The sequence below is a fragment of the Sphingobacterium sp. 40-24 genome, assembly GCF_001899705.1.
GTDB classification, from domain to species: domain Bacteria; phylum Bacteroidota; class Bacteroidia; order Sphingobacteriales; family Sphingobacteriaceae; genus Sphingobacterium; species Sphingobacterium multivorum.
In genome coordinates this window covers 173,015-230,685 of record NZ_MKWH01000009.1, presented here as the reverse complement: position 1 = coordinate 230,685, position 57,671 = coordinate 173,015, and the positions used below count along the sequence as shown (strand labels likewise).

The window sequence follows — 57,671 nt, the reverse complement described above, 5'->3', positions numbered from 1 at the left end:
TTATACAAATGTAATAAATATTGTGATTTATTGGGCCCAATTTGCTTTCTATACTTTTGGCGCTGTGCTTATTAATTGAAATACAATTGCTTATTTGAACGATTGAAATCGCCTGATGTGGAAAGAAAGGCGCCCATAAAACTGAAAAATATTGATTAATTTGTGTATTATTGCACATAATAATTAGTATTCAGGAAATGAGATTCATTGTATCAACATCAATTTTATTAAAGCAGTTACAAGCTATCAATGGTGCATCCAGTACAAGTACTGTTTTGCCAATCTTGGAAAACTTTCTTTTTGAAATAAAAGACAATAACTTGACTATTTCTGCTACGGATCTGCAAACAAGTATGGTTACTTCTTTACAGATCGAAGCAAAGGAAGAGGGAAGAGTAGCCATGCCGTCGAAGATTTTGATCGAGACATTAAAAACTTTGCCAGATCAACCAGTAGCATTTTCAGTAGACATGAATACCTTGGCTATTGAGATCAGTGCCGGTGATGGGAAATATAAATTGAGTGGAGAGAATGCTGACGATTTTCCTAAAATTCCTTCAATAGATAATGGTTCAGTCATTCAGATGCCAGCGCCTATTCTGTCTGAAGCAATCAGTAAGACGATCTTTGCCGTCAGTAATGATGAGTTGAGGCCTGCTATGTCTGGTGTTTTGGTCCAATTAGCTGAAAAGAATGTGACTTTTGTCTCTACTGATGCGCACAAGTTAGTGCGTTATTCAAGAACGGATATCGGAGCGGAGAAACCCGCATCCCTTATTTTACCGAAAAAAGCACTTTCTTTACTTAAATCTTCATTGCCATCCGATGATATTACAGTATCTATTGAATATAATCAAACCAATGCATTCTTTAGCTTTGGTAATATCAATTTGATCTGTCGGTTGATTGATGAGCGTTACCCAGATTATGCTGCTGTAATTCCTCAAGTCAATCCAAATAAGTTGACTGTCGATAGACTATTGTTTTTAAATACATTGAGACGGGTGGTGATTTTCGCTAATAAAACCACACATCAGGTTCGCCTAAAGATCTCGGGTAGTGAATTGCATATCTCTGCAGAAGATCTTGATTTCTCGAATGAAGCGCATGAACGTTTATCCTGTCAATTTGAAGGCGATGATATGGAAATTGGTTTCAACGCTAAATTCTTGGTCGAGATGTTAAATAACTTGGAAAGTGAAGAAGTTGTTTTGGAGATGAGTACACCAAATCGTGCTGGTTTATTGATTCCGGCTGTATCTGAAGATCATGAAGATATTTTGATGTTGGTGATGCCGGTTATGTTAAACAACGCTTAATCGTCTTTTCGCTTTGGAAATAGTTACGCATCTTATTGACTTTATTCTCCATATCGATAAACATTTGGTTGAAATAGTCAATGATTATCAGACTTGGACATACCTTATTCTGTTTCTCATCATTTTTGTAGAAACTGGAGTGGTTGTAATGCCTTTTTTACCAGGAGATTCGTTGTTGTTTGCTGCAGGTATGCTTGCCGCACAACCGAATGATCTTAACGTATGGTTGATGATTCTCATTTTATTGATCGCCGCAGTTTCTGGAGATTCCTTAAATTATGCTATCGGTAAACATTTTGGTATGCGCCTTACAAGATTTAAGCTCTTTGGTAAACAGGTTGTCAAAGACGAGCAAATTGCCAAAACACATTCTTTTTATGAGAAATATGGCAGTAAAACAATTGTTATCGCTCGCTTTGTACCAATCGTACGGACCTTGGCGCCTTTTGTTGGTGGTATTGGAAGGATGAATTATGGTACTTTCATTACTTATAATGTCGTAGGTGCCGTCTTGTGGGTGGGAGGTATAACCCTAGCAGGATACTTTTTAGGAAATATCCCTATTATAAGAGATAACTTCTCGAAGGTCGTATTGATTATTATTTTTATATCCATATTGCCAATAATCTTCGAGCTTGTAAAAGAAAAGATAAAAACTAAAAAGGGAATCCAATAAGATTCCCTTTTTTTATAGATCAAAAAAATGGAATTCATTTCACAGCTTATTGATTTTATCCTGCATATCGATCAGCATCTATTGCAACTGATCAATAGTTATGAAAATTGGACTTATCTGATTTTGTTTTTAATCATTTTTGCGGAGACAGGATTTGTTGTTACCCCATTCCTCCCTGGTGACTCCGTTTTATTTGCCTTGGGAGCAATCATTGCCCGTCCGGATTGTCAGCTTTCCTTACCATTATTTATAGTCATTCTTATTTTTGCCGCTATCTTCGGTGATTTTGTGAATTATGAAATTGGCAAATATTTTGGAGTTCGGGTTTTTAAGCCTGGATCAAGGTTATTTAAACCGGCTTATCTGCAAAAAACGCAAGATTTCTATGCTAAGCATGGAACAAGGACTATTGTATATGCCCGATTCGTACCGATTATAAGGACTTTTGCACCATTTGTGGCAGGCATTGGCCGTATGCCCTATACAACCTTCGGGAAATATAATATACTTGGGGGCATATTATGGGTTTCGTTATTTATTTTGGCTGGCTATTATTTTGGACAAATACCATTTTTTAAGCATAATTTTTCCCTTGTTATTTTGGCGGTTATCTTTATTAGCTTAATACCCATGCTTATACAGTTTTTTTCGCAGACAAAAACAAAAAAAGATTAAACGTTACATACTAAATGCAGTCTTTTAAGGTTAAAGGATTGGTACGAAATATCCCTATCAAAAAGTACAAACATTGCCTATAAACAAGAGGTTAGACTCTATAAAAGCGAAGGGGAGACGATAGTTTGGATATCTCGTCAGCTCACTCAAGAAGATATTATTTACGTATGAACTATTTGGTTTTAGCATTTACCCTGCTTTTTACACAGTCTATTTTTGCCCAACGTATCGTTGTCGATCATCATCAGGCGACCGAGGCCTATGAATTACTGAACAAAATCCGTACGAATCCAGAACGGTATAAGAAAGAGCTAAAGCTCTTCAACTTGCAGAAGATTAAACGGACCAAACTCAATTGGAATAAGGAGTTGGCGGAGGTTGCAGTTTATCGGGCAAAAGATATGGCCAAGCGCTCCTATTTTGACCATGTTTCACCTGAGGGGTATGGACCAAATTATTTCATTGACGAAGCCGGATATCAACTTAACCCAACATGGCTGTCCAAACGAAATGCAAACAATTTTGAGTCTATTGCGGCCAACCGATCTAGTGCTACCGCTGGCATTAAGGCTCTAATTATTGGAAAGGAAGCTCCGGGTTATCATCATCGCACACATTTACTGGGCATGGATCAGTGGAATGCTTCGCTATACGATGTCGGAATTGGTTACGTCGAGTGTAAAGGTGCCAAACCTTATGAAAGTTATTTAGTTGTTATCATAGCCAAGCACGACTGGTAGATAAATGAAAGGTAATTTGGGGAGTATCAGCAATTAATCGACGCAGGGTATTCAATTTTTACTGAAAAGTCATACCTTTGCATATGATAAAATCCATGACAGGATATGGCACGGCTTCCGCTGATAACGGTAAAGTTAAATATAGTGTCGAAATAAAGTCCTTAAATTCAAAATTCCTTGAATTAAATCTTCGCTTGCCCAAAGTTGTTTCGGACAAAGAATTGACCCTGCGCACTGAGAGCAGTAAACTTATTGAGCGTGGTAAAGTGAACATGAATGTAACTGTTGAATACACGGATCAAACGGCGAAGGCATCTTCTATTAATGCTGATTTACTCAAAAAATATTACAGTCAATTGCAGCAGATCGCTTTGGAACTTAACGATACCAATGTCAATCTGTTTGAACTGGCGTTAAATATGCCTGAGGTAATTACCAATAATGATGATTCCGTTGATGACGAAGAATCCAAAGTATTGATGGATGCTTTCTATGATGCGGTCAAACGTTTTACTACATTTCGTGAAGACGAGGGTAATGTGCTTGCTGGAGATTTAAAGAAGCGCGCGGAGCTTATTTTAACTTACCTTGGAGAAGTAGAGGCCTTAGAAGTAGAACGTATTCCTTTGATCAGACAGCGTATTGAACAATTTTTAAATGATACGGTGGGTAAAGATAATGTGGATCAGAACCGATTTGAACAGGAGTTGGTTTACTACATTGACAAATTGGATGTGACCGAAGAAAAAGTCCGGTTGCGCGCCCATTGCAATTACTTTTTAAAGGCATTTGATTCTGCGGATTCAAACGGGAAAAAATTGGGATTTATTTCACAAGAAATGGGGCGGGAGATCAATACCTTAGGTTCCAAAGCTAACCATGCCGGCATTCAACAGATCGTGGTCAGAATGAAAGAAGAATTGGAAAAAATAAAAGAGCAATTGCTCAACGTATTATAAGAATGAGCGGTAAATTAATTATATTCTCGGCACCATCGGGAGCTGGAAAAACGACAATAGTAAGAGATCTTTTAAGTAAACACGGTGATAAGATTGAATTTTCCATTTCAGCAAGTACACGTGATCCAAGAGGGCAGGAGGTAAATGGAAAGGACTACTATTTTATGTCGAAAGAAGAATTTTTGCATAAGGTAGCAAAACAGGAGTTTATCGAATTTGAGGAAGTATATTCAGGGACTTTCTATGGTACTTTGCGTTCAGAAATTGAGCGTATTTGGAAAGAAGGTAAACATGTTATTTTTGATATCGACGTTGTCGGTGGATTACGTTTGAAATCAAAATTCCCAGAACAGGCAATTTCTATTTTCGTACAACCGCCATCATTGGAGGTGCTTAAGGAGCGTTTGACAGGACGTGGAACGGATTCGGAAGAAAAGCTGAAAGAGCGTTTTGCGAAAGCAGAATTGGAACTTACCTATGCCAATAAATTTGATGTCATATTGAACAATTTTGATTTAGCTACAGCATGTGCCGATGCGGAAGAAATTGTCATGGGATTTATCAATAAATAAGTTCATGCGAAAGATTGGTTTGTTTTTTGGTTCTTTTAATCCGGTGCATATAGGGCATTTGATTATAGCTAACTATATGGCCAATTTTACTGGACTTGACGAAGTTTGGTTTGTGGTCTCTCCACAGAATCCATTTAAAAAGAAGTCCACCTTAGCAGACCCTTATGACCGTTTGGAAATGCTAAATCTGGCTTTGGAAGACTGTGATCATTTGAAAGTAAGTGACATTGAATTCCATTTGCCAATACCATCGTATACCATCGATACCTTAACGCATCTTAGCGAGAAATATCCAAACCGGGAATTTGTGCTACTTATGGGACAAGACAATTTGGAATCGCTGGAAAAGTGGAAGAATGCGGATATTATCTTGCGTGATTACCAGATTTATGTTTATCCTAGACCAGGGTTCGATAATGAAAAATTTAAAGATCATCCCGCTATCACGATGACCGACACCCCACTAATGGAATTATCCTCTACCTTTTTGCGAAATGCAATCAAGGAAAACAAGAATATTCAATTCTTTACACCTAAAAAGGTGATTGAATTTATTGATAAGAAAGGTTTATATTCTTGATATAAATGGAAGTAAATGAAGCATGATATCCCCGGGTTTTATTAAATCCGGGGATTTTTGTTTGTAGGTATCTCAAGAAAATATTAAGGAATAATTTTTGCAGGAATAATATTTCACTTTTAAGCTCAGATAAGACGATCTTTAATGAATAATTAAAATAGCCTGGAAATAAAAGCAATCATTCGTGAGAACCTGTTTTTTTACCTATCAGGCTTGTTTAGTTAGCGGTATGAGTATCAAGTTTAATTCTGGGCTTTTTGGGGAGGTTTATGATAGAGAAAAATATATTAATTCGTATGCTATGAGAAAAATCGTTTTATTGTTTATGTGTTTCGTGTATTGGGGGACCGGTTTGGCACAGACGGATAGTGCGGATGACAATAGTCTTTTTATGGATCCTGCTGCTATTGAGCTGCGGAGCAAAATGACCATACCGCCTTACGGTTTGGACAAAGTAAAAGCATTAATTTCAACAATAATCCCCGAAGAAGATAAGGAAACAACAGATGCGGGAATAAATGCGATTTCAGCCGTTGATTTTAAAAAGCTAACGCTGCGTGAAAAGTTCACCTATACCATGATTCATGCCGAGCTATATGCGCAAAATTGTGCTATACCCGAGTACCAGACACAGATCGACAAAAAAATATTTGCTACATTATTGGACGGCTTTAATGAATCCTCTTGGTCGCAAAGACAGACTGATTTTTTGCAGGAAAATAGGGATTCGGTGATGAAGCTTATTCAGGAATCTGTTGTCCGGAGCAAACGGATGGGGGTAAATTATAAGCATGCCATAGTGGAGATTAATGGCTGGCAGATGATCCCTTTTATTGTTGATTATGCCAAGAAAACACCAAAGGATAAAGATGCATTGACGTTGCTGTTATTACTGATGAAACGTGGTGAATACAGTGAATTTATAAAATCCAGTTCATTTAAAAAGTTGTATGGAGAGGACAGTAATTATTATTCGTATCTAAATTACAACAAAGAAAATGAGGCGCTGATCTTTAGTCGGGCGCTTAAATATTACGATGAGAAAAAAAGCAAGTAGTGCAGTTGGATTTTTAGTATTCGAAACGTCAAATTTGTATTATAACAAACGGCAAGGAGAATGAGGAAATTATTCTATTTGATAGGATTGATTGTTTTACATCTCCAATGTGAAGCCCAAGCTGGAAACTATATCCAAATTCCAGCTGGAGACTATCATTTGGGCGATACAGCAAGCTTAGATAATCCCAAAAGAACAGTGCATATCGAATCGTTCTGGATCTCGAAATTTGAGCTGACGAATGCCGAATTTGAAAAATTCGTTCAGGCAACGGGTTACAAGACATTAGCAGAACGCTACCATAATGCCATGGTCTTTGAGCCTGGCCTGGCGGAGTTTCGCTGGTTGCAGGATAGTACGGCCTATTGGCGCTTTCCGAATGGTGTAATTCGTGGCGGAATTGCGGCCAAGATGGATCACCCAGTTACCTGTATCTCTTATAAAGATGTGCTGGCCTATTGTACATGGGCAAATTGTAGATTGCCATCTTTTGATGAGTGGGAGGTGGCAGCTAGAGCCGGAAGCGAAGACTATTATTTTGAAGGTTTCAGTAAAGAGAATATGGGCGATTATGCAAATGTATGGCATGGTAGAGATCATTTGAAAGCTGATTATTCCGATGGTTATCTCTATACTTCTCCGGTCGGAAAATTCAAACCCAATCCATGGGGACTTTATGATATCTTTGGTAATGTATTTGAATTTTGCACCGGAAAGCTCGAAAGAGATGGCGACCGCTCTATTGCACATGCCCGTGGAGGGTCCTGGTGGTGTAGTAAAAATAGCTGTGCCGCTTTTAATACCGTATATATAGGTTCAGTTAGTCCCAATGCATCTTTTAGTAATCTGGGATTTAGAATTGTAAAAAAAGCCTTTACTCCTGAGAATAAAGACTTTTAAAACAAACTCATCGTAAAGATTGACTTTTATCTTCCCATCCAGCCACCATCGACTGTTAGGATGGTTCCATGAACATAATCGGAAGCTTTTGAAGCGAGGAATACAGCTGGCCCCTTAAAATCTTCTGGAGTTCCCCAACGTCCTGCAGGTATACGGTCCAAAATTGACTTTGAGCGTTCGGGATCGTCTCTCAGAGCCTCGGTATTATCCGTGGCGATATACCCCGGAGCAAACCCGTTTACGTTGACACCTTTGGAAGCCCACTCATTTGCAAAAGCCTTTACCATGGATCCTACGGCACCTTTTGAAGCGGCATATCCTGGAACATTGATGCCACCTTGGAAAGTTAATAAAGAGGCTGTAAATACGATTTTTCCAGTTCCACGTGAAATCATGTCCTTTCCAATCTCGCGCGTCAATATAAACTGTGCATTTTGATTGATTTCGATGATTTCATCCCAGTATTCATCAGGATGCTCAGCGGCAGGTTTTCGAAGTATATTTCCGGCATTATTAAAAAGGATATCAATCGCAGGATGCGCTGATTTTACCTTTTCAATAAACGCGTAAAGCGCTGTCCGTTTGGCGAAATCACACTGGTAGGCATAGAAATTTCTGCCTAATGCTTTTACGGATTTTTCTACTGCGGAGCCTTCAATTTCCAATGACGCCGAAACGCCTATAATATCTGCTCCAGCTTCAGCCAATGCTTCGGCAATTGCCTTGCCAATTCCCCTTTTGCAGCCTGTTACCAAGGCTACTTTCCCACTTAAGTCAAAAGATTGCAGTATGGACATTATTTTGAATATTTTATTGTTAATGGTTGATCTAAATTGTTTTTGAATGTTTTTACATAAGACTGCCATTGCTCAAAATTCCCTATTTTGCCAGCTTTATTGAACGCAGCACCCGCAAAATAAACTAAGGGTTTATCATTTTTGACGGTGGTTGCCAGTAAAAATTGTTTTGGGCTATCTTTGAACACATACTTTACTTTTGGTAAAATAACGGCTGTTCCTGTAATTTTATCTCCTTCTGCAGGCTCCCAATAGGCTAAAATGCCATTCTTTACATCATTTAGAATTTGAGGTTTTTCCTCTTTTCTTTTAGCGATCCCCACAACAATTGGCGTAGCGGCAGCGGTTGTGTTTTTGATGGAATAGCTTATCTTGTTCAATTGACTCCCAGCGTCTAAAGAAACTGTTTTTTCGACTTGTAGCTGTTGACCCTTTACATTTTCCGGTTCATAAATAAGTTTGAATGTGGATCGTAGCGGACCATTGTCCAAGACCTCGTATTGACGATAATGCTTATGGTAAACGACCTGTTCGTCAATGAATGGCGTTGCATCGCCGACACCTAAGGTTTGTCCGACGGAATAATAATCTAATCCTTTGCCATGATCGGCATGATAGTCCCCAGTTTTATACCATTCGTCAACAATAAGATCATTGCTACGTTTTGCCCAGAAATCAAAACCTTGTGCATCCTCAGAGCTGCCTTCTAAAGCTTTTCCATAGGCTCTAAACGCTGCAATATCGTTTTCCCATGCAAAGTCATCTTTTCGTTCAGGGACGTATCTCGCATAAGTCTTTGGGGTGACAGTTGCGGGTTTATTTCCATTAACCCCAAAGGTTGTTGAGCTTCTAGGAGCAACGGTTATTTGAATCAAAATATTTTGTGCCGTCGGTTTTCCTAGTTTTTCAAGCTGATAGGCCAGTTCCTTTTTATCCTTGTCCACAATAGTAAATACACTGTTTTTTAATGCGAAGTGTTTTTCAAATGTGGTATAAGGGATACTGATCAACTCTGTTCTTGCGCTAGCGGAAGAGTTGTTTACAGTAATGGTTTTGTTGTTCTGCGCAAAAGCAACCGTTGAAAGCCCTAGCGCTAAACTCAATACGAGTGTTTTTTTCATATTACTTCAATTCTGTGATGGCACATTTGTCCATATCATCATAATCTAAATTTTCACCTGCCATTCCCCATATAAATGTATAATTGGACGTTCCAGCTCCTGAGTGAATTGACCATGGCGGTGAAATTACAGCCTGATCGTTGTGTATCCAAATATGGCGGGTTTCATCGATAGGTCCCATAAAATGTGATACAGCCTGACCTTCAGGTAATTCAAAGTAGAAATAGACTTCCATACGACGATCGTGGGTGTGGGATGGCATTGTATTCCATACAGATCCGGGTTTTAACTCAGTCATGCCCATCTGTAATTGGCAGGTTTGTACCACTTTGTTCAATAACATCTGGTTGATCGTACGGTGGTTGGCAGTTTCCAATGAACCCAATTCTAGTTTATTCGCATCTTCTTTCGTTACCTTTTTAGTTGGATAGCTGCAATGTGCAGGTGTAGAGTTTAAATAGAATTTTGCTGGTTTTGCAGCATCCTGGCTTGAAAAATAAACTTCCTGAGCACCTTGACCGATATAAAGGGCTTCTTTGGTATTGAGATCATAAATAATGCCGTCAACTTCGACTTGACCGTTCCCACCGACATTGATAATACCCAACTCTCTTCTAGAAAGGAAGTAAGGTTCTTTTAATAATGCGGGAATGGTGTCTAATTTGATTTTTGAGCTTACAGGCATTGCTCCACCGGCCATATAGCGATCGTAGTGGGTATAGACAAAATTAATTTTGTCTGCTTCAAAAACTGTTTCAATTAGAAAATTCTCCCTTAATCCTTGTGTATCTAAAGTTTTGTATTCCTTTGGCCCTATTGCATAGCGGGATTCAAAATTAATGCTCATAACTGAATTATTATTTTTGTTTGAATGCTAAATTTAGGGCTAATATTTGTCAATTGCGATACAATCTTACGCAAACGATGTCGTAGTGATCGGTTGGTTTTCCGAAAGCGGTAGCAACTTTAAGATAATCGACATGGCTATTATGACTGCAATATACTTCGACCAAATTCTACCTAATAACAGTTTTTAACCAATTTTTAAACAGTAATCAGTCAGTATTCCTTCAGTGTTCACTGAATGATCACTGAACAAGCACTGAACGAGCACTGAACAAACACTGTCAAAATATCGAATTTGGTCACCATCTGATCCTCATTTGATGCGCCCAAATCTCATCGCTCTTTTCCAACTTCCATGTGTTCGTTTGAACCGCTGTTTTCCACAGTTGCTTTTACTGTTTGGCGTCCTAATGTGCGGCCTTTGCAGATAATAATTACCTGTTGTGTCAATATTATTTACATCTCGGTTTCAGATTTACTAACTTCGTGTATGGTAAAGAAGAAATTCCCATATTCTAAACGCATAAACACGGACCGAGAGGACTGGGGGGGGCCTTATGACCATCTAAAAAGCAAATTATTTACATATGAAACCCAATATTTTAGTTGTTAACGATGACGGTATTACAGCGCCAGGTATTAAGGTGCTGTTGGAAGAGATGCAGAAAATCGGAAATGTAGTTGTCGTTGCTCCTGATTCGGCACAATCTGGAATGGGGCATGCCATTACACTTGGTAGGCCACTACGTTTGGATAAAATCAATTTATATGAAGGGGTTGAAATGTACCAGTGTTCAGGAACGCCAGTAGATTGTGTAAAACTTGCTGTAAATAAAGTTTTTAAAGGGCAAAAGCCCGATATATGTGTATCGGGGATCAATCATGGGCTCAACAATTCAATCAATGTTTTATATTCCGGTACGATGTCTGCTGCGGTAGAGGGGGCCATTGAAGGGATTCCTTCTGTGGGGTTTTCGCTTGATAATTTTTCTCACGATGCGGATTTTAGCTATTGCAGACCCTACGTGATTTCTATTGCCGAGCAGGTGCTGGCTAACGGTCTCCCTAAAAATACATTGCTGAATGTTAATTTTCCCCAAACAGCAGGTTTTAAAGGTATTAAAATTTGCCGACAGGCAGGAGGACATTGGGTAGAAGAATTTGATGAACGTATTGATCCACACAATCGTGATTATTATTGGACAACGGGTAAATTTGTCTTGCAGGACAGAGGAGAAGATACCGATAGTTTTGCATTGGCCAATGGTTATGTATCTGTCGTTCCGACACAGTTCGATATGACGGCACATCACGCCATTCCAGAATTGAATTCATGGAGCTTTGATCATTTGGGAAATACAAGGGGAGGCGATAAACGTGAAAAATAATAGCTGGATCGGATTGGGTATCGGTACTGTATCTCCAGTATTGGCTTATATTTTAGTACGTTTTACGGATCTTGAACTTCATTTTTTACCCGAGAAGCCTATGGCCATCTACACTATAGCTGTATTGGTTAATTTAGTGCTTTTACGTTTTGCGTATCGATCGGGGAAAGATCACCTGGGAAAAGGAATTATTGCAAGTACTTTTTTGGCTATGATACTATACCTGATCACGCATAGAATTACAGTTTGATTAAAATTCATAAACCCCATCTGACCGACGGGAAAAATTTTGTACAACATGAAATTAACATTAGGATTTTCTCCATGTCCAAACGATACATTTATTTTTGATGCATTGATTCATCATAAGATAGATACCAAAGGACTGGATTTTGAGGTGGAATATCAAGATGTGGAGACCTTGAACCTGAAAGCTTTTCAAGGCGATCTTGACATTACCAAGCTGAGCTATCATGCCTTTGCCTACGCTGTTGAAGATTATGAGTTGCTCGATGCAGGGAGTGCTTTAGGATTTGGTGTCGGGCCTATGCTGATTACGAAGGATCCGAAATTAGCAAAATTGCTGCAGCAAAAATTAGATCGGGCCGAAAGTTTAGATGGGTTTGATCAATTGAAAGTAGGGTATCCAGGGAAATATACCACGGCTAATTTTTTGTTAAGCCTGGCATTCCCCGAATTAAAAAATAAAGTAGAACTTGTTTTTTCGGATATTGAAGGAGCTTTACTGGATGGATCCATCGACTTAGGGTTGATTATTCATGAAAATAGGTTCACCTATGCCGAAAAAGGACTGCATAAGGTGGTGGATCTGGGTGAGTATTGGGAGAAGACGACAAAATTTCCGATTCCTCTTGGAGGAATTGTCGTAAAACGTAGTCTGCCACAAGAAGTGAAGGAGACGTTGAATACGATTTTGAAAGAAAGTGTAGAATTTGCATTTGCCAATCCGAAATCTGGGCTTGAATTCATTCGTGCACATGCACAGGAAATGAGTGAAGAGGTGATGTACAAGCATATTGAACTTTATGTCAATAAATATTCAGTAGCATTGGGGCTTGAAGGACGTGATGCAATTACGAAGATGTTTGAAAAGGCACAGGAACTGGGATTCATTCCGCATTCAGACCGTAAGTTGTTTTTATCATAAATTGACTGTCGGTTTAAAGCTCATATTGCTCAGAAAAACTTCACGTCAAGATGGCGTAAAAGGGGATAAATAGGTAGAGGATTCTTGCAGGCTGTAAGGAACTGACATTTTCAATAAAAATAACGTAAAAAAAATGGATGTAAGCTGTTAGATATCATATCTAATAACTAAATTTGCCCGATTAGTGTCAAATTGTCTGCAATTTTACTTTGGAGTCATTATTGTACAAAATCTTAAGTTGAGATAGAAAAAAAATTATGTTAAAGTTTTTAAGTAAATTATTTGGAAGTAAATCCGAGAGAGATATCAAGGGAATTCAGCCTGTGGTAGACCAAATCAAAGCTGAATATGAGAAGCTTTCAAATCTAACCAATGACGAGTTACGTGCCAAGACCGTTGATTTCAAAGAAAGAATTAAAAATTACCTAGCCGATATTGACCAAGAAATTGACACGCTTAAAAAAGAAGCGGATCAAGACGAGGACGATATGGCAAAGAAAACTTCTATTTACGAGCAAGTGGACAAATTGTCCAAAGACCGTGACAAGAAGTTGGAAGAGGTATTGAAGGATATTTTGCCGGAGGCATTTGCCGTGGTAAAAGAAACTTCAAGACGTTTGACAGAAAACGAAGAATTAGAAGTTACTGCCAACGATTTTGACAGAGAATTGGCTGTTTACAAATCAAACGTTATCATCAATGGTGATAAGGCGATTTGGAAAAACAAATGGATGGCTGCAGGTACTGAGGTCACTTGGAACATGGTACACTATGATGTCCAATTAATCGGTGGTATTGTATTGCACAGTGGTAAAATTGCCGAGATGGCAACCGGTGAGGGTAAAACGTTGGTAGGAACATTACCGACCTATCTAAATGCTCTTTCTGGTCAAGGCGTACACATTGTAACGGTGAATGATTACCTTGCTCGTCGTGACTCGGAGTGGAATGCTCCGTTATTTGAGTTCCATGGGCTATCTGTTGACTGTATTGATAAACATCAGCCGAATTCCCCGCAACGTCGTAAAGCTTATCAATCGGATATCGTATATGGTACGAATAACGAGTTTGGTTTCGATTATCTACGTGATAATATGGTTCAGACTCCGGACGCATTGGTGCAAGGAAAATTACACTTTGCCATGGTCGATGAGGTTGACTCCGTATTGATTGATGATGCCCGTACACCATTGATTATCTCAGGTCCGATTCCTCGTGGCGATCAACACGAATTCTACCAATTAAAACCACGTATCGAGCGTTTGGTGCATGTACAGAAAGCGTACATCAATACCGTCTTGAATGATGCTAAAAAAGCGCTGGCGGCAGGTGATTCTGACGTTGAAGGCGGCGGTTTGGCATTATTAAGAGCGTACAGAGGTTTGCCTAAAAATAAAGCATTAATCAAGTTCTTAAGCGAAGGCGCTAATCGTTCGATCTTACAAAAAGTAGAAAACTACTATATGCAAGAGCAAAATAAAAATATGCCTAAAGTAGATGCAGAACTTTATTTTGTGATTGATGAAAAGAACAACCAAGTAGAATTGACAGAAAAAGGTATCGAGTTGATTACAGCAACAGGCGAAGATCCTTCATTCTTTATTTTACCGGATGTTGGTACTGAGATTGCCGAAATTGAAAAGTCTTCGTTGACTTTGGAAGAAAAGGCAGCTCAGAAAGAAGATATGTTGCGCGATTATTCGATTAAAGCAGAGCGTATCCACTCGATCAACCAGTTGTTAAAAGCATATACCTTGTTTGAAAATGATGTTGAATATATCGTTGATGAAGGTAAAGTGAAAATTGTCGATGAGCAAACAGGTCGTATCATGGATGGCCGTCGTTACTCAGATGGTTTGCACCAGGCGATCGAAGCAAAGGAGAATGTGAAAGTAGAAGATGCGACACAAACTTACGCAACGATTACATTGCAAAATTACTTCCGCATGTACCACAAACTTTCGGGTATGACGGGTACAGCGTCGACAGAGGCCGGTGAGCTTTGGGAAATTTATAAATTGGATGTCGTAGAAATTCCGACAAATCGTGGAATCCAACGTGATGATCGTCAAGATTTGATCTATCGTACGGCCCGTGAAAAATACAATGCTGTAGCTGAAGAAATCCAACGATTGACAGAGCAGGGACGGCCAGTATTGGTCGGTACCACATCGGTTGAAATTTCGGAGTTATTGAGCCGTATGCTTCAATTACGTAAGATCAAGCATAACGTATTAAATGCGAAGTTACACCAAAAAGAAGCTGATATCGTCGCTGAAGCTGGACGCCCAGGACAAGTAACCATCGCGACGAATATGGCTGGTCGTGGTACGGATATTAAATTGACCGAAGAAGTTAAAAAAGCTGGTGGTCTTGCCATTATCGGTACCGAAAGACACGAATCTCGTCGTGTTGACCGTCAGTTACGTGGTCGTGCCGGTCGTCAGGGAGACCCAGGTTCTTCGCAATTCTTCGTTTCTTTGGAAGATAACTTAATGCGCTTATTCGCTTCAGAGAGAATCTCTAACATCATGGTGAAAATGGGTGTTGAAGAGGGCGAGGTGATGCAACATAGTATGTTGACTAAATCCATCGAACGCGCACAGCGTAAAGTGGAGGAGAATAACTTCGGTATCCGTAAACGTCTATTGGAATACGATGATGTAATGAACTCCCAACGTACCGTAATTTATTCGAAACGTAAAAATGCTTTGTTTGGAGAACGTTTAGACGTGGATTTGAACAACATGATTTTTGATGTTGCAGAAGAAATTGTCGTTGAAGCAAAAGAGCAAGGTAATTACGAAGATTTCCAAATCGAAGTAATCCGTATTTTTGCGATCACACCAGAAATTACAGCAGAAGAATTTGCACAGGGTAAAATTGAAGGCTTGACTGATCGTCTTTTTGAGCATGCAATTAACGCTTACCACCATAAAATTGAGGCCGTTGGTGCTTTGACAGTTCCTGTATTGAATAATGTGTATGCGGAAAGAGGTCAGATCGTCGAAAATGTCGTTATTCCATTTACGGATGGTATCCGTGGCATTCAAGTTTCGGCGAATTTGAAAAAAGCCATCGAAAGCAACGGTAAAGAAGTTTTCAAATCTTTTGAAAAAGGAATCGTATTGGCATTAATCGATGAGGCTTGGAAAGAGCACCTGCGTGAAATGGATGATTTGAAACAATCGGTTCAAAATGCTGTTTATGAACAAAAGGATCCGATTATCATTTATAAAATGGAGGCATTTGATTTGTTTAAATCGATGTTGGCTTCAATGAATAAGGATGTCGTTAGCTTTATTTTCAAAGGAGAGATCCCTGGTCAAGAACCGACTTCTATGCAAGCGAGACAAGTACAGCAGGCTCCAGTAAAAACGATTGAAACGAAAGCTGAATTGGCTTCGCCTACAGGTGTGAGTGAGGAGGATGTGAATGAAGGTCCAAAAGAACCTGTTCGCAACGAGAATACTGTTGGACGCAATGACGAATGTCCTTGTGGTTCAGGAAAAAAATATAAAAATTGCCACGGCGCAAATAACTAATCGATAAGAAAGGTTAAACTATGCTGAAGAGAGGATTGATTTTCATACATGCACTTGTGTTGTTTGCGCTAGTTCAGGTAAACGCACAAGAAAAAGGTGGAGTAATTGTAACCAAAGATTCATTGATTACACAGCTTCAAAATTTCAGGGCAGCTATGGGGATCAATCCTGTCGAAAGCAAAGCGACAGTAGTTCCTGCTAAACCCGTTGTCCGCTCAGCGGCGACGCGGGTCAAAGTAAGGGGATTCCGTGTACAGATCTTTGCTGGATCGAATCGGAATCAGGCATTTTCGGAGCAGACACGTTTCCGAAGTATGTATAAAGATATTGATACTTATATCACCTATGATGAACCCAATTATCGCGTCAAGGTAGGTGATTTTAGAAGTCGCTCTGAAGCAAATGCCTTCATGCGCGAGTTACGTCAATATTTTAGCAACGTCTTTGTTTTTTCGGAGAACGTTTTTGTATATCAATAAATCAATCAACCTTATGGCAAGTACGAAAGAAAAAGTCCTGGCCTTAGCTCATCAATATTTTGAAGATACGGTTTCCAACCGTAGACATCTTCATCAGAATCCTGAACTTTCCTTCGAAGAATACAATACCTCGGCATTTGTAAAAAAGCAATTGGATGAATTGGGAATTCCTTATGAGGCTAAAGCTGATACGGGGATTGTCGCTTTAATCAAAGGTGACCTACCCTCAGATGAAGTTATCGCGTTGCGCGCAGATATGGATGCTTTACCAATTCAAGAAGTGGAGGGGCGTTCATATGGTTCCAACACCCCAGGAGTGATGCATGCCTGTGGCCATGATGTACATACCTCCTCACTTTTGGGGACAGCTAAAATATTGAATAGCCTAAAAGCCGAATTTGGAGGAACGATCAAATTGATCTTCCAGCCTGGCGAAGAGCGCTTGCCAGGAGGAGCTTCCTTAATGATCAAAGAGGGCGCTTTGCAGAATCCTGCCCCCTCAGCCATAATAGGTCAGCATGTGATGCCCTTTATTGAGGTAGGCAAGGTTGGTTTCCGTGAGGGAAAATATATGGCTTCCTGCGATGAACTGTTCATGACAGTCAAAGGCAGGGGCGGGCATGGTGCGCACCCGCATCAAAATATTGATCCAATTGTTATTACAGCACAGATCATTACCGCTTTGCAGCAGATTGCTAGTCGTTTTGCAGATCCACGTACACCGACTGTGCTATCTTTTGGAAAGATTATGGCCAACGGAGCTACAAATATTATTCCTGACCAGGTTTATCTGGAAGGTACATTTCGCACATTTGATGAGGATTGGCGTGCTGAAGCACATGCGCGCATGGTAAAGATTGCTGTGAGCATTGCTGAAAGTATGGGAGCGACTTGTGAATTTGAAGTCCGTAAGGGCTATCCTTTTCTAATCAATGAGCCCCAATTGACTAAAAGTGCACGGACATTTGCAGAAGAGTATCTCGGCAAGGAAAATGTGGTAGACTTAGATCTATGGCCTGCCGCGGAGGATTTTTCCTATTATTCACAAGAAATTAATGCTTGTTTCTATCGTTTGGGTACAGGTAATGCAGCACGTGGTATCTCTTCAGCTGTCCATACGCCGACCTTTGACGTGGATGAGACTTCTTTGGAGATTAGTACGGGGTTGATGGCATACATTACCTTGCGTAGGCTCGGTTATTAAATTATATATGTCATCTCATCACATTGTTCGAGAGAATCAGGAACCTGCATTACTGATTGAAGACCTTTTCCTCATCGACGAAGAGGGCTTGGGGCAGCTGCTGGAATGGAGCCCCACAATTGTCATTGAGGCGGAAACCATCGATTTATTGGATGCGCGTGGTTATAAGTTCGATATCGTTTTTACAAAAAAATCCATTAACGATTCACAGGAAAATTTAAAGATCATTTCCTATGATAATGATTTTCTAAAGACGGCTATAGAATACCTGATAGCACATCAATACAAAGCGGTGAATATCCTGACTGATCAGCTTGATTTGGCTTATTACCAGCCCTATCTGGAGCAGATTAATATTGTGCTTATCTCTAAAGGAGTTCGCTATTGTTTTGTGACAACAGGCTTCACCAAATGGAAGCCCGTAGGGGAAAGAATCCGAATTGAGGGGCTTGATGCTGATGAAAAAAACACGCACGAAGGCTTGATTAAGATCAATGACAACGAATACGAAATGGAAAAAGACGGCTTATTTGTCCTTAAATTTTCCCATATAAAATACATTTTAATAGGAGAAAAGATTGCATGATAACAATAGAATTGGCAGAACAAAGCGATATCAGAAGCATTTCAAATATGGCGCATAGTATTTGGCCTGTTACTTATGGAGAGATACTTTCACAGGATCAAATTGACTTTATGCTCGAAAAAAGCTATACCGTTGAGGGACTTGCAGAAAGTATGGTTAATGGCCAATTTTTTTATGTCTTGAAAGAAGATGGTATCGGTCAGGGATTTATTGCCTTGCGAACTCTTGAGGATCGTGTACGTATTGAAAAGCTCTATTTGATGCCCAATGTGCAAGGAAAAGGCTTCGGAAAGGCGCTGATAGACTTCGCTTCAGAAAAAACCATCTTAAAGGGTAAAGGGATTCTTGAATTGAACGTAAATAGAAATAACCCTGCTTACCATTTCTATTTGAAGCAGGGCTTTGAGATCATTGAAACGATTGATATTCCTTATTATGATTATGTTCTAAACGATTATGTCATGCAAAAAGAAGTAAAAGCTTAGGCCTGTCGCCTAATCTTTTAGTTTTTCGACCCGTGAAGGTGTTTGTTTGCCTGTTACAATTCCGGAGGTGCCTATGGCGATCGCTTCTATACTGGAAATGATATTCTGAACATTCAATGTAGACACTTCATCTTTTACGGTATGGTAATATTCATCCTTATCCATTTGGGATGTTGAAAATGAATGCGCAGGCACACCTTTGGCTGCCAATACCGCATTATCGCTTCGATAAAAGAGATTTTGTTTGGTATATGGATCAGGATAGAATCGGAAATTTGTGTTTTTTAAATTTTCCTGCATTAATTCACCAAGATTCGACTGATCGTATCCTGTAATATACACTGTATTGGGACCGAATTTGGAATCTTTTCCGATCATTTCCATATTGATCATAGCGACTACCTGGTCAGCATTGATGTGGTTGGAAAAATATTTTGAGCCATACATGCCCAGTTCTTCTGCCGTAAAAGCGACGAAAATAAGGGTCCTTTCATTATTATTTTGTTTTTTGTAGTAATCTGCCAGGGTTAACATTGCGGTCACACCTGAGGCATCGTCATCGGCGCCATTGGCAATAGAATCTTGGCCTACTGCCTGAAGGATGCCAATATGATCGTAATGTCCCGAAAAGATAACGTATTCGTTCGGTTTACTTTTCCCGGGGATTATTCCTGCCACGTTAAACAAGGGGAAATTTTGAAGCTTCCGTTCAATATGAATTTGAAAAGTTTGGGGTTTCTCCGCTGTTAAAAGGTAGACAATTGATGGTTTTTGTTTGGAGGGGTCCTCTATAAATTTAGGGGAGTTGAGCATTTGACCAAAACGCACAAAATAGCTTTCAAAGGAGGGGGCTACCAATACAAGTGTATTTTCTTTGGCTAGAGAATGTTCTCTAAATACTTTCGCAAAATCATCGCCCGATTTTATTTCGACGATGTTAAGGCTACTTCGATTATCCCACTGTAAATCAACGTGGTTTCCAAGTGAAATAACATGGTCAGCTGGGATCAGCTGCTTATTGATGGTTGCGGATTTGCTTACCGGAGAGATTTTATCCAATTGGAATGTTTGCCTGTAATTTTGTTCTGCGTAGGGGCTAAGGCCTATTCTCTTCATTTCGGCAGCGATAAAATCTGCAGCTGGTTCGATGTCTTTTGTCAAAGCCGATCTCCCACGCATATCGTCAGCGGCTAGGGTATTGAGTATGCGGCTCACATCTTGGCGTTCCTGCTCGGAAATAACTTGCTGTCCATAGCTTACTGCCGAGAGTGCAAGTAAAGATATAGAAAGTATAATTTTAGGTATTGAATTCATATAAAGCTTAGTAAAGTCTGGGTGAAGATAAGGAAAATTCTACAAGCGAATTGTGCAGACAATAAACTTCCTAAAATGATCCATTTCAAATGATCCGATGACAGGCAAAACCCATCTAAGATTTCTAATGCCGTTAATACACTAAAAATTGAGGCTACTCTTAGCAACATCGACTGATTTTGAGCATCCAGGAAAGCGAACACTTTCGGAAAAAATGTAGTATATTTGACTATTAAATTGTTTGAAAATGAAAGAAGTATCTGTACAAGAATTAAAGAATAAAATCGATAACAACGAAGATTTTCAGTTGATAGACGTTCGTGAATCCTTTGAGTATGAAGTATCCAATTTAAATGGATTGAATATTCCACTTTCAGGTATACTGATCGAAGCTGATAAGATTGCGAAAGATAAGCCTGTTATCGTACAATGCCGTTCTGGAAAACGTTCTGCACAGGCGATTATGTTATTGGAACAACAGGGTTTTGACAATCTTGCAAATTTAAAAGGCGGAATTTTAGCTTGGAAAGAGGAAATCGATCCAGAGTTAGACGTTTATTAAGATGAAAAATTTGGAGCATCAGACTAAGCAAGCTTTCTTGTTTAGTCTTGCTTTTTATAGCGTAGCTATTTTAGCGCGATTATTTAACCTTGGTATATTCCCCATATTAGGTAGCCTTTCCATTCTATTGTCTCTCCTATGGGTAATATTGGTTCTACGGGAAATCATGCTTTCGAGGACAATTTCTAACACAGAAAGGATGCTGATGGCTTTGACGATTGTTTTATTAAACATTGTTGGTGGAGCATTCTATTTCTTTGGCGGATGGAGACAGCGGGTATTGGGATTAATAAAAAAGTGATATGTTAAAGTATTTTTTTCTAAATATAGTGTTGAGTTTGGCTATTGTATTTTTAGTTTACAGTGGTTTTGAAGGGTATAAGGCCGGCAACATGCTGGTAACGGGATTATCCATCGCCTTTTTGGTGGTTTTGATCTATCTCCGTGTTGTTTTAAGCAAACGGGTTCGATCACTTATTCAGCAAAAAGAAAGCGGTAAACAACAACCTACTACAAAACAAAAGAAGAAGTAATAAAAAAAGCCTGCTTTAAGCAGGCTTTTTTTATTACTTCACAAATGGTGGTTTTGTTACTTTTGCTTTTATTTTTTGATTACGGATCAGAATGAAGATCTCGGTGCCGTCTTTTGAAAAGGCTGTGTCCACATAACCTAAACCGATTGATTTTTTCAATGTTGGTGATTGCGTACCTGAAGTCACACGTCCAATTACATTTCCATCAGCATCAACAATTTCGTAATCATGACGAGGAATGCCTCTGTCAATCATTTCGAAACCAACGAGCTTTTTCTTTAGACCAGCTTCTTTTTCCGCTTTAAGCGCCGCAGAATTCACAAAGTCTTTTGTAAACTTCGTTACCCAGCCTAAACCGCCTTCTAAAGGAGAGGTATTATCGTCGATGTCATTTCCGTATAGGCAGAAACCCATTTCTAGACGTAAAGTATCACGGGCACCTAAACCAATAGGTTTGATTCCATAAGCTTTACCGGCTTCGAAAATAGCATCCCATACTTTTTGGGCATCTTCATTGGCCACATAGATTTCAAAACCTCCAGCTCCCGTATATCCTGTTGCAGAAACCAACACATTCTCTACGCCCGCAAATGTACCTTTTGCAAAGGTATAGTATTCCATTGGAGCTAATTCGATGTCGGTAAGCGATTGAAGTGCATCTGCAGCCTTAGGACCTTGTACCGCGAATAAGGAGGTTTGATCAGAGATATTCTTCATCTCCACACCAGCTGTATTGTATTTGGAGATCCAGTTCCAGTCTTTCTCAATATTTGACGCATTCACAACCAAAAAATATGTCTTATCGTCTATACGGTATGTTAGGAAGTCATCAACTACACCGCCAGTTTCATTGGGGATATAAGCATATTGAACTTTGCCATCGTATAATTTTGACACATCATTGGAAGAGATTTTTTGAAGTAGATCCAGGGCTTTTTCCCCTTTTAGGATGAATTCACCCATGTGGCTTACATCAAAAACTCCTACACCTGTGCGAACTGTTTCGTGCTCATCATTGATGCCTGTGTATTGTACGGGCATGTTGAAGCCTGCAAAGGGAACCATTTTTGCTCCTAAAGCAATGTGCGTCTCCGAAAGGGCAGTATTTTTTAACATAAAAATTAAGTTTTAATCAGCTACAAATTTAATAAAATATACGTGATTCCTCACTGTGAATCCATTTTAGAACAATCGATTTAATTGCTTACCCGGAGCGAATAGATGGTCATATGATCATCTTCGCTATCGGTATCTTCACATAGTAGGAAAATTAGGCCATGGGCAGTCTCCTCTTTCAATGTGATTCCTTCAAATTTATGCTTTTCGGGAATTTCGAATGTCTCGGGTTTGCCGGAAAGATCGGAAGGTATTTTTCCAAGGAGGGAACCACTGATCTCTCCATCCAGATAAGTCGATTTTGCATTTTCGGCGGTAGCAATAAAATAGATTTCATTTCCAACCAGGGTCGCATCTGAGAAACCTGTCGATATGCCATTGAGCTTGGGTAGTTCAATCGGGATACAGCGGGATTGTTCGGCAGCAAGCGGATGATACTCTAAAATGGCATTTATGCCTTTAGGGCCATTTCCCCGGTTAAAAAATAAGATCTTATCTTTTAAATGAACTACGCCTTCAATATTGAAGTCTTCTTTGGAAATATTGAATTTTTCCATTAAGGAAGAATAGATGTTACTGTAGTCTTCCTGAAGGACTGTTTTGCCGTCCCAAATAAAACGAGTGTTTCTGTTTGGGGTAGAACCAGAGCCATAAAGATAATAGCGGCTTCCATCGAAAGTGATCGATTCCAAATCCATTTTAGCTGCTTTAGCCCTATTTTCCATCGGATCAGACTGCCGTAGTGCCGTTTTAGACAACTTTTGGTCTGTGATACTATAGCTGTAGATATAATTGCTATTGTCAGAAACGATATGGATTTGCCTATCCTGATAGACAATACCAGAAGCTGCGGTAATACCGGATATGCTGATAAAGGCTTCGAGAATCAATTTTAACATATCGCATTGAGGTTTAATATTTCCAATACCCGGATGAAATCGGGTTGTAGGGGCGCTTTGATATGAACGTCTTCGCCCGATAAAGGATGTTTAAAGGTCAGCTCCGAGGCATGCAATAGCATGGTATCCATTTGGTAGGCTTCTTTCCAGAACTTGTTTTGTTTATTGCATCCATGCGGGCGATCGCCGATAATGGGATGAAAGATATGCGCAAAATGGCGACGTAACTGATGCATACGACCTGTAATTGGGTTGGCTTCGACGAGACTGTATCGTGCTGTCGGAAATTTTCCGAAGGGAACGGCCAACTCGCCTTGAGCAAGTAAGCGAAAAGATGTTTGTGCTTCCTGAACGGTGCCATCGTCCCTTTTTAAGGGATAGTCAATCAGGCCTTCTGCTGGCGCGAAGCCCCTCAGAACAGCGAGGTATTTTTTGTCGATCTTACGCTCCTGAAAACTTTTTTGTAAGTATTGGTCCGTCTCCTTATTTAATGAAAATAACAGAATGCCTCCGGTCTTCCGGTCCAAACGATGTGCGGGATAAACGGTTTTTCCTAATTGGTCCCGAAGGAGCTGTAGGGCAAACGCTGAAGCATCGCGCGCAATAGCAGATCGGTGCACCAATAGTCCATGTGGTTTATTGATTGCAACGATGGATTCGTCTTGATAAAGTATTTCTAAAGGCATGTTAAATCTTTTTCAATGCAGCAATAATTTCGTCGGCCTTTTCATCAATTTTTGGGCTCAGCCAGATGTATTTAAAAGCTCCGCCACCGATAATCTGTTCTGTACCCTGCCATTTTATTTTGGTTAGCGAAAACAAATAGTAGTTGTCGACCACAACGGAACTTTGGATAAATTTATCGACGATGTCATTTCCGAAGAGCTGCATCCCCAATCCGAAAAACTCTTGATCTTTCGCATGAAGCTGGCTTTTCAATAGCTGTTCAGCTTTCGCGCGTACAACCTTTTCGTGTTCCTCTTTGCTTGGGTTAGTCAAAATTGCGGCCAGCATGATGACGATCAAAATCAGTGCAAATATTCTTTTTTTGCTCATTTTAAATTTGAGATTAAGTTCTGGATGTCATAACACGATGACTATCGCGATCAAAATTATTAAATAGATATTAGATAAAGGCAACTGTTTTAAGAGAAATGCGAAGGATTCTGCCTCAGCGGTGGAGCAAGGAGGTTTATTTAGAATCCGATGGTATTCAATAGCGAGAATGCCCAAGAGAACAACGTCCAGATAAGATAAAATGTAACACCGATGAATAAGAAGAAGACCGTTAGAATACTGATGATTATACCGATACCCGAGCCTGAATGCTTGCCTTCGTAGTAATGTTGTCGTAATAATTTGATGTTCTTTTCATTGGCCTTGCTAAAAAAATCAAAAAAGTTTCCGAGGAAGGGAATGCTACCCAAAACAGCATCAATCGAGATATTGAGTAACATGCGTATGACTAATTTTGGACTGGCGCCGTTACGCCACATGGCTATGACAAGAACCAGAGAGGTTCCGAAGCCCGCTATCGCGCCACCTAAGGGGATGAGATTCAAGACTGGATCCAGTCCGAAGCGAAAGTTTCCAATCTTGAATTGATTATCCATTAACCAAGATATTCGGTCAATCCAACCGAAATCTTGGTCAATTTGTTTTAATTTATCTGCTGGAGTTTTTTCCCTATGCATGATTACAATAACTCAAATGAAGCGCTGATTTCACTCGTAACTTTCATCGGTCTGATATTTAAATCTAACCCACTGTCACCAGCGCTGTCTGCTGCTTCGGCCATAGCACCTTTATACATGGCATTACGCATCATCGGTTGTACGCCAAATATAATTTGTTGTGGTGTTTCAGATAACACGATCGCTTTACCAATTTTTTGGCCTGCGGCTTCTGCCAAAATTTGAGCATTGACTTTCGCATCCAATACCGCCTTGGTTTTTAAACTTTTTTCCAACTCCTTTTTCTTTGAATAATCATATTCGCTAATATAGGTGCTTTGGATACCGGCTTTGTCAACACCGTCTAATAGTTGGCCCAAATTGTTCAAGTTGGTTACCTTAATACGGTATTGTCTGGAGAGCAAGATATCGGTGTCTTTTTTCTTTTTATCCGGAACATTATAGCTCCAGATATTCTGGATCGTAAAATCTTCTTTTTTTACACCCGCTTTTGTCGCCGAATCGAACAGATCTTTTTCTAGCTTTTCTATTGCGGCCTTTTTCTTCGTGTTACCGTTCTCATAAAACTCTTTTAGGGTAACATCAATATAGATAATATCTGGTGTTACTTCTTCTTCTGCACGGCCTACCGTAGATACAAATTCTTTATTAACCATTTGTTGCGCGTTTACTTGGGTCATCAAACCTAAAAAGGCTAGTCCTAATAGTATTTTTTTCATATTTTTCGTCTTTAACTTTTTATAATAATACGATTGCCATTATCGCATTGCTACAAGATTGGAGCCAAAGTTTATGAAAAAGTTTAACGGATAAAAAAAATAAAAAGGTTAAGATTTTTGATTTTATTTCTCTACCTTTAGGGAAATTAATAATATAGTGCCATGCAAGAAGGTAAAGTAAAATTCTTTAATGAGACCAAAGGTTTCGGTTTCATCATCCCTAACTCAGGCGAGAGCGAAATTTTTGTTCACGTTTCTGGATTAGTAGACAAAGTTCGTGAGAATGACAATGTATCTTACGAAGTTGAACAAGGCCGTAAAGGTCTTAATGCGGTAAATGTAAGAGTTATCTAATTAGATTCAAGATATATTTATTGTGAAAAGGCCTATGCGAACAGCATGGGCTTTTTTATTTTATGGGAAATCTGGCTCTTAGAAAAGGATATTCTGCGACAGGGCGTGTTTACTTGCTTGAGTAAATAATTTGGACTGATAATTGTAATAGGATATTTAAAAATAGTTAGTGAAGATGAAACGTATTCTAGTATTGGGGCTGTCTGTTGTTATTGCGCTATCCATGTCGGCCTGTTATTCTGCCCATCATCACCATGGTCATGGCCGTGGTCCGAAAAGAATGCCTCCTGGGCATGCTAAAAAATACTACGGTGAGCAGTCGGCACGTGATTTTGCTCCGGGACAACAAAAGAAAAAACACAGACATTAATTCTTTTATGCAATGGGAGATATCCGATTGCTGTCTATGTAAATTTGCTTTTCACTATAGAAAACTGGTTTAAGAGGGATAAAAAACAGCATAAAAAAAGCTTTCACAATTGTGAAAGCTTTTTTTATGCTGTTAGCATCTAAGCAAAAGGATCTTTATCAGGTGCTGGTGGCGTAGGATTTGATGGTTGTGAACTTCCAAATGGGTCCTGTGGCCGAGAAGAACCGAAGGGATCTTGGCTTTGAGTAAAAGGATGATTTGTTACGTTTTCCAGCGCTTTGGGATCTGGACCATATTGATTTGAAGCCTTGTCGCCTTCCAGTACCAATAAGTAAAGCAGGTAGATCCAACCAATAAATGGAATCAATGCAACTAATATAAACCAGCCTGATTTATTGGTGTCATGTAATCTTCGGACCGTAACGGCTATTCCAGGAATTAGTAAAGCTAAACTTACTAAACCTGAGACATACGTAAATAAGCTTGCAATTTGTCCAAGTATTGCAAATATTGCGCTAATGATGAGATTTGCAAGGAAAAACATCCAATATTCCTTACGGCGAGCCCTTCCTTCAAAGTTGGCATAGTTGTCTCGAACAACCTTTAAAAAGTTTTCTTTAAGTTCCATATTTTAAGACTTTTTTAGGTGAAAATGATGCTAGTAAATCAAAATGTTATTTCAATTTTGTTACAATAAATGTACCAAGAATTTATCCGAGAGATCAATTATTATAAAAGGGTAAGTGTTTGGAAGAGCTACAGTTGCTGCGCTTGCGCAAAAGAATAGCCGCGTTCATCCGCCTGTTTTGGATCTAAAGGCAGCATAGAATTCGCTTTCAAAGGAGAAAGCTGTGCGTAGCTTATCTAAATATTTCTTCGAGTATATAGAGCGATTTTATTTCTTTAAAATTTGTGCGGTGGAGACGATAGAAGTCGAGCACTTTTTCCAGCAGGAATTGTCGATCAGAAGCGGTCATTTTTATGCGGTCACAATTCGAATATTCGGATTCGATTAAATTTCTGAAAATTGACGTATGTGGTTCCTGTAATACAAGCGGGTGTTCAGGAAGGCTATCGGAGAAGGTAGCTTCATGAAGATTAAAATAAGGGTGGGCCTGTTTTGATTCAGCGGGATAAAACCCGAGAAAGCGGGTTAGCTTGATTAAAAAAACAAGATGGAAATTGGCCAGATTTAAATGCGTTTCATCTAGCCAACATACAGACTGATGGATGAATTCAAAAAGATAATCGTCATTTTCTTGTTCCTTCAGAATTTTATAGAGTATTTCATTCAGAAAAAGTGCGAGCGAGCTTTTAACAATATCATAAGGTATTTCTTGCAAGACAGGGACTTGACGCGCTTCGGAGATCCGCAGTAAAGAACCATTATCTTTATGTGTAGCGACAATTTCCAGTAAATGTAAGGGTTGAAGAATATTGGCCTTGATCTTTGCTTTGGGCTTCCTTGCGCCCGTAATGAGATAGGATTGCATACCAAACTGTTCGGTGTATATCTGCGCCACAAGGCTACTCTCCGAATAGTTGGTTGTTTTTAAGACTATACCCCTAGTTTTGTTCAGCATCTCCTTCTTTATCTTTTTTATGCGATTCTTCACGCATCTCCATAATGGCATTTCGGTCTACCTTACGAATCATGCGATAGATTAAAGTCAGGACACCGATACTAAATGCAATAACTCCGACAAGCATAGCAAGTTTATACCAGTTGGAACGCTGTTCCATGAGATAATATCCCAAGATCACAAGTACGACACCAATGATTATTTCCCTTAAGCCCTTGCGAAGATATTTGTTCATAAATGTGAATTGTTGAAAACTATTTTTCTTTACAGAGCAAATATAATACAATAAAATCCTTTATTTTTGCCCTTACCATTCCTATGTAGAACTATTTTTAAAAATAATTCCAATTATCTTGTTGCTTATCCAAAAAAAAATATAGATATTTGCAAACTCTTTGCAGAGAGTGCAAAGGATTAACATATTGTAATAAAGACAACAAAAAAATAATATCATGTCAAGAATTTGTGATTTAACAGGCAAAGCGGCGTTAACAGGAAATAACGTTTCTCACTCAAACGTTAAAACTAAACGTAAATTCTATCCAAATTTACAAACGAAACGTTTTTACATTCCAGAAGAAGATCGTTGGATTACGTTGAAAGTATCTACTTCTGCTATCAAGACTATCAATAAGAACGGGATTACAGCAGCGATCAATAAATTTATCGTTAAAGGGTCAATCTAATTGATTGTCGCGCCTGTTACATTAAGATTATTCATGAATTTCAATCCTATAATAGGATTCAAAATAAAGTAAAACAATGGCTAAAAAAGGAAATAGAGTACAAGTTATCTTAGAATGTACTGAACACAAAGAAAGTGGTCTTCCGGGAATGTCTCGTTACATCACTACTAAAAACAAAAAGAACACAACTGAGCGTTTGGAATTGAAAAAATTCAACCCAGTATTGAGAAAAGTTACTGTTCATAAAGAAATTAAGTAAGTCACACATCTTAGCACTTGAAAGAGAGGCTAAGTAAAATATTAATATACCATGGCAAAGAAAGCAGTTGCATCGTTACAAAAAGGTGGCGGTAAAGAATTTACAAAGGTTATTATTACTACTAAATCTGCAAAAACTGGCGCGTATACTTTCAAAGAAGGTATGGTTCACAACGATAAAGTGAAAGACGTCGTTGCTGCAGCTCAAAAATAACGAGTAGCATTTTCCTTTTTTAAAGTTTTTCTTTAAAAAGAATTCGATAAAAATAGCCGTTTTGGTATCCTACCGAAAGGGCTTTTTTTGTTGAGGACATTTGTTTATATTTGAACATCAATTTTCACTACTACACTCCATGGGATTATTTGATTTTTTTAAGAAAAAACCACAAACACAAGAAGAAGAACAGGCCTTAGATAAAGGTTTGGAAAAAACAAAAGAAGGCTTTCTTTCCAAGATTACAAAAGCTGTCGTTGGTAAATCAACAGTAGATGACGATGTGCTGGATAATCTGGAAGAGGTTTTGGTTACTTCTGATGTTGGGGTTACGACTACCTTAAAAATCATTGATCGCATACAGGCCCGTGTTGCCCGAGATAAGTACGTTTCTACTTCTGAGCTCAACAATCTCCTGAAAGAAGAAATTCAAACGCTACTGGCAGAGAACAATAGTGCTGATTTCGAGAATTTCAATTATGGCGATCATAAACCATACGTTATTATGGTTGTAGGTGTCAATGGGGTTGGCAAGACAACGACTATTGGCAAACTGGCTCATCAGCTGAAACAAGCTGGAAGCAAAGTTGTATTGGGGGCAGCGGATACCTTTCGGGCGGCTGCTGTTGATCAACTTAAATTATGGGGTGAGCGTGTTGGCGTGCGTGTTGTCGCTCAGGCCATGGGCTCGGATCCTGCTTCAGTGGCTTATGATACCGTGAAATCGGCAGTAGCAAATGGCGAAGATGTGTGTATCATTGATACCGCAGGCCGTTTGCACAATAAGGTTGGGCTAATGAATGAGCTCACGAAGATTAAGAATGTTATGCAAAAGGTTGTTCCTGGTGCACCACATGAAATCTTGTTGGTCTTGGACGCATCAACAGGGCAAAACGCCATTGAGCAATGTACGCAATTTACACAGGCAACCGATGTGAACGCTTTAGCATTGACGAAACTCGATGGAACGGCGAAGGGCGGGGTGGTTATTGGTATATCTGATCAATTTAAGATCCCGGTGAAATATATTGGTGTAGGTGAAAAAATTGGTGATCTTCAGTTGTTTAACAAAAAGGAATTTGTCGACTCCCTTTTCAAATAGAGTCTACCGTCTAATCATATGAAGACAAAATACGCGAAACCAGCCCCTTTGATAAATAAACCACGTGTCAATGTGGTAACCTTGGGCTGTTCGAAAAATATTCACGATAGTGAAGTCCTGATGGGCCAGTTAAAGGGCAATCAGATGGAAGTCGTGCATGAAGCATCCAATATACAAGCGAATGATATTGTCGTAATCAATACCTGCGGTTTTATTGATAATGCCAAACAGGAGTCAATTGATGCGATCTTACAATATTCGGATCTAAAAGATCAGGGTAAAATCAACAAAGTGATCGTTACAGGTTGTCTTTCTGAGCGATATAAGCCGGAGTTACAGGCTGAAATCCCCACTGTTGATGCCTTTTTCGGTACGAACGATTTACCGGAGCTATTGTCATCCATTGGTGCTGATTATCGACACGAGTTATTGGGTGAGCGCTTATTGACAACACCTTCGCATTTTTCTTACTTTAAGATCGCTGAAGGTTGTAACCGACCATGTTCTTTTTGTGCAATTCCCCTGATGCGTGGTAAACACGTTTCTAAATCCATTGACGATCTTGTCAAAGAGGCAAAATTTCTTGCGTCGAACGGCACGAAAGAATTGATTCTGATTGCACAAGACCTGACCTATTATGGCTTAGATATTTATGGAAAGCGCAATCTTTCTGATTTAATGCGCCATTTGTCAGATGTTGATGGTATCGAATGGATCAGACTGCAGTATGCCTATCCTTCGGGTTTCCCAATGGATATTTTGGACGCAATGAACGAACGTTCGAATATCTGTAATTACTTGGATATGCCACTACAACATATATCTGATCCGATGTTGAAGTCTATGCGAAGAGGTACAACAAAACAGAAACAGATTGATCTTGTCAACGCAATACGTGACAAAGTTCCAGATATCGCTTTGCGTACAACATTAATTTGTGGTTATCCAGGTGAAACTGAACAGGATTTTCAGGAGATGTTGGATTGGGTTGAAGAAACCCGTTTTGACAGATTAGGGTGTTTTACCTATTCTCACGAAGAAAAGACGCACGCACATTCTCTGGAGGACGATGTGCCACAGGAAGTAAAAGAAGGACGGGTGGAAGCCATCATGGAAATACAGCAAGGTATTTCGTACGATATCAATCAGTCTAAAATCGGTAATACCTATAAAGTACTGGTTGATCGGGTAGACGGCGATTACTTTATTGGCCGGACAGAATACGATTCTCCGGAGGTCGACAATGAGGTCTTGATTCCCGCGGTAGATTCTTATGCACGCATTGGTGATTTTGTTCAAGTAAAAATCGACCGAGCTGAAGATTTCGATCTATATGGTGAGATTGTAAGGAAATAAGTATAAAAGCTTATAGATGATAATATAAACAAACGGGCCTCCCTTGACTAAGGGAGGCCCGTTTGTTTATAGGCAATTGTCAGTAAAATGATATAATTTAAAAGCGGGACAAGCTTTTTGTGAAAATTCACTATTTTGTCGGGGCAAACTAGATACATTTGTAAACGTACAATCCCCATTTTAAACAATCTATAGCCGTTTAAAATCAGATTCAAGAAAGCCTGTAGTTTCAGGATGAATCAGCCTTCTGATTAAAATTGAAAATAGGTTCTATTAACGAAAAAGATTCACTGCCATGTCAGGTTGCTTTGGGGGATTTTCGTTATCAATTAAGAATAGAGAATAATTAATAAAATTTGCAGATGAAGGCAACTTATATTGAATATAGTGAAACAAATAGCTTCTCCAAGACTTTATTAGCCTATTTGGCACATGATGAAGCCTTAAAACCTTTTGTTGGGAATTGGCCTACCTGGGCTGGTTTTGAAAAGCAATTGAACGAAAAGAAGAAATTTGAACACAGGGAGATTCTTGTTGAGCGTCTTAAAAAACAATATGGCGAACTATTAAAGGATTCTCCTGCTGTAGCGGCCAATATAGAACTGTTGCTTGACCAAAATTCCTATACCATTACAACTGGGCATCAGCTCAATATTTTTACAGGGCCTTTATATTTTATTTTTAAAATCATGACGGCAATACGTTTGTCTGAAGATTTACATGCCAAGCATCCTGATAAAACGTTTATTCCAGTATATTGGATGGCAACTGAAGATCATGATTTTGAAGAGATCAACCACACCAAAGTCTTCGGTAAGAAAATTGCTTGGGATACTCCTGCTGTTTCTGCTACAGGGCGAATGGATACCGCAACAATCGTTGATGCTGTGAAGCAGTACACCAATATTTTAGGGCTTTCCGAAAATTCGACCAGGCTGACACGCATTGTAGAAGAAGCCTATTTGAACCATGATCGATTAGCAGATGCAACACGGTATATGGTCAATGAGTTGTTTAAGTCTTACGGTCTTTTGATCGTCGATGCGGATGACCGGGAATTGAAGGAACTGTTCAAGCCAATTATTAAGGAAGATATCTTCTCTGAAAAAAGCTTTAGGGCAATAACAGCGCGATCGGAAGAGTTGGAATCAAAAGGGTTCTCTACCCAAGTGCATGCCCGTGAGATTAATTTCTTTTATTTGACGGACGAATTTAGAGAGCGTTTAGTACTGACTGCTGACGGCCGATACGAAGTATTGCACCAGCATATTTATTTTACCAAAGCAGAGCTGGAGCAGGAGATCGAGCGTTATCCAGAGCGTTTCAGTCCAAATGTGGTCATGCGACCGATGTATCAAGAAATTATACTTCCCAATCTTGCTTATATTGGCGGTGGCGCCGAAATGGTCTATTGGATGCAGTTAAAATCCAACTTTGACCAATATCAGGTAGACTTTCCAATTTTGATCCCTCGTAACTCAGCAATGATTACCGAGGACAACGTTGCAGCTAAGTTGTTTCGTGTTGATCTTACATTTAAGAGTATCTTCCGGCCGGCAGAAGTGCTGAAAAAAGAGTATGTTCGACGTCATACCAAAGAACGGCTGAATCTCAATGACGAATGGATGGAGCTGAACGCCATTTTTGGTAAGATAAGGTTAAGAACTCATAAAATAGATCCAAGTTTGGGTCCTAGCACTGAAGCCGTAAAAGCACGGTTAAAGAAAGCGATCAATAATTTGGAGAAAAAGCTGATGAAAGCTGAAAAGCGGAACCATCAGCATGCTTTAACGGATATTGATAACGTGAAGGAAAAGCTTTTTCCGGGTGGAGGACTGCAGGAGCGCTCTGAAAATTTCGCTTTGCTTTATGTCAAATATGGTGATAGCCTCTTTAGGGACCTTTACAAGTACTTTAATCCATTGGATTTTAAGTTTACGATTTTATATTAGAAAGTCAGCCTCGGCTGACTTTTTTGTGATATTATTGGCCAGAAAGAATTTTCAGTTTGCGTTCTTTTTGTTACTGTCTGCTAAATCATGATGTTTGCAGTATCGGGATATTTCTATCCCTAAGTTAAAATACTTTTGTTGCCTGTTCCGATATTGTCTTTTTTTTTCTAAAGAAGTTTCATTTTGTTTATATACACGTTGAAATGCTTTGTTTATAATTTCATAATATTTCGTTTAGCTCCTGTTAACAGTTCCGATGTAGTTTTGCTTTCATTATCACAACCAACAACTAAATGAAAGAATTTCTACTTACAACGTGTGCCATCGCACTTGGAACAGGGTTGTACGCACAAACGACCCAAGCCGGGTTTTCCGGAAAGATTACGGACGAGAACAACAAAGGGGTTCATGGTGCTTCCATCGAAGTGCGGAATGAATCGACCGGTTTCACAACGAAGACCTCAACCAATGCAAATGGTGATTTCAACTTTAAGGAGTTGCCTTTAGGTGGTCCCTATACCGTCAAAGTAACTTATATAGGTTATGGCGAACAAGTTCGTTCGGGATTTAATTTAAATCAGGGTGATATTGTACGCTTGACCATTCCTATTCAAAACACGTCGAATGTATTGGAAACTGTTGAATTAACAGGAATAAGTACGCTAAAGAATAAAATAGAAAATCTAGGTGCCGCTACCGCGGTTACAGCCAAGGATATCGCGAAGTTGCCTGTCAACGGTCGGAATTTTACGTCGCTAATGGATCTGTCTCCTTTGAGTAAGGGAGATAATATTGGCGGCCAATTGGGCTCTTCCACCAATTTTACCATCGATGGTATGAATGCCAAAAATCCGACTTCTGCAGGTTCGACAACCAGCCGTAGCGGCGCACCTTTCTCCATCTCGATAGAAGCAGTCCGGGAATTTAAAGTGGTTACCAATCAATATGACGTGACCTACGGAAGAGCGGGCGGAGGAACCGTTAGTGCGGTGACCAAACAGGGAACAAATCAAACGCACGGAAGCGCTTGGCTTTATTCAAGGGCCGATTGGTTGTCCAGTCCCTACGATATCAGAGGAAACAAACGAAGCAATGATTTTTCTACCTATCAATATGGATTTACATTGGGCGGTCCGATCATTAAAGACAAATTGCATTATTTTGTTGCATGGGATCATCAACGGGATGCCCGCCCACTGATTATTGCGGATATCAATTCTGAGGCCGACGAGAAGAGATTTAATGTTACTAATGCCACCTTGGATGAGTTTGTTAATATTGGACGTAACAAGTATGGATTGGGCAATGAACGTCAATATGGCGCTTTTGATAAAAAGCGAGGGTCTGACGCGATTTTTGGAAGAATTGACTGGCAAATTAATGAGAAAAACTTATTGACGATCCGAAATAACTTTACAAGTGACAATAATAAGTTGGGATTACAGGATAATAAGCCAATTACTTTGTATGAATCTTATGGAAATGATAAAAACATTGATAACAGTCTATTGGCAACTTTGCGTACGACTATTTCATCTAAGGTAACGAATGAATTGAAAGTACAACATCTCTATACCTATCAAAAAAGTAGCCCAGGAGATCTTTTACCAAGTCAAAATATTCCCCGTGCAATTGTAGAGGATGCAGTATCTAAGGTCGCTGGAGAAGATAAAAAGACCACATTGCAATTGGGCGGACATCGTTTTGCACAGGAATCTTTTAAAAATAATGTATTTCAGCTTGTTAATAATATCTATTACAGTACCGATAATATCAATTATACCTTTGGGGTCGACTTGATGTATACCCATGCAAACTCGATTTATGGAAGTGAGGTCAATGGACGCTTTCACTTTAGGCCGAGTGATGGAAAGACAGCCATGCAAAACTTTGACGACATGAAGCCATATGCTTATTATCGTGAAGTTCCTTTGGTAAGTGATCCAGCTGTGGTCGGTAAGATATTCAATGCCGGTGCATATGGTCAGTTACAGACCAAGTTGGCACAGGGGTTGGATCTAGTTGCGGGATTACGATTGGATTATGGTCATTATCCAACCTCTCCTTTGAATGAAGAATTGCTGAAAGAAGTTGGGGTACGTACAGATCATAAATTGAAATCTTTTGTTGTACAGCCGCGTTTCCAGATGACTTGGGATGTGAATGAAGAACGAAAGGACTTTTTCCGGATAGGAGCAGGTGTTTTCGCTTCAGATATTAACAATTATATGACCATCAATAACTTGACTTTTGACGGTAAGCATTTTGCGACGGTTGATGTCCGAGGTAATGATGTACCTACACCTAATTTTGTGGGCTATAGAAAGGACCCGTTAACAACACCAACATTGGCGCAGTTTCAAGTACCTACGATCAATACCTATGGACCCGACGCTAAAATTCCAGTAGTCTACAAGGCAAATGTATCTTATACGCATTTCTTCACCGAAAAGTTAAAAGCGAGTCTTTCAGGGTATATGAATCTTGGGCGTAATAACTATATGTATGTGGATCGTAATATGGTGAAAGATCCGTTCTTCAGATTAGCGAATGAAGACAATAGGGGAGTTTTTGTTCCTGCGGCATCGATTGTTGATGGGGCTCCGGATTGGAAAAAAGGAAGGATTTCCAATAAATTCGGCCGCGTACTAGAATTGAACTCTGAAGGAAAAGTGAATCAGTTTGCAGTCGTATTGGATGCAAGTTATCAATATTACAAAGATGGATCTATATCGGTTAGCTATACCTGGAATGATGCGAAAGATAATACTTCTTTCAATGGAAACGTGGCGAATACAGCGACCTTATCTTTGGCAGTAAAAGATGATCCGCGCGATTTGAGCAAGATGAGTTATTCGAACAATCAATTCCGCAATAAGATTGTGATCTATGGCACTTTACCAACATTTTATGGTGTCAGCGTGGGAGTACGGTACTCCGGTATTGGCGGTACGCGATACAGTTTGTTGGCCGGCGGAAATATAAATGGAGACTTTGTTGCTGGGGACAATGATCTGGCCTTTATCTTTGATCCCAATAATCCCAATACGTCAAAACAGCTGATTACTGGATTGAATAATTTGTTGAATAATCCAGAAGCGAGTCAGAGCCTTAAAGATTTTATTAAAAAATATCAAGGTAAAATAGCTGAGCGTAATGGTGGAGTGAATGGTTTTTATGGCTTGATCGACCTTAGAATCGCTAAAAAATTCAATTTATATAAAAACCATGCATTGGAGGTATCGGGAGATCTTTTCAATGTTGCCAACTTATTTAAGAAGACTTGGGGCGTAAATGAGTCTTTGGGTAATCAAAATCTATATGCTTTAGGCGGAAAGGATGCCGCGGGAGAGAAATTGGTGCCTTTTGATGTTACGAAACAGCAGTTTAATTATAATGTAAACAACTCTGGAATTGTATCACCTTCGGGTAACCCTTATCAATTCCAATTGGGATTAAGGTATTCGTTCTAATCACATAAAACGATATAAAATACACTTTTCATGGCGAATCCCTCAAAAGCAATAGTTTTGAGGGATTCGTCTTTTATATTCATTAGATCTAAGCTTATCGAGGTCTACATGCAATAGGGTTTGTAGGCAGATCTTTAATCGCTATACAAGGACTTTTTCTTTCGGAAGAAAAACTTCGGCCATCATGTGGCGTACACTTCCACCACCACATGTTTCGATAACATGAAGATCCTGATGAATAATTTTGCCATGCTTTTCTAATTGCGCTGTTTGGTATAAAGTCAATGAGGATAAAGCCTGATTGCTCAGGACAATAAACCGATTCCCATATTTATTTCTTACCTGTAGGCAGTTTGCCGCAAAAGATTCGAGTTGGTTCTCGTTGATTTCAATGATCTCCTTGCCTGTATCTTTCAAACTCTTCAGTAGGGTTTTGAGCTCGGCGGGATCGTCAATTGCCTGCGGACATAAGATGGCAAAGTCTTCGCCTACGGCTAGCACCACATTGGTGTGATAGATAGGTCTCCGCTCTCCATGGACAGTTTGGAAGGCGTGAAATACAACAGGTGTATAGTTTTCAGTTCTGCAATATTCATCGAGCATACTTCTGTCCGCCCTTTCGGATAAGGCACAGTAGGCTATACGGTGAGCTCGGTCCAAAACGAGTGCGCCAGTGCCCTCCAGATATTGTTTATTGTTTTCGGCTTCACTGAGATCCTTAGTCAGTTTTACATAATAACCGTTTTGCTTCAATGGACCTTCGAAATCCAATAAATGTTCTTTTCGACGATTTGGAGCAAACATAGGATAGAAAATTATTTTTCCATCCTGATGAAAGGAGACAATATTATTGGGGAATATACTGTCGGGGCTTTCTGATTTTTCGTCGTCCTGAATGACAGTCACCAAAATTCCATGTGACTTCAATTCATTTACTAGCGCGTCAAATTCTCCTTGCGCTTCTTTGTTGACTTCTTCTGTACTGAGATTTTCGATATCCTTTTGGAAGAAGTTGTTGACCGCAGTCTGTTCATTTTTACGGAAGACAGAGGGTCTTACTAAAAGAACGCTGTCTGTTACCTGTTTTCTCATGGTTTATAATCGTTACTTCGCTGTTTTATATTCGTTAAAAAGAAATGATATTCGTTTTTTGTGATAATTTACATTTGTCAAAAGAGATGCTTCCCTAGCTGGATAATGTTTTCTTTGTTAAGATTTCTGATCGCAACATACCCTTGATATCAGTTGTTCTTAGCAAAAAAGTGTATATCGTTATTTCGAAGTCACTTTACAATTGGTACATATACTAATTTATTGAAAATTCATGGGCATTGCAAAAAAGGATAGTGAAGTAATGAAAGAAATGCGGGGGTGAAATAGCAGATAACCTTATCTTTTTTTAAAATTGTGGCAAGCGATTGTTGTATTGTTTGTTATATTTATAATGAACAACTTGTATGTTTGAGGTTATTCCAAAAATTAATTGACAAAGACAATCGATTGCATTTCGGTAGCTCAGTAAAACTGACTTTTTATCCACTTTTTTGCTTCGTTTTCAGTCATTTATTTTGCTATCTTTGCTCATCCAAAAAACGACTGTTTATAAGAGAGTTAATTGCCTAATTATTATGTCGCTAACTATCTATAAGCGTTAACTTTTTGCACACATGAGCAATATACACTTCCAAGAAAAATTCGAAAGTCGCCACAATGGCCCAAGTCCAGTTGAAGCGAATGAAATGTTGGCTAAATTAGGCGTTTCGTCAATTGACCAGCTTATTGACCAAACGGTCCCTTCTCAAATTCGTGCTCCAAAGCCTTTAAATCTTCCCAAAGCATTGTCTGAGGTAGCCTATTTAAAGCGTATTGCGGAAATCGCTGAGAAAAATAAAGTTTTTAAATCTTTTATTGGTCAAGGTTACTACGATGTAATCCTTCCGGGCGTCATTCAACGCAATGTATTTGAAAACCCAGGATGGTATACGCAGTATACGCCTTATCAGGCGGAGATTGCACAAGGTAGGTTACAAGCTTTATTGAACTTCCAGACTGTAATTTGTGATTTCACAGGTTTAGAAATTGCCAATGCTTCTTTGTTGGATGAAGCTACGGCTGCAGCTGAAGCCATGTTTATGCTTTATTCAGCTCGGAAAAATAAAGATGCTAATGTTTTCTTGGTGTCGAACAATGCCTATCCGCAGACGATTGATGTATTGAAGACCCGTGCTTTGTCTTTTGGTATCGAGCTTAAAATTGCGGCTATTGCTGAATCAGAATTAACAGACGATGTATTTGCTGCATTTGTTCAATATCCTGCTGCTGATGGCTCCATTGTCGATTATAAATCATTTGCGGCTACAGCTCACAGTAAGCATATTACCGTGTGTGCGGCGGCAGATTTGATGAGCTTAGCATTATTAACGCCTCCGGGAGAATGGGGTGCAGATGTTGTTGTTGGTAATTCCCAACGTTTTGGTGTACCGATGGGCTTTGGTGGTCCTCATGCAGCCTATTTTGCGACACGCGACAGCTTTAAACGTAATATCCCTGGTCGTATCATCGGTGTTACTTCCGATTCAAATGGAAAGTATGCATTGCGTATGGCTTTGCAGACTCGTGAACAGCATATCCGCCGTGATAAAGCTTCTTCTAATATTTGTACTGCACAAGCTCTTTTAGCGATTATGGCTTCTTTCTATGCCGTATACCATGGCCCTGAAGGAATCAAAAATATAGCCTCACGTATCAATGCATTGGCTAGCCTGTTGGATCAAGCAATACAATCATTGGGTTATACGCAATTGAATGCAGCTTATTTTGACACACTACGTGTAGACTTAGGTGGTCATGCTGGTGCTTTGAAATCTGAAGCATTAAATAACGAATTAAACTTCTATTACAATGGTTCGGAAGTTTCAATTGCTATCGACGAAACAACGACATACGAAGATATCAAGACAATTGTCAAAGTATTTGCTAAAATTCAAGGTAAAACATTGAATGACGTAGATTTCGATGCATTGGAAGAGAATTTAGGTTCTTCAATTCCTGCCGATTTAGTACGTACTTCTGCCTACTTAACACATCCAAACTTTAATAGCTATCATTCTGAACATGAGATGTTGCGCTATATCAAATCTTTGGAAGCAAAAGATTTATCGCTTTGTCACTCGATGATTCCATTGGGGTCATGTACGATGAAATTGAATGCTACAGCCGAAATGGTACCAGTTACTTGGGCGAGATTTGGCGGTTTGCATCCATTTGCTCCTGCAGATCAAACTTCTGGATATATGCAAATGATTGGCGAATTGAACGATTGGTTGTCTGAGATCACTGGTTTTGCAAAAATGAGCTTCCAACCAAACTCAGGAGCACAAGGTGAGTACGCTGGTCTGATGGTTATTCGTGCTTACCATGAAAGCCGTGGTGATCACGGACGTAATATCTGTTTGATTCCTGCTTCTGCACACGGAACGAACCCTGCTTCTGCTTCTATGGCTGGATTGAAAGTGGTTGTTGTGAAATGTGATGAATTGGGAAATATCGATATTCCAGATTTAAGAGCAAAAGCGACTGAACATGCTGCAAACTTGAACTCACTGATGGTGACTTATCCTTCTACACACGGTGTATTTGAAGAGTCTATTATTGAAGTCTGTGAAATTGTTCATGCAAATGGTGGTCAGGTTTACATGGACGGTGCGAACATGAATGCACAGGTTGGATTGACAAGCCCAGGCCATATTGGCGCTGATGTTTGTCACTTGAACCTCCATAAAACATTCTGTATTCCTCACGGTGGAGGAGGTCCAGGTATGGGGCCTATCGGTGTTGCAAAACACTTGGTTCCTTTCTTACCTAACCACGAAGTGGTTTCTACTTCTGGTGAAGAGGGCATCTCTGCCGTTTCTGCAGCTCCATTTGGTTCAGCATCAATCTTGCTTATTTCCCATGCCTATATTTCAATGATGGGTGGTGAAGGTTTGACAAATGCGACAAGAACAGCAATATTAAATGCAAACTATATTAAAGCGCGTTTAGAAAATGCATATCCAGTACTTTATTCAGGTACTAACGGACGTTGTGCACACGAAATGATCTTAGATTGCCGTGGATTCAAAAACTTTGGTATCGAGGTTGCAGATATTGCAAAACGTTTGATGGATTATGGTTTCCACGCACCCACTGTTTCTTTCCCTGTTGCAGGAACATTGATGGTTGAGCCTACGGAGTCTGAGTCTAAGGCTGAATTGGATCGTTTCTGTGATGCATTAGTTGCTATCCGTGAAGAGATCGCAGCGGTTGAAGCAGGAGAGGTAGATCAAGCTAACAATGTACTGAAACATGCACCACATACAGCTTCGGTTGTAACCGCAGATGAGTGGGACAGACCCTACAGCCGTCAAACAGCCGCATACCCATTGGAGTATGTAAGAGAACGTAAATTCTGGCCTTCGGTAGGACGTGTAAACGACTCTCAAGGTGACCGTACATTGATTTGTTCGTGTCCATCAATTGAAGAGTACGCCGAAGCATAGTCTCGGTAGCTATAATATAATGAAGGCCTCTATATTCGTATAGGGGCCTTTTTTTGTGCAATCTGTTCAGGTGCATGGGTAAAAGAAAAATAGAATGGAACTCTGGTTAAACTTTACCGGCGAAGGATCGTATACAAACAGATTTTAAAATTTAGATTAATTATATTATTTTGTTCTTTTTGGCGTTTTAATTAAAACTGATAATCATGAAAAGACAATGGAAAGTAATGCCTGTTCTCTTAGGACTGGGCCTTTTGGTCGCGAGCTGCGGCAACAGCAAATCCAGTGAAGGGAGTGAAGATGCTAAGGAGAAAGAGGCTGGGATTTCGGATGTAGTTAAAGGAGTATCCAACTTGGATAACCTGAGTGATGGAGCAAAAAAATTGGAAGACCTTCAAGCCAAACTTAAATCCGAAAAACCATTAAGTTCGGAAGAGTTGAAGGCTTTTTTACCGGAAAGCTTAGATGGTTTAAAAAGAACTTCCTATTCTGGCGGATCCATGTATGGGGCAGAGGTTGTATCTGGAGAGGCGACATATACTGTAGATAACCAAAAGGAAATTAAAGTCAATATTATTGATGGGGCGGGCGAGACAGCTTCGGCAATCGTGGGCTTAGCGCAAATGGGCTTCATGGTAGATTCAGAGAAAATTACAGATACTGAAATAGAAAAAACTGGCGAGTTTGAAGGCAAACGGGCAAAAACAACGGATAGCAAAGGAGTGGAAGGCTCAACGGCGAAAAGTTCCGAAATAAGTTATCTCGAGAAAGATCGCTATTTAATTACCCTTCGGGGAAATGGGTATAGCCTGGACGAGCTAAAAGGTTTTTTGACAAAATTAAACGTCAGCGCACTAAAATAATAAAAACGTAATTATACTATAAAGAAGAAATGCATAGTTGATAGGGAAAAGCTCAAACATTGGTTTGGGCTTTTTTTAAAACTGTATTGTCCCAGTTTAACAACCAACATTGTCCCATATATGCATGAGAAAAGAGCGTTTGGAAAATATCCCGGACAATAAGATGGACTTAATAAATTTGTTTTTATTGGCAAATTTGCCTTAGTTTGTGCTGAAACATTTAAATATGAAGATACTAAAATTTTCCATCAATCTTTGTGTCGCAACGGCATTATTGGCTTCCTGTGCGGGGGGGAAATACGCAAAGACTGAAAAGGTATATAAGAAGCAAGCAAAAGAATTGTCAAAACTCTATAAACAATCGCCTGTTACCGGTCAATTGGAGAAGGTGAATGTCAAAGATCAACAATGGATCGCCTCGATTAATTTCGGTATCCGTAAGCCCAATTTTGTTGTTATTCATCATACAGCACAGGATTCCTTGGGACAGACCATCCGTACATTTCATTCCGCGAAAGCAGGTGTAAGCTCCCATTATGTGGTCGGTCGGGATGGGAAAGTAGTGCAGATGGTCAATGACCTCTATCGTGCGCATCATGCAGGGTTGGGGAAATGGGGCAATGATACGGACCTCAATTCTTCTTCTATTGGCATTGAGCTAGACAATAATGGGACCACTGACCCTTGGACTGATGCACAGATAAATGCCTTGACGCAGTTGCTGGCCTATTTAAAAACGACTTATAGAATTCCGCAGGCAAATTTTATTGGACATATGGATCTGGCACCAACTCGAAAAAACGATCCATCACGTTTTCCTTGGAAAAAACTGGCTGATCAAGGATTCGGTTTTTGGTATGAGGACTATTTAGAGACGCCTCCAGCAGACTTCAACCCGAAAATGGCATTACGTATCATCGGATACGATGTGAGTAACCTGGATGCAGCAATAAAAGCATTTAAGATTCACTACGTTCAGCAGGACGTAAATACAGCGTTCATGGGAGAGAATGACCTTAAGATTCTTTATTCCATCTATAAAAAATTCTTATAGTGCTTCACCAAACGAAAGAAAAAAGATCCTGCTTTTTAAAAGGCAGGATCTTTTTTGTATGGTATATGACCGTTATAATTTGTTTTTATATATACTGAAATACGTATCAAAAGCACGTTCATAGATGAGTTTGAACCAGGGCGTAAACTGCTGGGGTGCCTGTTGTATTGCATCTTGAATTTCCTGCCGATTCAAGTATTTTGTTTCGGCAACTTCTTCTTCGTTAAATTCTGGAGTTCCATTAAATTTTCCAAATAAGACATAATCGAATTCATGCTCCGTAAGTCCGTTGTCAAATTGAGCCTTATAAACGAACGAGAAGGTATCTTGAAGGTCCATTGCTGTAATGCCCAGTTCTTCCATTAAGCGCCTTTTGGCGGCCTCTACGTTAGTTTCTCCCAGACGCTGATGCGAGCAGCAGCTATTGGTCCAAAGTCCGCCACAGTGGTATTTACTTAAAGCTCTTTGTTGCAGCAGTAATTCATCTTGATCATTGAACAAAAATACACTAAAAGCACGGTGCAATAGCCCTTTTTCATGGGCTTCATATTTTTCCATGCTACCAATCATATTGTCATTGCTGTCAACCAGGATTACATTTTCTTGCGTCATAAGGCATAAAAATAAAGATAGCCCAATTTAAGAAAATTGGGCTAGATAATGAATTTAAATTTTACAGACGATTTGCTTATACGGTTTTTACAAATTTCTCGTCGTAATTTTCAATATCGATGATATAGCCGTTTTTAATTAAGAATTCAAACAAAGGTTTGGCTTCTTCAGAAACGGGCATATTGTGCGTCGTAATAATCTTATTTTCTTTTTTCAAGAGATAAGGATATGCATAGAGTTTCACATTTTTGTTGAACATTCCAGAGATATAGGAAAGGAGTTCATTTGTGTATAGCTCTTTATTATAATTATCTGAATTGAAAATGTTCTTTAAATTGTAAACGTTGGTTGCAATTCCAATGTTCTTGGGCTTAAAGTTGCTTATAAACTCTGCTAAATGATTATTTCTTCTAAAGTTGCTAACGATAATATTATTGCCTGTTGCACATAATTCGTCAGCTCTAGAAGCAAATTCCTGAAGGTCCTCACCCGTAATTTCATGCGTGTCTTCCAGGACATTTCCCATCAGCACCTCAATTAATACAATGGTGTCTGCGTCAGTTGCACCCGTATTTTTTTTGAACTGTTCAACGGCAAGATTGAAGAGATCAAAGTTTGGAAGGGATTTCTGACGGTATTTGGTACGAAGTAAAATAATGTTCTTTTTGTACAGATAATCTTTGATTTGTACTGCTTTGCCATCAGGCTGGAATATTGCGGCTTTAGCAAATCCCTTTGCGATCAGGTATAAGTTGATGAGACGTTGGTTGACGTTTTCAAACAGCGGTCCGTTTAATTTAACCAGGTCAATCTCAACGGAACCAACAGAAAGGTTATCGACCAATGATTCGATCATGGTCTGCACATTGTCTGTATAATAATAAGCTGCAAATAACAGGTTAACACCAATGATACCTAAAACTTTTTGTTGTAATTGGTTGTCGCTGTCTAGCAGTCTTACATGGACAATAATATCATTTGTAGGGCCTCCCACTTCATGCTGGAAGCGAAGTCCGATCCAGCCATGAGGTTCATTTGTTTTCGTGAAATTGAGCGTTGTTACGGTATCTGCAAAGGCAAAGAATTTTTTGTTGCAGTATTTATCGCCATGAAGCCGTTGGGTAAGAAGATCGAATTCATGAGAGAGCATTTTCTTTAAACGTGTTCTGCTGACGTAACGACCATCAGCCTCTTCACCATAAATCGCATCACTGAAAGCCATGTCGTAAGCCGACATTGTTTTAGCAATTGTGCCTGATGCTGCTCCTGCGTTGAAAAAGTTACGTGCGACTTCCTGTCCAGCACCGATTTCTGCAAAGGTTCCATAAATCTCTGGGTTTAGATTTATTTTCAGGGCCTTTCGTTTGGTTTCAAAAATTTCTCTTGCCATGACGCAAAGGTACAAAAATCAGCCTGCTAGTGAAAATTAAAAGTATGAGTGAAAAAAACAGAATAAAATTAGGCTTGTTTTATAACAAGCCTAATTTATTAAAAGCATAAAATAGCGCACTCGCATGGAGTGCCTGGTTGAATTTGTTGTCCAGTAGCATCCTTTTCGCTTCTTCAAGCGGTATACGATAGACATCGATTTCCTCATGTTCATCCAATGCCTGTTCCTGAACTTTTTTGCCGCCTGTCATCAGATAAGTATAAGTGATATTGCCACTTGTCGCCGGATTGGCATAAAGTGCGGCGATCTCTTCAATCTGATCAAATTGATAGCCTGTTTCTTCAAGCATTTCACGTACAGCAGCATTTTTAGGATCTTCTCCAGGTTCTGTTGTCCCTGCGGGAATCTCCAATGCAATAATGCCGGCTCCATGGCGGTATTGCTTAATGACCAAAAGCTCGTTCTGCTCAGTGATTCCGATCATATTGACCCAATCTGGATACTCCAGTACGTAATAATGATCATTGATCCGTCCATCCGGAAGCTCACAAGTATCTCTGCGCAGCGTGGCCCAAGGCTCTTTACAGATATATGCAGAGGATAATAGTTTCCACTTTTCCATTAGCCTACAATATCTTTCATCATACGGTCAACCTTCTCTTCCAAAACAGTTTGCACATCGACATAATCTGCCGTATCCGTTAAGTTTTCTTTTACAGAACAGTAAAATTTAATCTTGGGTTCTGTTCCTGAGGGTCTGGCAGAGATCACATCGCCATCTACTGTAATAAATTGCAACACATCAGACTTTGGTAACGAGATTGCTCTTCGCTCCCCTGTACTCATATCTGTGGTTTGGGAAAGTTGGTAGTCCCTGATTTCTTTGACTTTTATTCCTCCCAGTATCGTTGGTAGATTGTGACGTAGGCCATTCATCATGGCTTGAATTTCTTCGGCACCAGCTTTTCCTTTTTTTGTAAGAGAAATGAGCTTTTCTTGATAACAGCCAAATTCTTTGTAGATATCTAACAGGACTTCGTAAACTGTTTTTCCTTTTGTTTTGAAATAGGCGGTCATTTCGGCTAGGAAAGCACAAGAGTTTGGAGCGTCCTTGTCACGCACTAAATCGCCTACTAAGAAACCATAACTTTCTTCTCCGCCCACCAGATATTGTGCTGAATCACCTAAATTGGTAATCAATTCACCGATATATTTGAAGCCAGTAAGGGTTTCATAGTGTTTTACACCATAATGATCTGCGATATCGGCTTGTAAGTTGCTGGTGACGATGGTTTTTACAATATATGGATTCGATCCGAGTTGTTTTAGTTCACTTTTTGCACTGAGGACGTAGTATACCAATAAACTGCCGATCTGATTACCATTGAGCAGTTGAAACTCGCCCTTATTATTTTTTACGGCAATACCTACACGATCGGCATCAGGGTCTGTTGCTAATACAAGATCTGCATCAATTTCTTCTCCTTTTTTCTTTGCTAAGGCCATCGCATCTTCCTCTTCGGGGTTTGGATAGATTACCGTTGGAAAGTTGCCATCAGGTGTGGCTTGTTCAGCAACGACTGAAACATGTTCAAATCCCCAGGCCTCCAGCATTTTAGGGACAATGGTAATTCCAGTTCCATGTATCGGCGAAAAAACAATTTTCAAGTTTTTTTGAGCGAGTACCGCTTCAGGATGAATACTTAATTTTTTATTGGCATCGATATAGAGCTGATCAATTTCATCGCCGACGGGAATGATATTGTGTGTGTTCCCTTCAAATTTAATGTCGTTCACAGCATTGATTGCGTTTACTTCATCGATTACATTTTTATCATGTGGGGCCGTCAGCTGGCACCCATCATTCCAATAAGCCTTATAACCATTGTATTCCTTTGGGTTGTGTGAAGCCGTTAGCATAACACCGCTTTGACAGCCGAAATGGCGGATGGCGAACGACAGCATTGGGGTCGGGCGCAATGCCGTGAACAGATGTACCTTGATGCCGTTGGCTGCAAACACGTTGGCAACCAGCTGGCCAAAAGCCTGCGAATTGTTACGGCTGTCATATGATACCGCTACTTTAATCTCCTGATCTGGGAACTGTTTCTTTAGATAGTTGGCGAATCCTTGAGTTGCTTTGCCGATCGTATACTTATTCATACGATTAGAGCCAAAGCCCATAATGCCTCTTAAACCTCCGGTTCCAAATTCAAGATCCTTGTAAAAAGAATCCGTAAGTTCCGTCTCCTCATTATTGTCGATTAAATCCTGAACTGCTTTTCGAGTTCCTTCATCATAACTTGGGGTTAACCAATCTTCGATTTTCTTTTGTATGTCCTTATCTAAATTTTTCATTATCGTTAAGTTTGGTTAAAATTTACAAAATACTATGCGTCACATCCGGCATAAGCGCGGTCTATGACTGTAATATACCATTTTTCGCCCTCTTTTGTCACATGAAAAACAAAGGGTTCCTCATGCTCATTGGAGGTCATAATGGCTCTATAACTTCTGGATTCTATGTTCCTTAGTCGCTGTAATTCAGTATTACTAATTTTGGCATCAAGAATTTCATTCATGAACTTTGCTGTTTGCGATAGTTCATTAGGGCGGGACTTTTTATCATAATAGAATCCGGATTTATCCCACTTCATCGTACCACAATCAAAAATAGGTAGTTTTCCGGACTTCAAAGGGCCCTTGTACGTTAACTTTTCATAAGAATGATATTCTGGCACAGGTTTAGAAAAATTAAAGCTATTTTGGTGCACATAGGAGTCTAGCGCGCCGGGACGATAGATAATATAAATTCCCAATTTGGGATGTACATAGGAATTTATTGTTTTACTGTCCTGTTCTGCATATGCCTTGGCAAGTTTCTCCAGTACCTTCTCCAGCGTTTCGGAGTTCTCTTTCTTTACTTCCTTTTCAGTCGTGTCACGTTTTTGTAGGGTATCCACAGGAATTGAATCCTGAATGATTTTTACAGCCTTATCCTCTTTTTTGCTATTTCTACAGGAGATCGTGCTAGCAGTGAGACAAATAAGAATAAAGAAAAAGAGATTTCTCATGATGATTTTGTTTAATATTACTTCTTTGAAGTCAAGTTTTCAATGATTGACTTTAAAATAGAGCGTGTTGACGGAAGCCACCATTGTTCGAGGATGCGCTGGATTGTCTCTTCCCTATTCTCGCGCAATTTAAGGATTATTTCCTTTCGGAAGTTCAATTTGGATGTCTGCCATGTCTTTTGGTTGAACTGCGTGATCTGTTTTAATTTTTTTGCTGCGGTATTGAAGAGTATATTAGCGGGAACAATGTCATCTATAAGACCCTGTGTTTTTGCTTCTACAGGAGAAAGCAATTTACCTTCGAGCAAATTCTGATACGCATTCCGTTTTCCGATCCAAAACGCATAAAGCTGAAATATACTTTCAGGGACGATTAGTCCGACAGGAATCTCGTTAAGACCAATCACAAAATTCCCTTCGGCCATAATGCGATAATCGCAGCAGAGCGCCAGTACGCAGCCTCCAGCTGGGCTATGACCAGATATTGCGGCGACTATTGGTTTTGGAAAAGCCGCGAGTAATGATGTCGCTTCCAGGAATAAATTCCAGAATTCCCGAATTTGATCTTCATCGTATTGGAATAAAGTAATTAGATCGAGCCCAGCGCTAAAGAAATTTTCCTTGCCAATCAATATTGCACCATAAATTGCTTCATTTTGCTGGGAAGATTCCAAGGTGTCTATCAGTTCCTTCAATAGCTGAGTGTCGATGGCATTTGACTTCCCCCTGTCGAGGAAAATACTTAAAATATGATCTTCTATTTTGGTTTTAATATGTTCCATAACCTTGTTTCTAAATTTAACGATTTGTTTGCTCTGCTATTGTGGTTTTACCGCTATTAAATATTCGAGATGAGCAATTTTGCCATCCATACTTATTCCCTCAACGGTTAGTTTGTAGGTTCCGGGTTCGTCAGAAGTGAAGAATTCGAAATGTGTTTTCCCATCTTTTGGCGTGATCAGATTCGGTTCCCAGGCGATTGTTGTCCTTAGGTCGTGTGTAAGCTTATTTTGGATTGTTGCATCGTATTGGGGTTTGAAAAAGGTTCGGGGGACATATAGCCCTTTTGGCGTGATGGTTACAATGCCTGTGGGGGTATACGATGAGGAGATGGCATCTCCCGATTTACTGGTAATCACGATAACACCGTTGCCCCCATACATGCCATAAATTGCCGTGTTTCCAATACTACGCAAGACTTCAACACTCGCAATGTCGGCCGTGTTGATCATATCTATTTGTTCGGGTTCAATGTACATTCCATCGAGAACAACTTGCATCGGACTATTCATCGATCTTGTGCTATAAGGGATACCATTTCGAAAAATAACACCATTTAGCCGTCCATTGAGGCATTGAGCAAATGTAGCACAGCCGGATAATTCGTCTGCAGAGATGACTTGATCGGCGTTTCCTGGCCCATTCAGGTTTCTGGAGTTTTTGTCGGCTTTAGTTGTTCTTACCCGATTGACCTGTACCTCCTCCAATCGGATACTTTTTTCTATGATACCAGCCGCTTCCAATTCGCCAAGGAACTGTTGGCTATTTTTCAGTTGTGTAAGCAAGGTGGTATTGATGTCGTTAAGCAACAAGGGTTGATCTTTACTTGCATTAGGTGGCGGGGTGAGCGGGTTGTCGATAACAATATCAACTCTTTTTTTCTCTTTAGGGCCATCGCCTGTCACAATAAACTTGACACTGTCTGCAAATAAAAGTTCGTCAAATGAAAATCGGCCATTATTATCGGTCAGTGTATCTATACTCAGCAACATGTTGCTCGTCGGTATAATTGTTACTTTGGCATTTGGAACGACAGCCTTGCGGGCCGTTTTCTTGATGGTCCCAGCTATGGTAAGTCCTTTTTCAGGAAGGAACGCAGCGGTTGCTGTACTTGTATAATTCTTCCAGTCCAACTTGCGCCAACCTTGAATCAGCATGAGATTGTCCAGTTCTGTCAGTCTGATGTTTGTTAAATCGTCAAAGTAATAATTGGGACGTTCAATAAAGCCACGAAGATCAGATTTCAATAGAAGCTCCGAGACAATAGATGAATAATAGCGGTCAGTCGTAGAATCAACCTTACTGAGGTTTACCACTGATGCAGATAGCGCGGCAAACCTCGTGGTGTCACTATCTTCATACTTAACCGAAAGATCCGCGATCACTTTATCGCGTGTTGTGAAGCTAAGCTTGTTGAGTTCTACGGAGACAGGAAGTAAAGTCGATGTCGTATTGTAGTTAAACACCAGTCTTTCCACAATAGGAATCATTTGGTCTGTTAAGATGGACAACTGTAAAACTCCGGATGGCAGGTTTTTTTTGGGAATATTGAATAGGATCTCCGCTCCGTTTAGTTTCTGCTTGGCGGCATGAAGTACAAGGCCATTGTATTGGGCTATTAGATAAATATCTTTGCCATTGACCAAGTCTGCAGTAGCGGAAAGTTGCGCTGCAATCTTATCCTTTAGTACCGAATTTACCGTTAGAACATATCCGGAATTCTGTACAGGCGGTAATGACGCACTTGTTGAAGATCCATCTTCGAAGAGGGCTGTAGCGACGTATTTTTTTCCCGTCTGTAAGACGAGCGGGATGCTTCCCATTCCCAGTGAATTGGTTTCAAAATCGGCAACTGTTGTTTGATTTTCCTCCACAACTTTTATTTTTGCTTTTTTTCCTAAACCATTAGGGCTAAGGATTTTGAATCCAGTTTTGGATAATATGTTGTTGACTAGTTCGCCACTTTCGGGGAAAATTTGGATGCTATTTTGGTTGTTTGGATCCGGGATGACAAAACTTTTTAGAATACGTCTTTTATCCAGCGAAAGAAATTGTAAAGACAGTGTCCCGCCTTTAAAATCATCTTTCAATTCCAGCGCTATTGTTCCATTATCGTGTGATTTCAGTCGGCCGGATTTCTCTTTATTGTTGTTCGGTTGTAGGGTATAACTGATGTTGTTATTAATCAGCGGGGCTCCCTGAATGGTTTTCAGATTAATCTGGAACATGTTTTCTGTTCCGTTTTTGACCAGTTCACTTTTCGTTATGATATGATCAGATCGACCATTTGTAATGGGGACGACGCGTTCATAGAAATTGGCTACAGAGTCATTTTGCATCCATCGGGTAAATGATCTAACGCGGTAGGAGCCTTCTTCCAAAGTGTCCGGCAGATTGAAGTCGCCTATACTTAGACCGAGTGTAATAGGAATTTTGATACTCTTAATGATCTTATTGGTGGGAGAAATCAATTCTACATTAGCAATTTTACTGATGTTGCTCAAATAATTAAAAGGGGCGGTGGTACAGTAAAGTTTAAACCACATGGTTTCGCCAGCCGAATAATCATTTTTGTCCAAATGGAGATAAATCTTTTCCTTGATGTGCCGTTCATGGTAAGTATCCAGTTTCTGCAAGGTCTGATCGATCTGGGCCGACGCCAGCAAAGCGAATAGCAGGCAGTTTACTAACAGCAGTAATTTAGCGTACATATGACTAATGTTTTATGAAAATTAGAAAATATTTTTCCTTTAATCAATTTATAAATCAAAATATTAGTCTCATTTTAAACGATCTGATACCTTAAAATTAGCATAAAAAAAATATCTTTGTGTTATGAATATCCTAATAATCGGTTCAGGAGGTCGTGAATCTGCCTTCGCCTATAAGTTGTCGAAAAGTCCACGTTTAGATCAATTGTTTATTGCTCCAGGAAATGCTGGAACAGGTGCGTATGGTCAGAATGTAAATATTAAAGTTACCGACTTTGCTGCTATTGCTTCCTTTGTTTTGGAGAATAATGTGCAAATGGTGCTCGTCGGTCCCGAAGAGCCTTTGGTAAAAGGTATTCATGATTATTTTTTAAATCGGGAAGATTTAAAAAATATCCCGGTAATAGGGCCGCAGCAAGAGGGCGCTCAATTGGAGGGCTCAAAAGATTTTTCAAAGCAGTTTATGGATCGCCATGGGGTACCTACTGCCGCTTCAAGATCGTTTGATGCAACATCATTGGAAGATGGATTGACTTACCTTGAAACGCAAAAATTGCCGATTGTGCTTAAGGCTGATGGTTTAGCAGCAGGCAAAGGAGTATTGATCTGTGAGACGCTGGAAGATGCCAAAGCGGAGCTAAAAGCGATGATCGCAGACTCAAAATTCGGAGAAGCTAGCCGGGTTGTGGTTGTTGAAGAATTTTTAAAAGGAATTGAATTGTCTGTTTTTGTTTTGACAGATGGTAATTCATATAAAGTACTTCCTTCTGCAAAAGATTATAAACGTATTGGAGAAGGCGATACAGGCCTAAATACGGGGGGCATGGGATCGATATCTCCGGTTCCTTTTGCAGATGAGACATTTTTGAATAAAGTAGAAGAGCGTATTATCCGGCCGACAGTTGAAGGACTTAAAAAAGATGGCATTCCATATAAAGGATTTATTTTCATCGGTTTGATGAATGTGGAAGGAGAGCCTTATGTCATCGAGTATAATGTTCGTATGGGAGATCCAGAGACTGAATCTGTATTGCCGCGTATTGAATCGGATCTGTTAGATTTGCTGGAAGGTGTTGCACAGGGTAATCTGGAGCAACGTTCCTATACAGTATCTCCTAAAACTGCCGTAACTGTCATGTTGGTTGCGGGAGGTTATCCTGGAGATTATGAGTCGGGAAAAGAGATCGCCAATATTGAAAATGTCAAAGAATCCATCGTATTTCAAGCAGGTACGAAAGAAGTAGATGGTAAGATTGTTACTGCAGGTGGACGTGTAATTGCTGTTACCACATTGCAAGATTCGCTGTTCGAAGCCCTTCAGCAGGCAACTGCAGATGCCGGAAGGATATATTTTGAAGGTAAATACTTCAGAAGAGATATCGGTTTCGACCTTATTTAAAAAATATTTAAAATTATTTTTGGAATACTGATTTTAAGGTCTATATTTGCAACTCCAAAAACAACAATGTTATTGGAGTTGCATTAAAAGGCCCGTTCGTCTAGGGGTTAGGACGCAAGATTTTCATTCTTGAAACAGGGGTTCGATTCCCCTACGGGCTACAAAAGATAAAAACCTGCAAATATTTTGCAGGTTTTTTTGTTTGTATTCGAGAGAACAATATATGATACCGTTTGATTCATAAGATACTAATCGGATATTTCACCTCACAATCGACAATTCTTGAAGACCGGATAATTCCAAAATTAGCCAAAGAGAAGAGTTTTTCACATAACAATACTTTTTTCGAGATAATAGCCAGAGAAAGGTGTATGCGAAAATATGCGTATCCTCTTTATTTTGTGTGATACAAATAAGCATATTATTGAGAAAATTCTATAGTATCAGCATCTTTACAATCCCTAAATTTGAGTAATCAATTATAGAAAGAAAACCTTAGAGAAGCATTTAGAAAATCAAATCAGAAATCATTCGTCCATTTTCTTCGTGAAGAAAAATAATGTAGAACGTTGGAACGTGAACGGATAAGGTCAATAATCTATTGTGTGTATAAAATAGAAAATTAGTAGAAAAGTAATTTTAAAAACCGGAAGACTTTGAAGCGATTGTCCTAGAGTCTTTTTTTTAGCTTAAGAAAGCTAATACCATTTAGCTTTATATAAAAGTAACCAATTATGTGGAAATTAAAACTAATCGTTCGCTCGATGATGAGGCGGGCCTCAATCCGTTCGTCCTAAAAATACCCCCTAAAATAGCTTTTATGCTGACGAAATTTTAATGGATGTATCAGAAGATCAATGAATCTGGGATTCATTGGCGGTTATATGTAATGTTTATAGAATAAATTCTAATCAATTAAAAACCTTATGAGAACTAAACAAATAGCGACTAATAGTTGGTTTCTAAATCGGATGATTTGGCCTATTATGGTGCTTATTTTGGGCTTTGGAAGCTGCAAGAACGACAATCTTGGCAGTATTCCAGAAGGTGTGCCCTTTGATCCGTCGCAACCTGTAGTTGTTTCGGACTTCACTCCAAAAACAGGCGGGATGGGGCAACGGCTTGTGATCTATGGAAAAAACTTTGGAAACGATCCAAAAAATGTTTCCGTCTTTATCGGTGGGAAAAAGGCTGTGGTTATTAATGCTTTGGGGACGTCTCTTTACTGTCTCGTGCCAAAACAGGCTTTCAAAGGTGACATCGAAGTGCGTGTTGGTGGGGAGGCGAGACCTGTCATCGGAAAGGCTGAGTCAAATTTTGATTATGAGCGTAAACTTGTTGTATCAACTCTGGCAGGTTATAGAAACGCTCGCGGCGATGAACCGTGGAAAGATGGGAAGTTTAAAGATGCGGATCAGAATCAGATGGCAAGCGGCTTTTGGCTTTCCTCTTTTATGAAGTTTGATCCATTAAATCCGAAGCATCTGTGGATAACCTTCGATGATAACAATGGACTTTATCTCGTTAATTTTGAGGATAGTACAATTACCAAAAAGCGTTCGGATTTTTCTCGTCCACGTAGTCTTGATTTTTCTTTAGATGGTAATTACATGATTGTGGCTCAGGATCGTGGGGGAGAGAATGATGAATCTACCTTGCTATTTTCACGAGCCAGGAACTTTTTGGATAAAGAGGTCTTGACAAGAAGTAAGCAATGTAATGGGGCATCCGTTCATCCGGTCAATGGTGAAATGTACTTTAATAGTTACGCGAAAGGAGAGTTTTACCGTTTCGACCTGAATCAATATTTCATAGATAAAACGACTAAAGCAGAGTTTCTGTATGTTATTCAGGATCCTGAATGGGAGTATCGGGCGTTGATTCATCCAAGTGGAAATTACGCGTATATTTTGGTCATTAACCAAGGCTATATTATGCGTGCCGATTACAACTGGGAAAAGAAACGCTTTAACCAGCCTTATCTTGTTTGTGGAAAAGTCAGGGAATCGGGATACAAGGATGGTGTCGGATCATCCGCTCGTGTCAATCAGCCTTACCAAGGTGTGTTTGTGAAAAATCAAGCCTATGTAGAAGCAGGTAAGCCAGATCAGTATGACTTTTATTTTACAGACCTTATGAATCATGCCATACGTGTGCTTACACCGGAGGGGGCAGTAACTACTTTTGCTGGTCGTGGCAGTTCAAGCCTAAATGCAAATCCCTATGGTTACGTTAACGGTGATTTGAGAGAAGAAGCAAGATTTGACCGTCCTTCAGGTATCGCTTATAATGAGAAAGAAGGTGCTTTTTATATTGGCGACCGCGAGAATCGACGGATCCGCAAAATAGCATTGGAAGAAATGGATGAAAATAACCAAGACTAACCTGAGAAAAGATGATGAATAAAATATTACTAACATTTATGTTACTTCTGTGTGCCACTTTCGGTGTGTTGGCACAGGATATTTTGGAAGTAACAGGTACCATTTCCGATGCTAAAAATGCGCCTGTTGTTGGAGTCAGCATTTCCATAAAGGATGCTCCTGGGCTCGGGACGACATCAGATAACAAGGGTAACTTTAAGATTAAAGTGGAACGTTACAAGACCCTCGTGTTCTCTTCTGTAGGTTATGTAAAACAAGAAATATTAATAAAGGATAGTCATGCTGTCAATGTGACATTGAAAGAATCAGAGACCAGTGTGCTCGAAGAGGTTGTTGTAACAGGAACTGGTACACAAAAGAGACTCACATCGACGGCGGCAACGAGTAGTGTTGATGTAAACACCATGAAAGGAAATCCAACATCAAGTTTGTCGAATGCATTGGCGGGTAATGTGCCCGGGGTATTTGCAATGGGACAGTCGGGCCAACCTGGAAAAAATATTTCCGAATTCTGGATTCGGGGGATATCCACGTTTGGGGGCGGTTCTTCTGCACTGGTATTGGTGGACAATATCGAACGTGATATTAATGACATAAATATTGAAGATATAGAGACTTTTACGGTGTTAAAGGATGCTGCCGTTACTGCAATCTATGGTTCTCGAGGAGCTAATGGTGTTATATTAATTACCACAAAGCGTGGTAAAGACGGGAAGATCAATATCAATTTCAAAGATGAGAATATCTATAATACCCGCACCATTACGCCTGAATTTGAAGATGGCGTTACGTATGCCAATCTCTTGAACGAAGCGCGCATTACCCGCAATTTCGCACCCATCTATCAACCTGAGGAATTAGAAATATTACGATTGGGATTGGATCCAGATCTTTATCCTAATGTCAATTGGAAGGATCTGTTGCTCAAAGATGGGGCGATGACCTACCGTGCCAATCTGAATATGACCGGCGGCGGATCTACCGCGCGTTATTTTTTGTCCGGGAGTTATATTGATGAAGGCGGAATGTACAAGACGGATGAAACATTGCGGAATGATTACAATACGAATGCAAATTACAAAAGATATAACTATCGGTTGAACACCGATATTAACGTGACCAAAAGCACAGTTCTGAAAATTGGCGTTGCAGGCTCCCTCAATAAAAGGAATAGCCCGGGTTTGGGAGATAATGATTTCTGGGGGGTATTATTTGGCTATTCACCAATTCGTACTCCTGTTATATACTCAAATGGTTATGTTCCAGCAATTGGTACAGGAAATCAGACAAACCCTTGGGTTGTCGCTACACAGACAGGGTATAATGAGAATTGGCAAAACAAAATACAGACAAACATTTCTATTGAGCAAAATTTTGATTTTATAACCAAAGGATTGCGGTTTAGGGGAATTATTGGTTATGATACCAACAATGATAATAGTATTTCCCGTCGTAAATGGCCTGAACAGTGGCGGGCAGAACGTGCACGTGATGAAAATGGAAATTTGGTATTTACGCATATTTCCGATCCGCATGAATTGTATCAGTCGAGTACTGCCAGTGGTGAACGCCGCGAATTTT

The 57,671-nt window shown here is 39.6% G+C and carries 56 protein-coding genes and 1 tRNA gene (1 of these 57 cut by a window edge); 36 read left to right on the top strand and 21 right to left on the bottom strand.

Translation table 11 applies throughout. The features are described 5' to 3' along the window. Positions 1-197: 197 nt before the first annotated feature. The 9 genes from dnaN to BGP15_RS04225 all read left to right on the top strand — a co-directional run bounded on the left by dnaN (position 198) and on the right by BGP15_RS04225 (position 7,478). Entirely contained in the window at positions 198-1,319 is a 1,122-nt protein-coding gene (gene dnaN / locus BGP15_RS04265; RefSeq protein ID WP_046672565.1) for a DNA polymerase III subunit beta, read from the top strand. A 13-nt stretch (positions 1,320-1,332) separates the two neighbouring features. After that, on the top strand, positions 1,333-1,995 hold the full coding sequence (locus BGP15_RS04260) for a DedA family protein (RefSeq protein WP_083295820.1): 663 nt from the start codon (positions 1,333-1,335) through the stop codon (positions 1,993-1,995). A gap of 27 nt (positions 1,996-2,022) precedes the next feature. Further along, positions 2,023-2,670: a DedA family protein gene (locus BGP15_RS04255; RefSeq protein WP_070562625.1), complete on the top strand. Its 648-nt coding sequence runs from the start codon at positions 2,023-2,025 to the stop codon at positions 2,668-2,670. A gap of 167 nt (positions 2,671-2,837) precedes the next feature. Beyond that, positions 2,838-3,410, top strand: coding sequence for a CAP domain-containing protein (locus tag BGP15_RS04250; protein ID WP_070562622.1), 573 nt, complete (start codon positions 2,838-2,840; stop codon positions 3,408-3,410). Positions 3,411-3,493: 83 nt separating this feature from the next. Then, on the top strand, positions 3,494-4,369 hold the full coding sequence (locus BGP15_RS04245) for a YicC/YloC family endoribonuclease (protein ID WP_112375171.1): 876 nt from the start codon (positions 3,494-3,496) through the stop codon (positions 4,367-4,369). 2 nt (positions 4,370-4,371) lie between these two features. Continuing rightward, the gene (gene gmk, locus BGP15_RS04240; protein WP_070562620.1) at positions 4,372-4,941 is read left to right on the top strand and encodes a guanylate kinase; all 570 of its coding nucleotides are present in this window, start codon (positions 4,372-4,374) and stop codon (positions 4,939-4,941) included. 4 nt (positions 4,942-4,945) lie between these two features. Beyond that, positions 4,946-5,521 carry a nicotinate (nicotinamide) nucleotide adenylyltransferase gene (gene nadD / locus BGP15_RS04235; protein ID WP_070562618.1) on the top strand — a complete coding sequence of 192 codons (576 nt, stop codon included), beginning with the start codon at positions 4,946-4,948 and terminating at the stop codon, positions 5,519-5,521. A gap of 301 nt (positions 5,522-5,822) precedes the next feature. Then, complete coding sequence (locus tag BGP15_RS04230; RefSeq protein WP_286768797.1) at positions 5,823-6,578, top strand: hypothetical protein; 756 nt, start codon at positions 5,823-5,825, stop codon at positions 6,576-6,578. A gap of 60 nt (positions 6,579-6,638) precedes the next feature. Next, a complete protein-coding gene (locus BGP15_RS04225; protein ID WP_083295818.1) occupies positions 6,639-7,478 on the top strand; it encodes an SUMF1/EgtB/PvdO family nonheme iron enzyme in 840 nt (279 codons plus the stop codon). Positions 7,479-7,504: 26 nt separating this feature from the next. On the opposite strand, the gene BGP15_RS04220 is transcribed toward BGP15_RS04225, so the two are convergent. Genes BGP15_RS04220 through kduI form a run of 3 tightly spaced genes read right to left on the bottom strand, consistent with a single transcriptional unit; the run spans position 7,505 to position 10,243 of the window. Then, positions 7,505-8,269, bottom strand: a complete 765-nt coding sequence (locus tag BGP15_RS04220; RefSeq protein WP_172462444.1) for an SDR family oxidoreductase — start codon at positions 8,267-8,269, stop codon at positions 7,505-7,507. A 5-nt stretch (positions 8,270-8,274) separates the two neighbouring features. Further along, positions 8,275-9,396 carry a BT3233 family polysaccharide utilization protein gene (locus BGP15_RS04215; protein ID WP_112375174.1) on the bottom strand — a complete coding sequence of 374 codons (1,122 nt, stop codon included), beginning with the start codon at positions 9,394-9,396 and terminating at the stop codon, positions 8,275-8,277. A gap of 1 nt (position 9,397) precedes the next feature. Further along, positions 9,398-10,243 (bottom strand): 5-dehydro-4-deoxy-D-glucuronate isomerase, encoded by an 846-nt coding sequence (gene kduI / locus BGP15_RS04210; RefSeq protein WP_070562607.1) that lies wholly within the window; start codon positions 10,241-10,243, stop codon positions 9,398-9,400. A gap of 586 nt (positions 10,244-10,829) precedes the next feature. On the opposite strand from kduI, the gene surE reads away from it, so the two are divergent. From surE to BGP15_RS04170, 8 genes are all read left to right on the top strand, one after another. Beyond that, positions 10,830-11,630 carry a 5'/3'-nucleotidase SurE gene (gene surE / locus BGP15_RS04205; protein WP_046672576.1) on the top strand — a complete coding sequence of 267 codons (801 nt, stop codon included), beginning with the start codon at positions 10,830-10,832 and terminating at the stop codon, positions 11,628-11,630. Then, a complete protein-coding gene (locus BGP15_RS04200; RefSeq protein WP_046672577.1) occupies positions 11,620-11,880 on the top strand; it encodes a hypothetical protein in 261 nt (86 codons plus the stop codon). Before surE ends, BGP15_RS04200 begins: the two co-directional genes overlap by 11 nt. Positions 11,881-11,928: 48 nt before the next feature. Further along, positions 11,929-12,798: a menaquinone biosynthesis family protein gene (locus BGP15_RS04195; RefSeq protein ID WP_070562601.1), complete on the top strand. Its 870-nt coding sequence runs from the start codon at positions 11,929-11,931 to the stop codon at positions 12,796-12,798. A 257-nt stretch (positions 12,799-13,055) separates the two neighbouring features. Next, entirely contained in the window at positions 13,056-16,343 is a 3,288-nt protein-coding gene (gene secA / locus BGP15_RS04190; protein WP_112375175.1) for a preprotein translocase subunit SecA, read from the top strand. A gap of 20 nt (positions 16,344-16,363) precedes the next feature. Then, positions 16,364-16,822 carry an SPOR domain-containing protein gene (locus BGP15_RS04185; protein ID WP_088159759.1) on the top strand — a complete coding sequence of 153 codons (459 nt, stop codon included), beginning with the start codon at positions 16,364-16,366 and terminating at the stop codon, positions 16,820-16,822. Positions 16,823-16,835: 13 nt separating this feature from the next. Further along, positions 16,836-18,026, top strand: coding sequence for a M20 metallopeptidase family protein (locus tag BGP15_RS04180; protein ID WP_286768796.1), 1,191 nt, complete (start codon positions 16,836-16,838; stop codon positions 18,024-18,026). Between the two features lie 7 nt (positions 18,027-18,033). Further along, a complete protein-coding gene (locus tag BGP15_RS04175; protein WP_286768795.1) occupies positions 18,034-18,612 on the top strand; it encodes a thiamine diphosphokinase in 579 nt (192 codons plus the stop codon). After that, entirely contained in the window at positions 18,609-19,097 is a 489-nt protein-coding gene (locus BGP15_RS04170) for a GNAT family N-acetyltransferase (RefSeq protein ID WP_070562594.1), read from the top strand. Before BGP15_RS04175 ends, BGP15_RS04170 begins: the two co-directional genes overlap by 4 nt. Before the next feature lie 9 nt (positions 19,098-19,106). Here BGP15_RS04170 and BGP15_RS04165 read toward each other — a convergent pair whose 3' ends face one another. Beyond that, positions 19,107-20,411, bottom strand: a complete 1,305-nt coding sequence (locus BGP15_RS04165; protein ID WP_286768794.1) for a M20/M25/M40 family metallo-hydrolase — start codon at positions 20,409-20,411, stop codon at positions 19,107-19,109. Between the two features lie 247 nt (positions 20,412-20,658). Here BGP15_RS04165 and BGP15_RS04160 point away from each other — a divergent pair, with 247 nt between their 5' ends. The 3 genes from BGP15_RS04160 to BGP15_RS04150 are packed head-to-tail and all read left to right on the top strand — an operon-like array spanning position 20,659 to position 21,506. Further along, complete coding sequence (locus BGP15_RS04160; RefSeq protein WP_070562591.1) at positions 20,659-20,973, top strand: rhodanese-like domain-containing protein; 315 nt, start codon at positions 20,659-20,661, stop codon at positions 20,971-20,973. Between the two features lies 1 nt (position 20,974). Beyond that, the gene (locus BGP15_RS04155; protein WP_046672585.1) at positions 20,975-21,274 is read left to right on the top strand and encodes a hypothetical protein; all 300 of its coding nucleotides are present in this window, start codon (positions 20,975-20,977) and stop codon (positions 21,272-21,274) included. A gap of 1 nt (position 21,275) precedes the next feature. Next, positions 21,276-21,506: a DUF6358 family protein gene (locus tag BGP15_RS04150; RefSeq protein ID WP_046672586.1), complete on the top strand. Its 231-nt coding sequence runs from the start codon at positions 21,276-21,278 to the stop codon at positions 21,504-21,506. Positions 21,507-21,539: 33 nt separating this feature from the next. On the opposite strand, the gene gcvT is transcribed toward BGP15_RS04150, so the two are convergent. From gcvT to BGP15_RS04120, 6 genes are all read right to left on the bottom strand, one after another. Further along, positions 21,540-22,622 carry a glycine cleavage system aminomethyltransferase GcvT gene (gcvT, locus tag BGP15_RS04145; protein ID WP_070562585.1) on the bottom strand — a complete coding sequence of 361 codons (1,083 nt, stop codon included), beginning with the start codon at positions 22,620-22,622 and terminating at the stop codon, positions 21,540-21,542. An 80-nt stretch (positions 22,623-22,702) separates the two neighbouring features. Beyond that, complete coding sequence (locus BGP15_RS04140) at positions 22,703-23,521, bottom strand: DUF6929 family protein (RefSeq protein WP_286754194.1); 819 nt, start codon at positions 23,519-23,521, stop codon at positions 22,703-22,705. After that, the gene (locus BGP15_RS04135) at positions 23,515-24,207 is read right to left on the bottom strand and encodes a pseudouridine synthase (RefSeq protein ID WP_070562582.1); all 693 of its coding nucleotides are present in this window, start codon (positions 24,205-24,207) and stop codon (positions 23,515-23,517) included. The genes BGP15_RS04140 and BGP15_RS04135 overlap by 7 nt, the downstream gene beginning before the upstream one ends. Position 24,208: 1 nt before the next feature. Continuing rightward, on the bottom strand, positions 24,209-24,577 hold the full coding sequence (locus tag BGP15_RS04130) for a DUF4359 domain-containing protein (protein ID WP_070562579.1): 369 nt from the start codon (positions 24,575-24,577) through the stop codon (positions 24,209-24,211). Between the two features lie 140 nt (positions 24,578-24,717). Then, positions 24,718-25,215, bottom strand: a complete 498-nt coding sequence (locus BGP15_RS04125; RefSeq protein WP_286768793.1) for a DUF4112 domain-containing protein — start codon at positions 25,213-25,215, stop codon at positions 24,718-24,720. Between the two features lie 2 nt (positions 25,216-25,217). Continuing rightward, positions 25,218-25,934, bottom strand: a complete 717-nt coding sequence (locus BGP15_RS04120; protein ID WP_046672592.1) for an SIMPL domain-containing protein — start codon at positions 25,932-25,934, stop codon at positions 25,218-25,220. Positions 25,935-26,096: 162 nt separating this feature from the next. On the opposite strand from BGP15_RS04120, the gene BGP15_RS04115 reads away from it, so the two are divergent. Both BGP15_RS04115 and BGP15_RS04110 read left to right on the top strand, forming a co-directional pair. Then, complete coding sequence (locus tag BGP15_RS04115; RefSeq protein ID WP_046672593.1) at positions 26,097-26,288, top strand: cold-shock protein; 192 nt, start codon at positions 26,097-26,099, stop codon at positions 26,286-26,288. Between the two features lie 175 nt (positions 26,289-26,463). Further along, a complete protein-coding gene (locus BGP15_RS04110; protein ID WP_046672594.1) occupies positions 26,464-26,658 on the top strand; it encodes a hypothetical protein in 195 nt (64 codons plus the stop codon). Between the two features lie 139 nt (positions 26,659-26,797). On the opposite strand, the gene BGP15_RS04105 is transcribed toward BGP15_RS04110, so the two are convergent. The 3 genes from BGP15_RS04105 to BGP15_RS04095 form a co-directional block, all read right to left on the bottom strand. Continuing rightward, positions 26,798-27,286: a DUF805 domain-containing protein gene (locus BGP15_RS04105; RefSeq protein WP_115046082.1), complete on the bottom strand. Its 489-nt coding sequence runs from the start codon at positions 27,284-27,286 to the stop codon at positions 26,798-26,800. Positions 27,287-27,518: 232 nt separating this feature from the next. Beyond that, entirely contained in the window at positions 27,519-28,241 is a 723-nt protein-coding gene (gene recO / locus BGP15_RS04100; RefSeq protein WP_286768792.1) for a DNA repair protein RecO, read from the bottom strand. After that, complete coding sequence (locus BGP15_RS04095) at positions 28,225-28,476, bottom strand: signal peptidase (protein ID WP_112375183.1); 252 nt, start codon at positions 28,474-28,476, stop codon at positions 28,225-28,227. Before BGP15_RS04095 ends, recO begins: the two co-directional genes overlap by 17 nt. Before the next feature lie 217 nt (positions 28,477-28,693). Here BGP15_RS04095 and rpmB point away from each other — a divergent pair, with 217 nt between their 5' ends. The 7 genes from rpmB (at position 28,694) to BGP15_RS04060 (ending at position 37,282) form a co-directional block, all read left to right on the top strand. Beyond that, the gene (gene rpmB, locus BGP15_RS04090; protein WP_046672597.1) at positions 28,694-28,927 is read left to right on the top strand and encodes a 50S ribosomal protein L28; all 234 of its coding nucleotides are present in this window, start codon (positions 28,694-28,696) and stop codon (positions 28,925-28,927) included. A 76-nt stretch (positions 28,928-29,003) separates the two neighbouring features. Further along, complete coding sequence (rpmG, locus tag BGP15_RS04085; protein ID WP_002998409.1) at positions 29,004-29,186, top strand: 50S ribosomal protein L33; 183 nt, start codon at positions 29,004-29,006, stop codon at positions 29,184-29,186. A 51-nt stretch (positions 29,187-29,237) separates the two neighbouring features. Further along, positions 29,238-29,399: a DUF4295 domain-containing protein gene (locus tag BGP15_RS04080; protein WP_070562566.1), complete on the top strand. Its 162-nt coding sequence runs from the start codon at positions 29,238-29,240 to the stop codon at positions 29,397-29,399. Positions 29,400-29,538: 139 nt separating this feature from the next. Continuing rightward, positions 29,539-30,501, top strand: coding sequence for a signal recognition particle-docking protein FtsY (ftsY, locus tag BGP15_RS04075; RefSeq protein ID WP_046672598.1), 963 nt, complete (start codon positions 29,539-29,541; stop codon positions 30,499-30,501). Between the two features lie 18 nt (positions 30,502-30,519). Then, positions 30,520-31,857: a 30S ribosomal protein S12 methylthiotransferase RimO gene (gene rimO, locus BGP15_RS04070; protein WP_286768791.1), complete on the top strand. Its 1,338-nt coding sequence runs from the start codon at positions 30,520-30,522 to the stop codon at positions 31,855-31,857. A 362-nt stretch (positions 31,858-32,219) separates the two neighbouring features. Next, the gene (gene bshC, locus BGP15_RS04065) at positions 32,220-33,809 is read left to right on the top strand and encodes a bacillithiol biosynthesis cysteine-adding enzyme BshC (protein WP_286768790.1); all 1,590 of its coding nucleotides are present in this window, start codon (positions 32,220-32,222) and stop codon (positions 33,807-33,809) included. A 293-nt stretch (positions 33,810-34,102) separates the two neighbouring features. Beyond that, positions 34,103-37,282: a TonB-dependent receptor gene (locus BGP15_RS04060; protein WP_286768789.1), complete on the top strand. Its 3,180-nt coding sequence runs from the start codon at positions 34,103-34,105 to the stop codon at positions 37,280-37,282. A gap of 141 nt (positions 37,283-37,423) precedes the next feature. On the opposite strand, the gene ctlX is transcribed toward BGP15_RS04060, so the two are convergent. Further along, positions 37,424-38,374: a citrulline utilization hydrolase CtlX gene (gene ctlX, locus BGP15_RS04055; RefSeq protein ID WP_112375186.1), complete on the bottom strand. Its 951-nt coding sequence runs from the start codon at positions 38,372-38,374 to the stop codon at positions 37,424-37,426. 575 nt (positions 38,375-38,949) lie between these two features. Here ctlX and gcvP point away from each other — a divergent pair. The 3 genes from gcvP (at position 38,950) to BGP15_RS04040 (ending at position 43,740) form a co-directional block, all read left to right on the top strand. Further along, the gene (gcvP, locus tag BGP15_RS04050) at positions 38,950-41,823 is read left to right on the top strand and encodes an aminomethyl-transferring glycine dehydrogenase (RefSeq protein ID WP_286768788.1); all 2,874 of its coding nucleotides are present in this window, start codon (positions 38,950-38,952) and stop codon (positions 41,821-41,823) included. 206 nt (positions 41,824-42,029) lie between these two features. Next, positions 42,030-42,686 (top strand): hypothetical protein, encoded by a 657-nt coding sequence (locus BGP15_RS04045; protein ID WP_286754191.1) that lies wholly within the window; start codon positions 42,030-42,032, stop codon positions 42,684-42,686. Positions 42,687-42,912: 226 nt separating this feature from the next. Then, the gene (locus BGP15_RS04040) at positions 42,913-43,740 is read left to right on the top strand and encodes an N-acetylmuramoyl-L-alanine amidase (protein ID WP_070562547.1); all 828 of its coding nucleotides are present in this window, start codon (positions 42,913-42,915) and stop codon (positions 43,738-43,740) included. A gap of 72 nt (positions 43,741-43,812) precedes the next feature. On the opposite strand, the gene idi is transcribed toward BGP15_RS04040, so the two are convergent. The 7 genes from idi to BGP15_RS04005 form a co-directional block, all read right to left on the bottom strand. Next, positions 43,813-44,352, bottom strand: coding sequence for an isopentenyl-diphosphate Delta-isomerase (gene idi, locus BGP15_RS04035; protein WP_286709763.1), 540 nt, complete (start codon positions 44,350-44,352; stop codon positions 43,813-43,815). A 76-nt stretch (positions 44,353-44,428) separates the two neighbouring features. Further along, complete coding sequence (locus tag BGP15_RS04030) at positions 44,429-45,742, bottom strand: nicotinamide mononucleotide adenylyltransferase (RefSeq protein ID WP_201639933.1); 1,314 nt, start codon at positions 45,740-45,742, stop codon at positions 44,429-44,431. A 79-nt stretch (positions 45,743-45,821) separates the two neighbouring features. Further along, a complete protein-coding gene (locus BGP15_RS04025; RefSeq protein ID WP_286768787.1) occupies positions 45,822-46,364 on the bottom strand; it encodes an NUDIX hydrolase in 543 nt (180 codons plus the stop codon). Beyond that, complete coding sequence (locus BGP15_RS04020; RefSeq protein ID WP_286768786.1) at positions 46,364-48,100, bottom strand: phospho-sugar mutase; 1,737 nt, start codon at positions 48,098-48,100, stop codon at positions 46,364-46,366. The genes BGP15_RS04025 and BGP15_RS04020 overlap by 1 nt, the downstream gene beginning before the upstream one ends. Before the next feature lie 32 nt (positions 48,101-48,132). Then, positions 48,133-48,816 (bottom strand): hypothetical protein, encoded by a 684-nt coding sequence (locus BGP15_RS04015; protein ID WP_286768785.1) that lies wholly within the window; start codon positions 48,814-48,816, stop codon positions 48,133-48,135. Between the two features lie 17 nt (positions 48,817-48,833). Then, positions 48,834-49,598, bottom strand: a complete 765-nt coding sequence (locus BGP15_RS04010) for an enoyl-CoA hydratase/isomerase family protein (RefSeq protein WP_286768784.1) — start codon at positions 49,596-49,598, stop codon at positions 48,834-48,836. 36 nt (positions 49,599-49,634) lie between these two features. After that, positions 49,635-52,307, bottom strand: a complete 2,673-nt coding sequence (locus tag BGP15_RS04005) for a carboxypeptidase-like regulatory domain-containing protein (protein ID WP_286768783.1) — start codon at positions 52,305-52,307, stop codon at positions 49,635-49,637. A gap of 124 nt (positions 52,308-52,431) precedes the next feature. Here BGP15_RS04005 and purD point away from each other — a divergent pair, with 124 nt between their 5' ends. The 4 genes from purD to BGP15_RS03985 form a co-directional block, all read left to right on the top strand. Next, positions 52,432-53,706 carry a phosphoribosylamine--glycine ligase gene (gene purD / locus BGP15_RS04000; RefSeq protein ID WP_286754185.1) on the top strand — a complete coding sequence of 425 codons (1,275 nt, stop codon included), beginning with the start codon at positions 52,432-52,434 and terminating at the stop codon, positions 53,704-53,706. Between the two features lie 89 nt (positions 53,707-53,795). Then, positions 53,796-53,867, top strand: a tRNA-Glu gene (locus tag BGP15_RS03995). Between the two features lie 765 nt (positions 53,868-54,632). Next, positions 54,633-56,090 (top strand): IPT/TIG domain-containing protein, encoded by a 1,458-nt coding sequence (locus tag BGP15_RS03990; RefSeq protein WP_286768782.1) that lies wholly within the window; start codon positions 54,633-54,635, stop codon positions 56,088-56,090. A gap of 11 nt (positions 56,091-56,101) precedes the next feature. Continuing rightward, positions 56,102-57,671, top strand: partial view of a SusC/RagA family TonB-linked outer membrane protein gene (locus tag BGP15_RS03985; RefSeq protein WP_286768781.1) — the 5' portion only. 1,517 nt of this gene lie beyond the right edge of the window; 1,570 of the gene's 3,087 nt are visible here — the first part of the coding sequence; its start codon is at positions 56,102-56,104; its stop codon lies off the right edge, out of view.

Excerpts from the sequence above, each read along its gene's own strand:
- dnaN (WP_046672565.1), top strand. The coding sequence starts at position 198 with ATGAGATTCATTGTATCAACATCAATTTTATTAAAGCAGTTACAAGCT.
- BGP15_RS04255 (WP_070562625.1), top strand. The coding sequence starts at position 2,023 with ATGGAATTCATTTCACAGCTTATTGATTTTATCCTGCATATCGATCAG.
- BGP15_RS04250 (WP_070562622.1), top strand. The coding sequence starts at position 2,838 with ATGAACTATTTGGTTTTAGCATTTACCCTGCTTTTTACACAGTCTATT.
- BGP15_RS04245 (WP_112375171.1), top strand. The coding sequence starts at position 3,494 with ATGATAAAATCCATGACAGGATATGGCACGGCTTCCGCTGATAACGGT.
- gmk (WP_070562620.1), top strand. The coding sequence starts at position 4,372 with ATGAGCGGTAAATTAATTATATTCTCGGCACCATCGGGAGCTGGAAAA.
- nadD (WP_070562618.1), top strand. The coding sequence starts at position 4,946 with ATGCGAAAGATTGGTTTGTTTTTTGGTTCTTTTAATCCGGTGCATATA.
- BGP15_RS04230 (WP_286768797.1), top strand. The coding sequence starts at position 5,823 with ATGAGAAAAATCGTTTTATTGTTTATGTGTTTCGTGTATTGGGGGACC.
- BGP15_RS04225 (WP_083295818.1), top strand. The coding sequence starts at position 6,639 with ATGAGGAAATTATTCTATTTGATAGGATTGATTGTTTTACATCTCCAA.
- BGP15_RS04215 (WP_112375174.1), bottom strand. The coding sequence starts at position 9,396 with ATGAAAAAAACACTCGTATTGAGTTTAGCGCTAGGGCTTTCAACGGTT.
- kduI (WP_070562607.1), bottom strand. The coding sequence starts at position 10,243 with ATGAGCATTAATTTTGAATCCCGCTATGCAATAGGGCCAAAGGAATAC.
- surE (WP_046672576.1), top strand. The coding sequence starts at position 10,830 with ATGAAACCCAATATTTTAGTTGTTAACGATGACGGTATTACAGCGCCA.
- BGP15_RS04195 (WP_070562601.1), top strand. The coding sequence starts at position 11,929 with ATGAAATTAACATTAGGATTTTCTCCATGTCCAAACGATACATTTATT.
- secA (WP_112375175.1), top strand. The coding sequence starts at position 13,056 with ATGTTAAAGTTTTTAAGTAAATTATTTGGAAGTAAATCCGAGAGAGAT.
- BGP15_RS04185 (WP_088159759.1), top strand. The coding sequence starts at position 16,364 with ATGCTGAAGAGAGGATTGATTTTCATACATGCACTTGTGTTGTTTGCG.
- BGP15_RS04180 (WP_286768796.1), top strand. The coding sequence starts at position 16,836 with ATGGCAAGTACGAAAGAAAAAGTCCTGGCCTTAGCTCATCAATATTTT.
- BGP15_RS04175 (WP_286768795.1), top strand. The coding sequence starts at position 18,034 with ATGTCATCTCATCACATTGTTCGAGAGAATCAGGAACCTGCATTACTG.
- BGP15_RS04170 (WP_070562594.1), top strand. The coding sequence starts at position 18,609 with ATGATAACAATAGAATTGGCAGAACAAAGCGATATCAGAAGCATTTCA.
- BGP15_RS04165 (WP_286768794.1), bottom strand. The coding sequence starts at position 20,411 with ATGAATTCAATACCTAAAATTATACTTTCTATATCTTTACTTGCACTC.
- BGP15_RS04160 (WP_070562591.1), top strand. The coding sequence starts at position 20,659 with ATGAAAGAAGTATCTGTACAAGAATTAAAGAATAAAATCGATAACAAC.
- BGP15_RS04155 (WP_046672585.1), top strand. The coding sequence starts at position 20,975 with ATGAAAAATTTGGAGCATCAGACTAAGCAAGCTTTCTTGTTTAGTCTT.
- BGP15_RS04150 (WP_046672586.1), top strand. The coding sequence starts at position 21,276 with ATGTTAAAGTATTTTTTTCTAAATATAGTGTTGAGTTTGGCTATTGTA.
- gcvT (WP_070562585.1), bottom strand. The coding sequence starts at position 22,622 with ATGTTAAAAAATACTGCCCTTTCGGAGACGCACATTGCTTTAGGAGCA.
- BGP15_RS04140 (WP_286754194.1), bottom strand. The coding sequence starts at position 23,521 with ATGTTAAAATTGATTCTCGAAGCCTTTATCAGCATATCCGGTATTACC.
- BGP15_RS04135 (WP_070562582.1), bottom strand. The coding sequence starts at position 24,207 with ATGCCTTTAGAAATACTTTATCAAGACGAATCCATCGTTGCAATCAAT.
- BGP15_RS04130 (WP_070562579.1), bottom strand. The coding sequence starts at position 24,577 with ATGAGCAAAAAAAGAATATTTGCACTGATTTTGATCGTCATCATGCTG.
- BGP15_RS04125 (WP_286768793.1), bottom strand. The coding sequence starts at position 25,215 with ATGCATAGGGAAAAAACTCCAGCAGATAAATTAAAACAAATTGACCAA.
- BGP15_RS04120 (WP_046672592.1), bottom strand. The coding sequence starts at position 25,934 with ATGAAAAAAATACTATTAGGACTAGCCTTTTTAGGTTTGATGACCCAA.
- BGP15_RS04115 (WP_046672593.1), top strand. The coding sequence starts at position 26,097 with ATGCAAGAAGGTAAAGTAAAATTCTTTAATGAGACCAAAGGTTTCGGT.
- BGP15_RS04110 (WP_046672594.1), top strand. The coding sequence starts at position 26,464 with ATGAAACGTATTCTAGTATTGGGGCTGTCTGTTGTTATTGCGCTATCC.
- BGP15_RS04105 (WP_115046082.1), bottom strand. The coding sequence starts at position 27,286 with ATGGAACTTAAAGAAAACTTTTTAAAGGTTGTTCGAGACAACTATGCC.
- recO (WP_286768792.1), bottom strand. The coding sequence starts at position 28,241 with ATGCTGAACAAAACTAGGGGTATAGTCTTAAAAACAACCAACTATTCG.
- BGP15_RS04095 (WP_112375183.1), bottom strand. The coding sequence starts at position 28,476 with ATGAACAAATATCTTCGCAAGGGCTTAAGGGAAATAATCATTGGTGTC.
- rpmB (WP_046672597.1), top strand. The coding sequence starts at position 28,694 with ATGTCAAGAATTTGTGATTTAACAGGCAAAGCGGCGTTAACAGGAAAT.
- rpmG (WP_002998409.1), top strand. The coding sequence starts at position 29,004 with ATGGCTAAAAAAGGAAATAGAGTACAAGTTATCTTAGAATGTACTGAA.
- BGP15_RS04080 (WP_070562566.1), top strand. The coding sequence starts at position 29,238 with ATGGCAAAGAAAGCAGTTGCATCGTTACAAAAAGGTGGCGGTAAAGAA.
- ftsY (WP_046672598.1), top strand. The coding sequence starts at position 29,539 with ATGGGATTATTTGATTTTTTTAAGAAAAAACCACAAACACAAGAAGAA.
- rimO (WP_286768791.1), top strand. The coding sequence starts at position 30,520 with ATGAAGACAAAATACGCGAAACCAGCCCCTTTGATAAATAAACCACGT.
- bshC (WP_286768790.1), top strand. The coding sequence starts at position 32,220 with ATGAAGGCAACTTATATTGAATATAGTGAAACAAATAGCTTCTCCAAG.
- BGP15_RS04060 (WP_286768789.1), top strand. The coding sequence starts at position 34,103 with ATGAAAGAATTTCTACTTACAACGTGTGCCATCGCACTTGGAACAGGG.
- ctlX (WP_112375186.1), bottom strand. The coding sequence starts at position 38,374 with ATGAGAAAACAGGTAACAGACAGCGTTCTTTTAGTAAGACCCTCTGTC.
- gcvP (WP_286768788.1), top strand. The coding sequence starts at position 38,950 with ATGAGCAATATACACTTCCAAGAAAAATTCGAAAGTCGCCACAATGGC.
- BGP15_RS04045 (WP_286754191.1), top strand. The coding sequence starts at position 42,030 with ATGAAAAGACAATGGAAAGTAATGCCTGTTCTCTTAGGACTGGGCCTT.
- BGP15_RS04040 (WP_070562547.1), top strand. The coding sequence starts at position 42,913 with ATGAAGATACTAAAATTTTCCATCAATCTTTGTGTCGCAACGGCATTA.
- idi (WP_286709763.1), bottom strand. The coding sequence starts at position 44,352 with ATGACGCAAGAAAATGTAATCCTGGTTGACAGCAATGACAATATGATT.
- BGP15_RS04030 (WP_201639933.1), bottom strand. The coding sequence starts at position 45,742 with ATGGCAAGAGAAATTTTTGAAACCAAACGAAAGGCCCTGAAAATAAAT.
- BGP15_RS04025 (WP_286768787.1), bottom strand. The coding sequence starts at position 46,364 with ATGGAAAAGTGGAAACTATTATCCTCTGCATATATCTGTAAAGAGCCT.
- BGP15_RS04020 (WP_286768786.1), bottom strand. The coding sequence starts at position 48,100 with ATGAAAAATTTAGATAAGGACATACAAAAGAAAATCGAAGATTGGTTA.
- BGP15_RS04015 (WP_286768785.1), bottom strand. The coding sequence starts at position 48,816 with ATGAGAAATCTCTTTTTCTTTATTCTTATTTGTCTCACTGCTAGCACG.
- BGP15_RS04010 (WP_286768784.1), bottom strand. The coding sequence starts at position 49,598 with ATGGAACATATTAAAACCAAAATAGAAGATCATATTTTAAGTATTTTC.
- BGP15_RS04005 (WP_286768783.1), bottom strand. The coding sequence starts at position 52,307 with ATGTACGCTAAATTACTGCTGTTAGTAAACTGCCTGCTATTCGCTTTG.
- purD (WP_286754185.1), top strand. The coding sequence starts at position 52,432 with ATGAATATCCTAATAATCGGTTCAGGAGGTCGTGAATCTGCCTTCGCC.
- BGP15_RS03990 (WP_286768782.1), top strand. The coding sequence starts at position 54,633 with ATGAGAACTAAACAAATAGCGACTAATAGTTGGTTTCTAAATCGGATG.